The organism is Pantoea sp. CTOTU50773, from assembly GCF_032082325.1.
GTDB lineage: Bacteria > Pseudomonadota > Gammaproteobacteria > Enterobacterales > Enterobacteriaceae > Pantoea > Pantoea communis.
This window is the reverse complement of the sequence record NZ_DAMDQC010000022.1, coordinates 1-41,311: the sequence shown is the minus strand read 5'-3', so window position 1 is coordinate 41,311 and position 41,311 is coordinate 1. Positions and strand designations below refer to the sequence as shown.

At 48.5% G+C, this 41,311-nt stretch carries 30 protein-coding genes; 27 read left to right on the top strand and 3 right to left on the bottom strand.

The features are described 5' to 3' along the window. On the bottom strand, positions 1 to 2,462 hold a 2,462-nt coding region (locus RT340_RS05750), incomplete at its 3' end, for a diguanylate cyclase (protein WP_313374711.1). 149 nt (positions 2,463 to 2,611) lie between these two features. Continuing rightward, positions 2,612 to 3,226: a phosphatase PAP2 family protein gene (locus RT340_RS05745; protein ID WP_034824832.1), complete on the bottom strand. Its 615-nt coding sequence runs from the start codon at positions 3,224 to 3,226 to the stop codon at positions 2,612 to 2,614. A 229-nt stretch (positions 3,227 to 3,455) separates the two neighbouring features. On the opposite strand from RT340_RS05745, the gene udk reads away from it, so the two are divergent. From udk to asmA, 3 genes are all read left to right on the top strand, one after another. After that, entirely contained in the window at positions 3,456 to 4,094 is a 639-nt protein-coding gene (gene udk / locus RT340_RS05740) for a uridine kinase (RefSeq protein WP_034824830.1), read from the top strand. 87 nt (positions 4,095 to 4,181) lie between these two features. Then, positions 4,182 to 4,763 carry a dCTP deaminase gene (dcd, locus tag RT340_RS05735; RefSeq protein ID WP_034824828.1) on the top strand — a complete coding sequence of 194 codons (582 nt, stop codon included), beginning with the start codon at positions 4,182 to 4,184 and terminating at the stop codon, positions 4,761 to 4,763. Between the two features lie 135 nt (positions 4,764 to 4,898). Then, positions 4,899 to 6,701 (top strand): outer membrane assembly protein AsmA, encoded by a 1,803-nt coding sequence (gene asmA, locus RT340_RS05730; protein ID WP_313374707.1) that lies wholly within the window; start codon positions 4,899 to 4,901, stop codon positions 6,699 to 6,701. A 50-nt stretch (positions 6,702 to 6,751) separates the two neighbouring features. On the opposite strand, the gene RT340_RS05725 is transcribed toward asmA, so the two are convergent. Beyond that, complete coding sequence (locus RT340_RS05725) at positions 6,752 to 8,317, bottom strand: TerC family protein (RefSeq protein WP_313374705.1); 1,566 nt, start codon at positions 8,315 to 8,317, stop codon at positions 6,752 to 6,754. A 791-nt stretch (positions 8,318 to 9,108) separates the two neighbouring features. On the opposite strand from RT340_RS05725, the gene wbaP reads away from it, so the two are divergent. From wbaP to RT340_RS05605, 24 genes are all read left to right on the top strand, one after another. Further along, positions 9,109 to 10,542 carry an undecaprenyl-phosphate galactose phosphotransferase WbaP gene (wbaP, locus tag RT340_RS05720; RefSeq protein ID WP_160868032.1) on the top strand — a complete coding sequence of 478 codons (1,434 nt, stop codon included), beginning with the start codon at positions 9,109 to 9,111 and terminating at the stop codon, positions 10,540 to 10,542. A 298-nt stretch (positions 10,543 to 10,840) separates the two neighbouring features. Further along, complete coding sequence (locus RT340_RS05715) at positions 10,841 to 11,971, top strand: polysaccharide export protein (protein ID WP_153012318.1); 1,131 nt, start codon at positions 10,841 to 10,843, stop codon at positions 11,969 to 11,971. Positions 11,972 to 11,980: 9 nt separating this feature from the next. After that, positions 11,981 to 12,415 carry a protein tyrosine phosphatase gene (locus RT340_RS05710; RefSeq protein WP_211728217.1) on the top strand — a complete coding sequence of 145 codons (435 nt, stop codon included), beginning with the start codon at positions 11,981 to 11,983 and terminating at the stop codon, positions 12,413 to 12,415. Positions 12,416 to 12,427: 12 nt separating this feature from the next. Beyond that, positions 12,428 to 14,605 carry a tyrosine-protein kinase Wzc gene (gene wzc / locus RT340_RS05705; RefSeq protein WP_160832700.1) on the top strand — a complete coding sequence of 726 codons (2,178 nt, stop codon included), beginning with the start codon at positions 12,428 to 12,430 and terminating at the stop codon, positions 14,603 to 14,605. Positions 14,606 to 14,824: 219 nt separating this feature from the next. Then, a complete protein-coding gene (locus tag RT340_RS05700) occupies positions 14,825 to 15,742 on the top strand; it encodes a glycosyltransferase family 2 protein (RefSeq protein WP_166932054.1) in 918 nt (305 codons plus the stop codon). A 73-nt stretch (positions 15,743 to 15,815) separates the two neighbouring features. Beyond that, the gene (locus RT340_RS05695; protein WP_160832702.1) at positions 15,816 to 16,568 is read left to right on the top strand and encodes a glycosyltransferase family 2 protein; all 753 of its coding nucleotides are present in this window, start codon (positions 15,816 to 15,818) and stop codon (positions 16,566 to 16,568) included. Positions 16,569 to 16,653: 85 nt separating this feature from the next. After that, positions 16,654 to 17,688 (top strand): glycosyltransferase, encoded by a 1,035-nt coding sequence (locus tag RT340_RS05690; RefSeq protein WP_313374696.1) that lies wholly within the window; start codon positions 16,654 to 16,656, stop codon positions 17,686 to 17,688. Positions 17,689 to 17,867: 179 nt separating this feature from the next. Then, positions 17,868 to 20,078, top strand: coding sequence for a phage tailspike protein (locus RT340_RS05685; RefSeq protein ID WP_313374694.1), 2,211 nt, complete (start codon positions 17,868 to 17,870; stop codon positions 20,076 to 20,078). 197 nt (positions 20,079 to 20,275) lie between these two features. Beyond that, on the top strand, positions 20,276 to 21,538 hold the full coding sequence (gene wcaK, locus RT340_RS05680) for a colanic acid biosynthesis pyruvyl transferase WcaK (protein ID WP_034824781.1): 1,263 nt from the start codon (positions 20,276 to 20,278) through the stop codon (positions 21,536 to 21,538). Between the two features lie 3 nt (positions 21,539 to 21,541). Beyond that, positions 21,542 to 22,765 carry a glycosyltransferase gene (locus RT340_RS05675; RefSeq protein ID WP_034824779.1) on the top strand — a complete coding sequence of 408 codons (1,224 nt, stop codon included), beginning with the start codon at positions 21,542 to 21,544 and terminating at the stop codon, positions 22,763 to 22,765. Further along, positions 22,762 to 24,102, top strand: a complete 1,341-nt coding sequence (locus RT340_RS05670; RefSeq protein WP_045832317.1) for an MOP flippase family protein — start codon at positions 22,762 to 22,764, stop codon at positions 24,100 to 24,102. Before RT340_RS05675 ends, RT340_RS05670 begins: the two co-directional genes overlap by 4 nt. Before the next feature lie 310 nt (positions 24,103 to 24,412). Beyond that, the gene (galF, locus tag RT340_RS05665) at positions 24,413 to 25,306 is read left to right on the top strand and encodes a UTP--glucose-1-phosphate uridylyltransferase GalF (protein WP_313374687.1); all 894 of its coding nucleotides are present in this window, start codon (positions 24,413 to 24,415) and stop codon (positions 25,304 to 25,306) included. 44 nt (positions 25,307 to 25,350) lie between these two features. Further along, the gene (gene galE / locus RT340_RS05660; RefSeq protein WP_313374685.1) at positions 25,351 to 26,364 is read left to right on the top strand and encodes a UDP-glucose 4-epimerase GalE; all 1,014 of its coding nucleotides are present in this window, start codon (positions 25,351 to 25,353) and stop codon (positions 26,362 to 26,364) included. Between the two features lie 531 nt (positions 26,365 to 26,895). After that, complete coding sequence (locus tag RT340_RS05655; RefSeq protein ID WP_313374683.1) at positions 26,896 to 28,311, top strand: mannose-1-phosphate guanylyltransferase/mannose-6-phosphate isomerase; 1,416 nt, start codon at positions 26,896 to 26,898, stop codon at positions 28,309 to 28,311. Positions 28,312 to 28,325: 14 nt separating this feature from the next. Next, on the top strand, positions 28,326 to 29,702 hold the full coding sequence (gene cpsG / locus RT340_RS05650) for a phosphomannomutase CpsG (RefSeq protein ID WP_211728213.1): 1,377 nt from the start codon (positions 28,326 to 28,328) through the stop codon (positions 29,700 to 29,702). 3 nt (positions 29,703 to 29,705) lie between these two features. Beyond that, on the top strand, positions 29,706 to 30,503 hold the full coding sequence (locus tag RT340_RS05645) for an ABC transporter permease (RefSeq protein WP_211728212.1): 798 nt from the start codon (positions 29,706 to 29,708) through the stop codon (positions 30,501 to 30,503). Next, entirely contained in the window at positions 30,500 to 31,798 is a 1,299-nt protein-coding gene (locus RT340_RS05640) for an ABC transporter ATP-binding protein (protein ID WP_211728211.1), read from the top strand. The genes RT340_RS05645 and RT340_RS05640 overlap by 4 nt, the downstream gene beginning before the upstream one ends. A gap of 9 nt (positions 31,799 to 31,807) precedes the next feature. Further along, positions 31,808 to 33,997: a methyltransferase domain-containing protein gene (locus RT340_RS05635; RefSeq protein ID WP_313374679.1), complete on the top strand. Its 2,190-nt coding sequence runs from the start codon at positions 31,808 to 31,810 to the stop codon at positions 33,995 to 33,997. Positions 33,998 to 34,027: 30 nt separating this feature from the next. Further along, positions 34,028 to 36,538: a glycosyltransferase family 1 protein gene (locus RT340_RS05630; protein ID WP_313374677.1), complete on the top strand. Its 2,511-nt coding sequence runs from the start codon at positions 34,028 to 34,030 to the stop codon at positions 36,536 to 36,538. 27 nt (positions 36,539 to 36,565) lie between these two features. Continuing rightward, entirely contained in the window at positions 36,566 to 37,600 is a 1,035-nt protein-coding gene (gmd, locus tag RT340_RS05625; protein ID WP_211729779.1) for a GDP-mannose 4,6-dehydratase, read from the top strand. Between the two features lies 1 nt (position 37,601). Next, on the top strand, positions 37,602 to 38,504 hold the full coding sequence (locus tag RT340_RS05620) for a GDP-mannose 4,6-dehydratase (RefSeq protein ID WP_313374673.1): 903 nt from the start codon (positions 37,602 to 37,604) through the stop codon (positions 38,502 to 38,504). After that, entirely contained in the window at positions 38,480 to 39,643 is a 1,164-nt protein-coding gene (locus RT340_RS05615) for a glycosyltransferase family 4 protein (protein ID WP_211729777.1), read from the top strand. The genes RT340_RS05620 and RT340_RS05615 overlap by 25 nt, the downstream gene beginning before the upstream one ends. Continuing rightward, positions 39,640 to 40,761 carry a glycosyltransferase family 4 protein gene (locus RT340_RS05610; protein ID WP_249221818.1) on the top strand — a complete coding sequence of 374 codons (1,122 nt, stop codon included), beginning with the start codon at positions 39,640 to 39,642 and terminating at the stop codon, positions 40,759 to 40,761. Before RT340_RS05615 ends, RT340_RS05610 begins: the two co-directional genes overlap by 4 nt. 128 nt (positions 40,762 to 40,889) lie before the next feature. Further along, a partial coding sequence (locus tag RT340_RS05605) for an NAD(P)-binding domain-containing protein (protein ID WP_313374669.1) occupies positions 40,890 to 41,311 on the top strand: 422 nt, incomplete at its 3' end.

The following is a 41,311-nucleotide window of genomic DNA, read 5'->3' as shown; positions in this document are numbered from 1 at the left end:
TTGTACTGATTATTCTGCGTGATCCCGGCGCTGGCGCCCACGTGATAAGGATGATCGTGCCACAGGAAAGTGTATTCGTTGACCGAAGTGACATTGCGCTGAACCACCTCGCGCGCCTGGTCAACGTGACTGTTCGGTAGCAACACGCCAAAATCATCGCCGCCCAAACGCGCCAGCAGATCGTTGCTGCGCAGGTGTTTTTGCATCAACTCCGCCAGTTCACGCAGCAGGGCGTCGCCTGCCGCATGACCTGCGTTGTCATTCACCGCTTTGAATTTATCCAGATCGATAAACACCAGCACATGCTGAGTGTTGTTGGCCGCAGCATCGTTCACCACGCGTTTGAGTTGCTGTTCAAAGCTATGGCGATTCGGTAGCCGCGTCAGCATATCGTGTGAAGCACTGTAGCTGAGGCGTTTCATCATTTTGCGTGATTCACTGACATCCTGAATAACCATCACCGCACCGATGCTGGCGCCGGTGAGGGTTTTCAAAGGGGTAATGCTGTAGTGAATTTCCACCTGCACACCCTCCGGCGTGTGCAGCACCAGCTCTTCTTCCAGGTCGGGTGAGGTTTTTATGCCCGGCAAGTTACACAGCAGTAAATTCTCTACGCGCGGACCGTTAGCACCACGCGTGATATTTAACAGCTCGCTTAACGCCACTCCCGCCGCTTTTTCCTGAGGCCAGCCGCTCAGCGTTTCGGCCACCGGGTTCATAAAGGTCACGCGCATCTCATCGTCGGTACTGATCACCGCTTCGCCAATCGAATCGAGGGTGATCGCCATACGCTCTTTTTCCTGGAACAGCGCTTCGTTGAGCGCGCGCAGTGGTGTAATGTCCTGACAGATGCCGAGCATGCGTTCGATTTGACCATCCTGGCTGAGAATGCGGTTAGCCTCGGTGCGCACATAGCGCGAGCCGCTGGGCAGATTGACACGGTATTCCATATGGAAAGCGCTGCGCCTTTCAATCGCCTGCTGCACGATCAGCGCGGCCGTTTCGCGTTCTGTTGGTTCCATCAGATGCAACCACACGTCATAGGTGGGCACCTGATGCGGACCGAGCGCAAATAGCTCGTACATGCGCTTGTCCCACAGCATCTCACCGCTCAGCAGGTTCCACTCCCATACGCCGATACCGCCCGCCTCGTTAGCCAGCGTGATGCGTTCCATCAGGCGGCGATTCACTTGTTCACTCTGTTTGAGTTCAGAAATATCGACTATCTGCGCAATAAAATAGAGCGGCTGGTCTTCAGCATCGCGCACCATAGAAACCGTGAGGCGCGCCCAGACAATTTCGCCATCTTTGCGGAAATAGCGCTTCTCCATGGTGTAGCTCATGATGTCACCCGCCACCAAACGCTCCAGCTGTTGCAGGTCGCTGTTGAGATCATCAGGATGGGTAATCTGCTGGAAAGTGAGTTTTTTCAGCTCGTCAGCCGGAAAGCCCAGCGTGTGACATAGCGATTGATTGACCTGCTGCCAGCCGCCATTGGGCGACACCAACGCCATGCCAATCGCCGAATACTCCATCGCATGGCGGAAGCGGGTCTCCTTCTCGCTGATATGATGCTTTTCGCGCTGGAACGCATCCATCACCAGCGCCATCACATGACTGGGTAGCAGCACTAACAGGAATGGTAACCAGTTGCTGACCTGGCCGAGTAACAGACCGGTCTGTGCCAGGTTAACGAAACTGAATGCCAGCAGAATGGAGATAAAACTGGCATTGAGAAAGAACAGTAAAAAGGCTTCGAACTTCGGTAGCCGCACCGCGCACCAAAACAGGATCACCACAATAAAGGTGAACTGCCACGGCAGAAAACGCAGCGACAAATAGCTGGCGAGCAGGGTGACGAACAGTGTCAGCAGCGTTTCCAGCTGACGACCGGGGGTGATTAAGTGACGCAGCGGTTTGTTGGGCCATAACAACAGCACGGGGCCGAATGCCAGCACGCCAATCACTTCGGAGATCACCCAGGTAGAAAAGAAGGGCAACGACGCGCGATGGCCCACCTGCAGCATCCAGACCGCCACCACACCGCCAATAAGTGGCGCTATTAAACCGGCGCAGACGGCAAATCGCACCCAATCGAGTAGCGAATTCAGGGGATTTCTGCGATCCAGCAGCGCGCGCAGCATCAAACCGCCGAGAATCGCCTGCAGCATATTCAGGATGGAAAATTTAAGGTTGCTCAGCGCCGGACCAATGACGATTAAATTGGCCAGCGAGGTGCCAATCACACAGCTGAGCAGCAGCAACGGAACATGTTTTGAGGGGGCGCGAAAAACCACCACCGTCATCAGGGCGGTGGAGTACCAAAGCGGGGAAATACGTCCGCTTACAACGATAAGTTCGAGACAAAACAGCGTCAGTAAAAAGGCTAATGCTCCCAAAAATAGAGCATTGAGCCATTTTCTTTGCGGTCGATCCTGTGAGGTCAATATTTCGAGGGTCATGCACGAATCCAGCAGCGCGCATTCGTTACAGGTCGAAAAATGCGCCAATCATTCTCTGTTTTGCATGCTAGCACATCTGCATCAGATGTCTGCGCAGAATCTAGTTTAGCCCTGATTCAATGAAAGTTTTGGCCCTGACAGAAAAATGATTAATCGCGGAACAGATCGGCGCGCGTATAGGGTTTTTCCAATCCGGCAAGATGGGCGGAAAAACGTTCAAGAAATTGCTGCGTGGTGGCAACGCGGCCATGACTCATCAACACCAGCGGCACCAGCAGGGCGACACACACTTGCGCCAGGCTGAAGCCCTTCAGAGCGGTGCGGCGCTGTGTCAACAGGAATGCACTGCTCAGCGTAAAGCCCAGCATCAGGCCGGTGAGCACTTCACTGAAGGAGTGCGCGTGGATCACGAGGCGAGACAGGCCGACCATCATCGGGATCAGATAGCCAATACCAATGGTGAATGCGCGCCAAAAGGTGGGGAAGCGGCCCGAAACCAGCCACATCATCACCGGCCAGAGCGTTGCTGACATGGCACTGTGGCCGCTGAATCCGGTGAAGTTAAATCTGGCGCTGCCAATGCCAAACCCGAGAAACAGAATTTTAGACAGGCTAACCAGCAGGCCCGCCAGGCCAAAAGCGAGCAGCCAATACCAGACAGTTTGGCGGTTGTCGCTTTTCCACGGCAACACCAGCGCGATAATCACGGCGGTCGGGATCAGCAACATGCTGTCACCAAAATAGGTCAGGGTTTTCCAACTCATATTTTTCCTTGGGCTTTATTGAGTCAACCTGGGGGGTACACCACTCAGGCAGGAGAACAGTGTATCGATTAAGCATCTGGCTGCAAAAGGGGATATTCTGAAAAGCGGCGGGCCCATTTCTCTGGCATCAAACAGGTGAAATACCTATAATTGCCGCCAACTAACCCTCTCAATCGGCCTATTGCGGTTTCGGCTTCAATTGGCTCCAGTTATCAGGTCTTAAAAAAGTATGACTGACAAGTCTCATCAGTGCGTGATCGTTGGCATCGCAGGTGCATCCGCATCCGGAAAAAGTCTTATTGCCAGCACGCTCTATCGTGAAATCCGTGACCAGGTCGGTGACGAGCATATCGGTGTGATCCCCGAAGATGCCTACTACAAAGATCAGAGCCACCTCACCATGGAAGAGAGGGTGAAAACCAACTATGACCATCCCAGCGCCATGGACCACGATCTGCTGTTGCAGCATCTGCGCGCGTTAAAGGCGGGTCAGGATATTGAGTTGCCGGTTTATAGCTACGTTGAACACACGCGCACCAGTGACTGTATTCATCTTAAGCCGAAAAAAGTGATCATCCTTGAGGGCATTCTGCTGCTGACCGATGCGCGTCTGCGTCAGGAGATGAACTTCTCCATCTTCGTGGATACCCCGCTGGATATCTGCCTGATGCGTCGCATGAAGCGCGATGTGAATGAGCGTGGTCGTTCCATGGATTCGGTGATGAGCCAGTATCAGAAGACCGTGCGTCCAATGTTCCTGCAGTTTATCGAGCCTTCCAAACAATACGCTGACATTATCGTGCCGCGTGGCGGGAAGAACCGCATCGCCATCGATATTCTCAAAGCCAAGATTAACCAATATCTTTGAAAATACTGCGTCCGGATGGACGTGACGCGTGAAGGTTGTCACAACAGTGGCGACCTTTCGCTACACTTAAAGCATGGAGACTCTGCGATGAGATTATGCGATCGCGACATTGAAGCCTGGCTCGACAACGGTAAACTGGCGATTGATCCGCGCCCACCGGTTGAGCGCATTAATGGCGCAACCGTGGACGTGCGCCTCGGCAATCAGTTCCGCACCTTCAGTGGTCACACTGCGCCATTTATTGATTTGAGTGGTCCAAAACACGAAGTCAGCGCCGCACTGGATCGCGTAATGAGCGATGAGATTGTGCTGCCGGAAGGGGAAGCGTTCTTCCTGCATCCGGGTGAGTTAGCGCTGGCAGTGACGCTGGAATCGGTCACGATTCCGGATGATCTGGTGGGTTGGCTGGATGGCCGCTCCTCGCTGGCGCGTCTGGGCTTGATGGTGCACGTGACGGCACACCGTATCGATCCAGGCTGGCAGGGCCGCATTGTGCTGGAATTCTACAACTCCGGAAAGCTGCCGCTGGCGCTGCGTCCGGGTATGCTGATTGGCGCATTGAGCTTTGAACCGTTGTCTGGCCCTGCGGCACGCCCTTATAACCGCCGCGAAGATGCAAAATATCGTGGTCAGCAGGGTGCCGATGCCAGTCGTATCGACAAAGACTGATGTTCGCCTAAATGATTCAACGTGCGGCAAAGCGGTAAGAGGGTGAATCCCCGGTAGCTGGCATCAGTGTGTGACTGGGGTAAATGAACGCAGCCAACGCCGCTGCAGCATGAAGAATGACGGTGATGAGGGATTATGAGAAGAGTGATAACGACGCTGGCCATCCTGTTAGTGGTGGTCGTGGCGGGCATGACGGCACTGGTGTTGCTGGTCAATCCCAACGACTTTCGTACCTATATGGTACAGCAGGTAGAACAGCGCAGTGGTTATCAACTTGAAGTCAGTGGTGGCCTGCGCTGGCACGTCTGGCCGCAACTCAGTATTCTCGCCGGGCGCATGAGCCTGACCGCACCTGGCGCCAGCCAGCCGATGGTCACTGCAGAAAATATGCGTCTGGATGTCAACCTCTGGCCGCTACTGTCGCATCAGCTAAGCGTCAGCCAGGTGATGCTTAAAAATGCCGTCATTCGTGTTACGCCAGACAGCGCCGCCCAGAAACCGAGTGGTGCACCGGTGGCGCCCACGGACGCGGAACCGGTGGTGACGCGCACCAATGGTTGGTCATTCGACATTGCTAAACTGCGCCTCGCCGACAGTCTGCTGATCTGGCAGCAGCCCGGTGGCGATGAATATAACTTCCGTAATCTCAATCTCAACCTTGATCAGGATGCCAGCAAAAATGCCAGCATCGAACTCGCCACGCGCATTTCACGCAATCAGCGTAATGTTAGCGTTAACCTTAAAGGGCAGATGAATGTGGCGCAGTATCCGCATCGGCTGGTGGGGCAGATAGAAGAGATGGATTACACGCTGGACGGCGCTAACCTCCCGCCGCAGGGCATCAAAGGGGCGCTAAGCGGGCAGGGTGAGTGGAATGCCGATAAACAGCAATTCTCGTTGCAAAAGATGCAGCTGACGGCCAACGACAGCACGCTGGATGGCAGTGCCGAAGGGCGTTTAATGTTGCCGCAGCAGCTCAATCTGGCTTTACACGCCACGACATTGAATCTTGATAATCTGATGGCCAGCGCGCCCGCCAGCGACAACAGCACCCCACAGCACGCCAGCGTGACGCGCACGCCGGTGATTGCTGAACCACGCACGCGTACCAACGCTGACTCGCCGTTAAATCTGATGGATTTAACGCTGAGCCTGAATGCGGATTCCAGCGTGTGGCGCGGATTGACGCTGAGCAATCTGCAGATCGATGCCAGCAATCAGGAAGGGTTGATGACCCTGAACAAACTGCAGGGGAAAATTGGCGATGGGCACTTCTCGATCCCGGGCAGCATTGATATCCGCCAGCCGGTGGCCAAAGTCGCCTTGGAGCCGGAGATCGAAAACATCGCCATTGCACCCTTAATGAAAGCGCTGGAGCTGCCGGAGAGTTTGCAGGGCACGGTCTCCCTGAAAGGCGATCTCAGCGGCACGGGCCTGAGCGTGGATGAAGCGAAGCGTAACTGGCAGGGTAATGCCGAGCTGGAGGCCACCAACCTGCAACTCGCCCAGCTTAATCTGCAACAGATGGTGCGCCGTGCCGTGGCGCGCGTGAGCAATAGCGTGACCAATGATGAGCCGGACGATCAGGGGATTCAGCAGCTGAGCGGTCGTATTAGCCTGAATCAGGGCAAGGTTGTCATGCCAGATCTGCAGGGTGGCAGTAACCGGCTGGCAGTGCAGACCAAAGGCACGGTTGATGTGGTGAACCAACAGCTCGACGTCACCTTCAATATGATGCTGCGCGGCTGGAAAGGCGACGATAAGCTAGCGACTCTGCTCAATGGCCAGGCAATTCCACTGCGGATGTACGGTGGCTGGAACAACTTGCAGTACTCACTGCCGGTTGACGATGTGGTGCGCCAGCAGTTGCAGAGTGAAGCGAAGTCGCGCCTTAACGAGTGGCTGGATCGCCAAAAGCCTGCGGTGCAACAACCTTAATCCACGAGAAATGCCGTTATGCCGGGTTTGATTGGGCGTAACGGCGTCTGTTACCTTGCCAGCTCGGGCGCGGGCACAATCTCCACTTTCTGTACCCGATGATTTTCCACCTGCAGCGTGCGCAATAGATAATCCCCTACCTGTAACTCTTCTCCCTCTTCAGGCACATGTTGCAGGCTGTCCATTAATAATCCGGCCAGCGTGTGATAATTACGTTTCTCATCCAGTGGCAAATGCACATAGGCTGCCAAATCTTCCAGAGGAATATGCCCGTTCGCCACCCAACCGCCATGCGGCAACGGCTGGATATCATAACGCGCATCAATCTCCTCACCTTCATTCGGCAGATTCCCGGCGATGGTTTCCATTAGGTCACTCAGGGTGACCACGCCTTCCACCGATCCAAACTCATCGACCACAAACGCAAAATGGGTGCGGGCGTGGCGGAACTGCTCCAGTGCCTGCAATAACGTCAGGCGTTCGGGAAAGATCAGCGGCTGTTTCACCAAAGCACGTAAATCGAGAGAATGGCTGTGCAGCGACTGATGGAGCAAATCAATCACATGCACCACGCCGAGCGGATCGTGCCCGCGTTCGGTAATCAGGATGCGGGTGTGCTGATTGTTATCCAGCTTAGCCATGATCGCGGCCGGATCTTCACTCAGGTCGATGTGCTCAATATCGTGGCGTGACGTCATGATGCTGCTGATGTGCCGCTGCCCTAAACCGAGTACACGGGCAATCATGCGCCGCTCCTGGCGATTGAATAATGCACCTTCATCACTGTCGCTGATCAATGAGGCGGTATCGGCGTCCAGTTCGGCGCGCTGGGCTTCACCGCGCAATATGCGCAGCACGGCTTCAGAGGTACGCTGGCGCAGCGGGCGTCCGGCGGTGAGGAAGCGGCGGCGATTAAACAGCGCCAGTTGATTAAACATCTCGATCACGATTGAGAAACCAATCGCCGCGTAGAGATAGCCCTTCGGAATAATAAAGCCGAGGCCTTCCGCCACCAGACTGAAGCCAATCATCAGCAGGAAACTCAGGCAGAGGATCACAATGGTTGGATGACCATTCACAAAGCGCGTGAGCGGCTTACTCGCCAGCAGCATGAGTAAAATGGCAATGGTGACCGCCGCCATCATCACCGGCAGTTCGTTCACCATGCCTACAGCGGTAATCACCGCATCAAGCGAGAAGATGGCATCCAGCACCACAATTTGCGCGACCACTGGCCAGAATTTAGCACCGTTCTTACTTTGACCGCTCTCTTCGTCGCTGCCTTCCAGACGACTATTGAGTTCCGTCGTGGCTTTATAAAGAAGAAACAGCCCGCCGGAGAGCAGCAATAGATCGCGGGCGCTGAAATTGTGCTGGAACAGGGTAAATAGCGGTTGCGTGAGAGTCACCAGCCAGGAAAGCGATGCCAGCAACACCAGTCGCAACAGCAACGCCAACAGCAAACCGATTACGCGCGCCCGGTCACGCGCCGCAGGCGGTAACTTTTCGACCAGGATGGCAATAAAAACCAGATTATCAATACCCAGCACCAGCTCGAGAACGATTAGCGTGACTAACCCTGCCCAGAGCGACGGATCGAGGATCCACTCCATCATGCTTTCATCACCTGAATGTCTGAAAATGCGTTTTGTCTGATGATAGTGAATCAGCAGGCAAGGTACAAATGAGGCAAATCGCGCGATGTCACCCTGTTGCCCTGAGTTTTAGGCATATTCTGAGAAGGTACATTTCGTCGATAAGATGAATGTATGGATAAACTTCACCGCATCGTGATAGTGACGATTAATTCTAATATTCACGCGCAAGCGTACGTTTTTAATGCGAAGCAGTCCGAAGGTGAGTATCGAATTATTCTGAATTTTACGCAGGAATGGGCTGAAAGGGATGGCATCAATACTTATGGCTGGTAGTCTTTTTCCTAAAATAGTGCAGGGGACACGGGGCCTACTTGTAAACAAGCCAGTAATAACTAGTATAGCAACGTGTTAGTAAATGTCTGCGCCGAAGTTGTTAATAGCGCGCTGTTTAGCTTCTTAATGTTATGAATTGTGATCGTGCACGGGATTAGCCTGCCGCTGGCTAAGAATAATCTCAGTGAATGCGATGAAAATAGATGCGATTGCAGCGGTATTGGCAGCGACAGCCAAGGGCGGTAGCGTGCCTGAAGTGCTTTTCTCCGTTCAGATTAGGGCTAAATCGTGGCAAGGGAAGTCAGACTAATCTGTTGGTATTTATTGCAATTCTTTGGCTTTACTAAAAAGAGAATTGGCATAAACACCGGAGCGTTTGCCGCAGATTGCCTCCCCGTTAGCAGTGGATATATCGCTCATTTATTACACAGGGCAGAGGCGTTAGGGATTAGGGAAATAAAATAAAAGAGTTAAATATGCGCGATAACCAAATTACATATAAAAGTCTCCTCACTAAAATTTTACTGGCGTGCTCGGATTTAATTTGTTTCAACGCGGCATTGTTTATTGCTCTGGCGGTGATTAATTCGTTCACAGATTCTCCACTGGCAGATATATCTGAAAAATACCTGCACTTAAAAATCGCCACCCACGTTTGTTTATCGATTATTTGCGTAGGCTGGTTCTGGGTTCGCCTGCGTCATTACACCTATCGCAAGCCATTCTGGTTTGAGCTGAAAGAGATATTTCGTACCATTCTTATTTTTTCTGTCATCGATTTGTCAATTTCAGCATTATCGCAATGGCAGATGTCGCGCTTTGTCTGGGTGACCACCTGGATTCTGGCGTTGATATTAATTCCGCTGGCGCGCGCCATCTCTAAACGCGTACTAAATCACTTCGGTATGTGGAAAAAACAAACCATCATCATCGGCAGTAGCCGTAATGCTGAAGAAGCCTGGCAGGCGCTGCAGAGCGAAGAGGTGATGGGGTTTGATGTCATTGCGTTCTTCGATGTTGATGGCAGTTGCCCGCAGGCCAGCATCTCTGGCGTACCGGTACTGCACAATGAACAAGAGCTGTGGCAGCTGACGCACAGCGAAACCCAGTTCATCGTGGCTGTGGAGTTTGAACAGAGCCAGCATCGTGACAACTGGCTGAAAATGCTGGCAATGCATAACTGCCGTTCAGTCTCAGTGATTCCAACTCTGCGCGGCGTGCCTCTTTACGGTACCGACATGGCCTACATCTTCAGCCATGAAGTGATGATTCTGCGCGTGAACAATAATCTGGCGAAACGCACTTCGCGCTTCCTGAAACGTGCTTTCGACATCGTCGGCGCACTCGGCATCATTATTGCGCTGTCACCGGCGCTGCTGGTCCTCGGCTTTATGGTTGGACGCGATGGCGGCCCACCGATTTACGGTCATGAACGTGTCGGCCTGAACGGACGTAAATTCAAATGCCTTAAATTCCGTTCGATGGTGATCAACTCGAAAGAGGTGCTGGAGGAAGTCCTGCGCACCGATCCGGTCGCTCGCGCCGAGTGGGATAAAGATTTCAAACTGAAGAATGACCCGCGTATTACCAAAGTTGGCCACTTCATCCGTAAAACCAGTCTGGATGAACTGCCGCAGCTGTGGAATGTGGTACGCGGCGACATGAGCCTGGTGGGCCCACGTCCAGTGATTGAAGACGAACTCTGTCGTTATGCCGGTGATGTTGATTATTACCTGATGGCGAAACCCGGCATGACGGGATTGTGGCAGGTTAGCGGTCGTAACGACGTTGACTATGAAACGCGCGTCTATTTCGATTCGTGGTATGTCAAAAACTGGTCGCTGTGGAATGACATCGCGATCCTGTTTAAGACAGTGGGTGTCGTACTGAAACGCGATGGCGCTTATTGAGAGTAGAAGGGCAGGGGACGAAATCATTATCCCCGTCTGAAATGCCGGTGCTGGGAGTGCCTTAACTGACAACTGCCATTATCGAGCCTGAATAGAGTCGGTGCTTTGCCGGCAGGGTAATCACCGACTTTAATTGATGTCGTCTCAGGGCACGGTGACAACATAAAACCAAGGGAGCGCATGATAATGACCCACAGTTTCAGTGTTTAACCCGTCAGTTTTATTTTTTTATAAGACGCTACACAGCGGCGTTTTCGCCTCTATCAATCATTAACTGATAGCGAAGAATCAGATGATAATGAAAATTAAATTGATACCTTTACTGGTATCCGCAACTTTTCTCTCCGGGTGCACCATTGAACCAGGTTCGCACCTTTCCACTAGCGGAAAAGATGTCATTGAGCAACAGGATAGCAACTATGACATCGATAAATACGTGAACGTCTTCCCGCTGACGCCGCGTCTGGTTGAACAGATGCGTCCGAAGCCTCTGGTTGCGCAGGCCAACCCGGCACTGCAGACCGAAATTCAAAGCTACGAATATCGCGTGGGCATTGGCGACGTGCTGAACGTCACCGTATGGGACCACCCGGAGCTGACCACACCAGCGGGTCAGTATCGTAGCGCCAGTGACACCGGTAACTGGGTACAGGCCGATGGCACGATTTTCTACCCGTACATCGGTAAAGTGCGTGTAGCCGGCCGCACCGTGACGGAAATCCGCGCTGAAATTGCGCGCCGCCTGGCGCAGTTCATTGAAAGCCCGCAGGTGGATGTCAACGTCGCAGCCTTCCGCTCACAGAAAACCTACGTGACCGGTTCGGTGACCACCTCTGGCCAGCAGGCGATCACTAACGTGCCGTTGACCGTACTTGATGCCGTCAACGCCGCAGGTGGCTTAGCAGCCGATGCAGACTGGCGTAACGTGGTGCTGACGCACCAGGGCAAAGAGCAGCGCATTTCGCTGCAGGCGCTGATGCAAAACGGCGACCTGAGCCAGAACCATCTGCTGTATCCGGGCGATATTCTCTACGTCCCGCGTAACGATGACCTGAAAGTCTTCGTGATGGGCGAAGTGAAACAGCAATCCACGCTGAAAATGGACCGTAGCGGCATGACGCTGGCCGAAGCGCTGGGTAATGCGGCCGGGATGGATCAAACCACGTCCGATGCTACCGGTGTCTTCGTTATTCGTCCTATTCGTGGTGCGAACCGCACCAAGATCGCCAACATCTATCAGTTGAATACCAAAGATGCGGCATCGATGGTGATGGGGACTGAATTCCAACTGGAGCCGTACGACATCGTCTACGTCACCGCCACACCAATTACCCGTTGGAACCGTGTGATTTCTGGGCTGCTGCCAACCATCGTGGGTATCGACGATGCAAGCTCCGCAGCACTGCGTTTCCGCAACTGGTCTAACTAAGGTTTCAGTATGATCAAGTCCGTGTTAGTCGTCTGCGTCGGTAATATCTGCCGCTCCCCAACAGGGGAGCGTCTGTTCCAACGCGCGCTACCTTCAACTCGGGTGGCTTCTGCAGGGCTAGGCGCTCTGAAGGGGTTCCCGGCAGACCAGACCGCCAGCGACGTTGCCGCCGAACATGGCGTGTCGCTGGAAGGCCATCATGCTCAGCAGTTAACGGCCAGTATGTGCCGTGACTATGACCTGATTCTGGTAATGGAGAAGCGCCACGTTGAGCAGGTCAATCGCATCGACCCAGCCGCACGCGGAAAAACCATGCTCATTGGGCACTGGCTCAATCAGCAGGAAATTGCGGATCCGTACAAAAAAAGTCGCGAGGCCTTTGAAGAGGTCTACGGGTTACTGGAAAACGCTACCCAGAAATGGGTCAACGTACTAAGCCGATAGTTGGGAATACCCATGAATATTAAAAACAAGGTTATGACTGCGCCAAAGGAAGATTCGAGTGGATGGGATCTGGCGCATCTTGTGGGACAGCTAATTGATCATCGCTGGATCATCGTGGCCGTTACCGCCTTCTTCATGTTGGCCGGAACGCTCTACACACTGTTTGCAACGCCTATTTACAGCGCTGATGCCATGGTTCAGGTAGAACAGAAGAACACCGCTTCTGTTCTGAATGAATTGCAGGATGTGCTGCCAACCACGCCAGCATCTGATACGGAAATTCAGATTGTTGAATCGCGTATGGTGCTGGGTAAAACGGTTAATGACCTCGGTCTGGACACCGTGGTGCAGCAGAATTACTTCCCGGTTATTGGTAAAGGTTTATCTCGCCTGATGGGCAATAAGCCGGCGCAAATTGCTATCTCGCGTCTGGAAATTCCACGCTCCATCGACAAGCGTACCGTCGAGCTGGAAGTGACCGGTCCACAGACTTACACCGTTACCAAAGATGGCGATGAGCTGTTCAAAGGTCGTGTGGGTCAGATGGAGCAGCACGGTGATGTCACTATGCTGGTCAGCGGCATTCAGGCTGACGAAGGCACCAGCTTCAACGTCACTAAGCTGAGCGATCTGCAGGCGATTAAAAACGTGCTGGGCGCGCTGACCGTTGCCGACAAAGGTAAAACCACCGGTGTGCTGGGCCTTGAGTTCCAGGATGAAGATCCAGAGCAGGCGAGTCGCGTCCTGAACCAGATCGTGAATAACTATCTGTTGCAGAACGTTGACCGCAAATCTGAGCAGGCTGAGAAGAGCCTGGAGTTCCTGCGCAACCAGCTGCCACAAGTGCGTAGCAGTCTGGATGATGCGGAGAACAAGCTCAACGCCTATCGCCGCCAGAATGAATCGGTGGATATGTCGCTGGAAGCGAAATCGGCTCTCGACTCATCCGTTAGCGTGCAGAGCCAGTTGAACGAACTGACCTTCAAAGAAGCTGAAGTGTCACAGCTCTACACCAAAGATCACCCGACTTACCGCGCGCTGCTGGAAAAACGCAAAACCCTGGAAGACGAGCAGGCAAAACTGAACAAGAAAATTGCCGGTATGCCGCAAACCCAACAGGAAATTCTGCGTCTGACACGTGATGTGCAGTCAGGTCAGGAAATCTACATGCAGTTGCTGAATCGCCAGCAAGAGCTGGGAATCAGTAAAGCCAGTACCGTGGGTGATGTGCGCATCATCGACCGTGCGGAAACCGCCGGTAGCCCGGTGGCACCGAAGAAACTGTTGATTATTGCCGCCAGCTTTATTCTGGGTCTGATTCTCTCTGTGGGTCTGGTGCTGCTGAAAGCGCTGTTCCATCACGGTATTGAGAATCCTGAGCAGCTGGAAGAGCTGGGCATGAACGTCTATGCCAGCGTACCGCTGTCAGAGTGGCAACGTAAGAAAGATACCGAAGCCCTGGCGCGTCGTGGTCACAAAGAGAAGAGTGACCCACATAATACGCTGCTGGCGTTGGGTAATCCGACAGACCTCTCCATCGAAGCGATTCGCAGCCTGCGTACCAGCCTGCACTTCGCGATGATGGAAGCCAAAAACAACATTCTGATGATTACCGGTGCCAGCCCGGGTATTGGTAAAACCTTTATCTGTGCCAACCTGGCGACCCTGGTATCGAAAGCAGGCCAGCGTGTGCTGTTCATCGATGGCGATATGCGCCGTGGTTATACCCATGAGCTGCTTGGTTCGGAAAACAAAATGGGTCTCTCCAATGTGTTGTCCGGCAAGAGTGAGTTCTCACCGGCCATGATTCAGAAAGGCGTGTACGGTTTTGATTTCCTGCCACGCGGTCAGGTACCACCGAACCCGTCTGAACTGCTGATGCATCGTCGCATGAGTGAGTTACTGGATTGGGCGAGCAAGAACTACGACCTGGTGTTGATTGATACCCCACCGATTCTGGCGGTGACCGATGCTTCCATCATCGGTAAGTTGGCCGGTACGTCGCTGATGGTGGCGCGTTTCGAAACCAACACCACTAAAGAGTTGGATGTCAGCTACAAGCGCTTCGCGCAGAACGGTATCGAGATTAAGGGCGTCATCCTTAACGCAGTGGTACGTAAAGCGTCGAATGCCTACGGTTATGGCTACGACTACTACAACTACGAATACGGCAAAGAAACCAAAAGCTAAGTAAAACTCAGGGGCGGATTATCCGCCCCTTTTTATGGTGCGTTTTGCACCGCGAAAATACACACAGCACAAACTTTCATAGGAACCTCCGTGATGGAACGCAGCAGCTCAATTAGAAAGAGAAATAACGGTATGATTTTTCAGAACACAGCCGATTCCTTTCTGAGGTCTGTCCGCGCTACCGTTAAATCTGGAACAGCTGTTTAAGAGGTGCTGGCAATGCAGGACATCCGCTTCTCAATTGTAATTCCCGCGTATAACGCGTCGAAATCAATTGTCACGACGCTAGATTGTGTCAAAGCGCAAACCTATCGCAATTTTGAAGTCATTATCGTCGATGACAAATCGGCTGATGCAGACGAACTGGCGCAGGTCGTACGCAGTGAGCGTTATCAGGATCTGGACATCAAGCTGGAACTGTCCCAGATCAAACTGAACGGTGCGGGCGCCCGCAATAAGGGTATTGAACTGGCTGAAGGCGATTTCATTAGCTTCCTTGATGCCGATGATGAGTGGGCTGCCGATAAGCTGCTGACCGTGCACGACACCATTAGCAAACTGGAGGCACAGGGCAAATCGCGCTATGTGATTTTCAGCCAGGTAAACATTCATCAGGACGGTAGCTTCCTGAAAGTAATGCCGATGCAGCCGCCGGGCAAAAACGAAACCGTGGCGGAGTATCTGTTCGGCTGTTACGGATTTATTCAGACCAGCACCATTGTGCTGAAGCGCGAAGATGCCGACAAAATCCGTTTTGATGCACGCTACATTCGCCATCAGGATTATGACTTTTGCATCCGCGCCGATCGTATGGGCTACGAGTTTGTGATGATTGATAAGCCGCTCGCCACCTACCATCTGGTGACCAAATTTGGTTCCAAACACAAAGGCGAGTCGGTGAAGTACTCCTTCTTTTGGCTGGACACCATGAAGCCGCACCTCACGGCACGTGACGTCCATACCTATAAGGCGTTCAAGCTGCCGCTGCGCTACAAGATGGATGGTAAATCACTGCAGGCGAGCCTCAGTTTCGCGCGCTACTTCTTCCTGACCAATCGTGATAACCGGGCTTATTTCCTGAATCGACTGTTCGATAAGGTGAAGTCTCGCTTCTCTGGCGGGCGAGCCGTCTCCTGATTCACTTTATAAAAATTTCACTTGCTCCCGCACAGGGAGCAATTTTTTGGTTCCTGACACTCCGGGTATGCAAATGACAAATCATGTTGGCACCGTCGGTATCGTGATGCCGATGTATAACGCGCGTAAAACGGTATTGCGTGCGGTAGAGTCGATCGTCAATCAGACCTATAGCGACTGGCATCTTTATTTAATAAATGATCAGTCCACCGATGATTCGCTGGCCTATGTACGCGAACACTGCACTGATGCGCGCATCACCATTCTTAACAATGAAGTCAACCTCGGTGCGGCGGAAACACGTAACGTGGGTCTGCGTGCCGCGCAAGAAGAGATTATTGCGTTTCTCGACAGTGACGACGAATGGCACGTCGATAAACTTGCCGAACAGACTGCGGCGATCGCGGCGGGTGATGATTTTGTCATCACGCATTATCACTACAAAACCAAAACCGCCGACCACGATATTCTCTACAGCAAACCCTATCTGCAGCAGGAAAACTTCGTGAAGAAGCAGTATCGCGTCTGCTTCTCTTCCGTGTGTTTCCGCCGTCCCCCTCAGGGCATCTTCTTCCAGCGTAAAGGGCATGAAGATTTCCTGTTCCTCTACGAACTGTTCCTCCGCTACAAGCAAGCTCGGGTGATCCAGAAAACGCTGGTCAACTATTACGAGCTGGGCGATTCATTGTCTCGCAACAAGAATAAAGCGGCGAAATGGCACCTCGAATTATTAAGAATTATCTATAAAAACAATCCGTTAAAAATCTATTACTATTACGGCTGGTATATGGTGAACGGCGTTCTCTTCACCCTGAAGCATCGTTAAGACCCGGCATCCTTCGTGTTGTTACGACGTGAGCAGCACGAAGGCGTTGGGCCTTAAGTTCACATTTTGAGGTGGAAAGCGTTTTATGAAAAAGATTGTTTTAGTGATTAAGGATGCCTACTCCTACGCGGGCACAGAAAACATCTGTAATTTCATGTCGGAGTGCCTCGGAGAGCAGCACGCCGTCACCATTTATTCGCTGGAAGGACACGGCAAAACCTTTTATCCGTTCAATCGCGTGAAAGAGATCGTCAGTTTTGAAGGGCACAGCAACCCGATTAAAAGTGCCGTGGCAAGCATTCATCAGCAAGGCTTTGACAGCGTATTTCTGATCAGCATGGGTCGCCTGAGCGTGATGTTCGCCTTCTGGAACCTGATGGCGATGAAGAAAAAACGCTTTAAAGCCTACGCCTGTGAACACATCGCGATTAACTCCTTCAGCAAGCCGATCAAAGCGCTGAAATGGATGCTGCTGCGCTATTACGACCAGGTCATCGTGCTGACGGACAAAGATCATCAGGTGTTCAGCCGCTGGAATATCGCCAGCAAGCAGATCCCCAATCCGGTGGTGTACAAGGCGTTTCAACGTCAGACCCGCAGCCGTCAGGCGCTGGCGGTCGGTCGTCTCGATAATCAAAAAGGCTTCGACCTGCTGCTGGATATCTGGGCCGACTTCAGTAAAACCCATCCTGAATGGAAGCTGGTGATCGCGGGTGACGGCGAACTGCGTCAACAACTGCACGATCAGGCTGCGGCGTTGGGCATTACCCATAGCGTTAACTTCGTCGGCAAAGTCAGCAACATCAACGATTACTACCGTGACAGCGACATGGCGCTGATGACCTCGCGTTATGAGGGCTTGCCACTGGTGCTGCTCGAAGCGAAATCCTGGTCATTGCCGGTGGTGGCTTATGACTGCCCAACCGGCCCGCAGGAGATTATCAATCACGGTGAAGATGGGTTCCTGGTGCCGATGAATGACAAATCAACGTTCCTGGCGCGCATGGAACAGCTGGCCAGTGACGATAGCCTGTTTTACGCCATGAGCGAAAAAACCAAAGAAACTGCGCTGAAGTTTGACGGTAACCAGATCAAACAAAGCTGGCTAGCCCTGGTTTAGCCAAATAATTCATGCCGCAGGAAGGCGGCAAATGCTTGAGTCCCCGTGAGCTTACTTGAGTAAGTGACAGGGGCGAAGGCAGGCAGCCAACGCCCCTGTGGCGTGAAGTATGACGGCTAAATGCCTCCGGGATCACATTTATGGCTGTTACGCAGCCCCATGACCACGGGATTGAAAGCATGAAAAGAAGAGAAGTCTTGCAAACTGCAGCCTCCTCCATTGTTGCCGCGCTCTCAGTGAGCGCATTTTCCAGCTATGCGGCAAAAAGTGGTCAACCGGCTTTGAAAGCTGTCGATCCGTCCAGCGTACCGCAGGGCGATGTACCAATTTTAACGCCAGAAAATGTCTACACCATGCCACCACAGTTTTGGCAGAACTTTGAGGGCAAATTGTGGATCGGGCAGGCCGGTCAGGATGCCAGCAAAGCGGGCAATCAGATTCCAGTCTTCCTGCGCGATGCCAGCGGTAAAGTGTCACAAATCAGCCAGCCTATTGCGCTAAATAAGGGCAACTTCGCGCAATTCATTCACGATAATGCAGCGTTGATCGCCAATCCTGCTCACTCCATGGTGGTGGAAGACGATCAAGGGAATACGCTGTTTTCGATTGCAGATGTTTCACGACCGAATCCGAGTAACTTTAGTCAACGTCTGGCGCAGCCGAATGGCTATCAGCTGATTGGCGAAATCCCGTCGGTTGAGGAGTTAAGGAAAACGCGTCCGCTGTTCGCGGGTGCCAAAATCAAGCTGAAAAGCTGGCATGAAGGCTTAGAAGTGGGCGGCGGGGAATTCGTTGGCGCTTTTGGTGACGGCAAAGATGATGGCGGCGTTATCTTCAGTGGTAAAGGCTTCTATTGGCGTCGCGTGGTTGAAGATTTTAACCGCCTGACGCTGTTCGATTTTGGCGCTATTGCCGATGCCAAAACCGATGCCGCACCGGCGATAAAAGCCATGTATCAATGGTCAATTGATGCCAATCAGCAGATCTGTGTGCAGTTCCCGGCAGGCAATTTCTTCGTCACCGAGTGCGATTTCGGTAATGAAGAACGACGCTACTTCCGTATCTCCGGCGCGATGGTCAATTTTGGCTATTTCCCGGCGACCACGCTGACTTCAGACGGTCGCTCTGAATTCCTGTTCCAGGTGAACGCGCGTTGGACTGAAATCTCCAATCTGATTTTCAACGGTCAAAACGACAAGCGACCGAATAAGCAGGGGCTGTTCCGCAACACGTGTCCCGGCGGGCAATTTTTCCGTGGTGCCTGCCTGCGACTCAATCAGGTTGGCGGAGTGTCTTTGAGCTTACTGGATACGCTGGATTGTAAAATCGACCAGTGGTACGCCAATGCCTGTACCGGTGATGTGATCAAAGCCAGTTGGTCGGGCCAAAAGGCGGGCGCCTGGGATCACAGCACGGCGATTGAACTCTCCAACTTCAACGCCCAGCACTGTAAAGGCGGTAAGGTGTTGAATCTGCCACGTTGCAGCCAGTCGATCATTCATAACGGCTGGATCGAGCACAGTGAGTTTCCCGGTGACATTTCCAATGGGCAGTGGATTATCGATGCGCTCAGCATTGAAGACTGTAAAAATCCGCTGATTGCGCACAACTCGCGACTGAACATGCGCCAGACCAACCTGCAGGCGGGGAGTTGGATCGACAACTCGATGGAAGGCGAGCGTTGGCTCAACATCTGGGAGATGGGAACCACGCGCGTGGAATCTTACGGTGTCGCCATCGATGGCAGCCTGAAATACAACTACATCACCTCACGCTTCCGCCTGGCGAATAACACCAACCAGGAAACCTGGTTTGAACTTGGCAACTTCTACTCACCTACGGTGGGAGACAGCTGGGAGATAGAGGTGTTTGGTCAATCGCAATTCAATAATGGCACGGCTAATCAGCCCTTAATGAACGTCATTGATGGTAAAGGCACCGGCGGCCGTGCGGTTATTCATCTGCAACGCAAAACCAAAAATGCGGAAGCCAGCTGGTCTGCCGAAGGCAGTTCACCCGTGGTGGATGTCCGCTTTGAACCGCGCTCAGAGACGGACACGAAAGTGTTCGTCAAGCTGGCTGGTTGGACACCCACCACCGCTATTTTGATTAAAAGCACTGCCAAGGACCGCTTCCTCACCGGACGCTGTGCGCGTGTGGATGCCACCATGGCACAGGGCAGTCCTGCCAGCGGCAGCCAGCAAGCACCGCAGCGCTTCAGTCTGCACAACGGTAAAGCGGGTATAGGCGGCAACGAGCAGGGCGATCTGCTGCTGGCCTCGCGCGCGCTGAAACCGGAGCAGGTAGATACGCGTGAGCCGAAAGGATTTGTCTCGGTGGTGATTAACGGCGAACAGGTGGCGTTACCCTATTTTGCGGTGAAGTCGTAATGCACTAACCGGAGAGGACGCAGCCGTTTGCGCCCTCTCCGGGAAAGGTTGGGAGCGGCCTGCAGGTCGCCCGTTTGAGGACAGATTTTCTATTTTGGGCATTGTTCCCATTGCAGTTTTAAAACACAGAGTTCACTTTGCCCGTGCAGGAAATGACGTGGCTTGTAAAAAATTAAAAAAATTTTTCTGGAGTGTTTATGAAGATTTTATTGGTGGGAAATCATACCTGTGGAAATCGTGGGGATGGCGCGATTTTACGTGGACTGATCGACTCTTTGCAGTCTGCGCGTGGCGACCTCGATATTGATGTGATCAGTCGTTATCCAACAAGCTCCGGGTACTTATTGCAACAGGATATCCAGCAGGATTCCTTGTTTCTGCATAACAGCAAATCAGCGAAAGGGCTGGTGGGCAGCGTTAAACGTAAAGTGGCCAACCGCCTGATGCCCGAAATCATGATGGCGCATCTGGGCAAGGGTGGCCTGTACAAATCGTTCTCTGTGCCGCCACATCTGGCGCAGTTCACCAAAAGTCTGGAACAGTATGACGCCATCATTCAGGTGGGCGGTTCCTTCTTCGTCGATCTTTATGGTGTGACGCAGTTTGACCACGCGCTCTGTGCATTGATGGCGAAAAAGCCGCTGCACATGGTCGGTCACTCCGTGGGACCCTTTGAGAACCCACGCGTGAATGCGCTGGCCAATTTCGTGTTTGATCGCGTCGACAGCCTGGTGCTGCGTGAAGAGGTCAGCTTCGATCGCCTGAAACAAGACGGCGTCACCACCAGCCGCGTGAAGAAGGGCGTCGATACCGCCTTCCTGGTGAAAGCACGCGATGTGGAGAATCCGAGCCACAACCTGCTGCACTGGAAAAACATCATCAGCGCGCGTAAAACCATCGCCATCACCGTGCGTGAACTGGCACCGTTCGATAAACGTCTCGGCGTGACGCAGAAAGAGTACGAAGCGGCCTTTGGGAAAGTCATCAATGCGATGATTGCTGAAGGCTATCAGGTGGTGGCTTTCTCTACCTGTACCGGCATCGACAGCTACGCCAAAGATGACCGGATGGTGGCGCTGACGCTACGCGACCACGTCGAAAATCCCGAGCATTACCATGTCATCATGGACGAGTTCAACGACCTCGAGCTCGGCATCCTGCTAAGCCATTGTCACCTGACTATTGGCACCCGCCTGCACTCCGCCATCATTTCCATGAACTTCGGTACCCCAGCCGTGGCCATCAACTATGAGCACAAATCGCTTGGTGTGATGAAGCAGCTTGGACTGCCGCAGATGGCCACCGACGTGCAAAGCCTGATGGATGGCTCGCTGATCGACAAAGTACAAACCGTGCTGGCCGATTACGACAATGTGAAGCGCAAAGTGGATACCGCGGTGGCGCAGGAGCGTGAAATTGGTAACCGCATTACGGCAGAAATTCTCAACGTGCTGGGGTAAGTGATGAAGCTGACCTTTTTCACCATGCGTTTTCCGGTTGCCTCTGAGACGTTTGTCCTCAATCAGGTAACGCATTTCATCGATGCAGGCTATGACGTGGAGATCATCTCCGTGTTTCCGGGCGATATGATCAATCGCCACGCCGCGTTCGATGATTACAATCTGGCGGCGAAAACTCACTATTTACTGCCGGAAGAGAAAGTTTCGAATCTCGATAAGCTGACGCAGCGCATTGGTTTGATGCTGCCGAAAATCGCGAAGCCGGCGTTAATTAAATCACTCAACGTCGGCCGCTACGGCCAGCAGGCGAAAAAGCTGCTGCTGCCCGCGATTGTTGCTAACGCGAAGCAAACCTTCACCGCGGATGTGTTTCTGGTGCACTTTGGTTATGCCGGTGCGCTGGCCAACAAACTGCGTGAGCTCGGCGTGCTGAAAGGCAAGCAGGCGACGGTGTTCCACGGCGCGGATATTTCGCGCCGTCACATTCTCGAAGAGCACAAGCTCGATTACGTCAACCTGTTCAAACAGAGCGAGTTGATGTTACCCATCAGCCATTTGTGGGAGAACAAGCTGATTGAGATGGGTTGTCCACGCGAGAAGGTGCACGTGACGCGCATGGGCATCGAGCCTGAGAAGTTTAACTTCAGGCCGCGTGAGGCGTTTCATCAGCCGCTGCGAATTGTTTCGGTCGCGCGTTTGACCGAGAAAAAGGGCTTAGACGTGGCGGTAAAAGCCAGCGAAATTCTGCGCAACAACGGTGGGCAGTTCGAGTTCACCATCATCGGCAACGGTGAGCAGGACGGCATGATGCGTGAACACATCGCGCGTGCCGGACTGGAAGCCTTTGTCACTATGCCTGGTTTCAAGCCGCAGGAGGAGATTCGTCAGGCGTTGAATGATGCTGATATCTTCCTGCTACCGTCGAAAACCGCAGCCGATGGCGACATGGAAGGCATTCCGGTGGCGTTGATGGAAGCGATGGCGGTGGGGCTGCCAGTGGTTTCGACCTATCACAGCGGCATCCCGGAGCTGATTCAGAACAACGTCAGCGGCTGGCTGGTCTCCGAAAACGATGCCGAAGAGTTGGCTGACACGCTGCTGCGTCTGTCACGCGGTGATGTCGATGTCGCGCCGGTCGTGGCTGCTGCGCGACACAAAGTGGAAACCGAGTTCAATCAGCACATCGCTTATGGCGAGCTGGCTAAAATTCTGGAGCGCATGGTGTGAGCGGATTAAAAAAACAGGCCGTCTGGCTGTTTGGCAGTACCTGCTTCGCGGCATTGCTGCAGGTGTTACAGCTCAGCGTTCTGGCGCGAAAACTGGAAGCGCATGAGTTGGGTTTATTAGCCATTATCAACGCCATTCTGGCGGTGGCAACGGTGTTGCAGGATATGGGGATGAGCAGCTACATCGTGCATCGCCAGGACATCAACCGCCGCCAGCAGAGTACGATTTATTGGGTCAACGTCTCACTCAGCTTGTGTACCGGCTTGATTATGCTGGCAATTGCCTTCCCGGTGGCGTGGTTCTATCACCTGCCTGAATTGACCGGGCTGATCATGCTCACCAGCCTCAACTTCCTCGTGCTGGGACATCTGTCGCAGTATCAGGCGCATTATGTGAAATCCAAACGTATGGTGACGCTGGCGAAGATTGAGATGGCCACCAAGTTGTTCGCGTTCATCTGTACCGTGGCGATGCTCTACTTCACTTCGCTCACGGTGGCGGCGGCCATCCTTGGGCTGTTCATCAATGCCTTTACGCGCATCCTGTGCATGATCTACTTCGGGGAGAAGTCGTGGCGTCCGACGTGGGAGTTTGAAGGGGCGACCTTCATCAGCGCGGTGCGTTACGGCATTTATCAGCTGGGTTCTCAGACCATCAACCAACTGCGTACCCAGGCGGATGCACTGATTGTGGGTAAAGTGATGGGCGCGGAGATGCTGGGGATCTACTCGCTGGCAAAAGAGTTGATTCTGCAGCCACTGAAACTGGTATCGCCGGTGATTAACCGTCTGGCCTTGCCGCGTTTCGCCGAGAAGCAGCACGATCCGGAGCAGCTGAAAAATCTGTTCCTGAAAGGCACCTTCGTCATCATGTTGTTCAGCAGCGCGATGTATCTGGCGATTGGCATTCTGTCTCCGGTCATCGTACGCGTGCTGTATGGCGCATCGCATGAGCAGGTTTACCATCTGATTCCGCTGATGCTGCTGTTCGGCATGCTGCGTCCGATGGGGGGCTTAACCGGCGCGATTTCCCAGGCGAACGGCAAGACTAACGTCGAGTTTTACTGGAATATTGTGGCGAGTCTGGTGGTGGTCGTGGTACTGGCGACAACCTACATCTGGCCGAACGTACTGTATGTGGCGTTGACGCTCTCCATTTCGCAGGTGCTGATTTCTGCTTTCGCCCATCCGTTCTTTATCAAGCCTGTGATTGGTATCCGCTTTATGCCGTATGCCCGCCAGTGGGTTTCGGTGTCGGTGGTGTTTGTCGGCCTGATGATGCTGGTGAATCACTTCAATCTGTTCGTGATGCCGGAATGGTTTGAGGGCTGGCTGTAAGTTTTAGGATAACGACGCTATCAGCGCGGGTATGAGCTTTGAGCGAGTGCCCGCGCCAAAATCCCCCTCATCCATTCTGCAAATCAATGGTCTTATCCCCAGTGCTTTTTCCATCAATCTCCCACTGTTTTTCAGCAGTTTAGCCGGTTCATTTTCCGTGTCTCAGGCGAAGCGGCAGCCAGGCGTTTTGGCGATTTTTGATGTCGTGACAGAGAGTTAGTGTCGGATTTTCAGATAAAGATTATACTTGCTGCACCGGCCGATCCTGCATAATCGACCCCACGTATTCACTTCATGAAATGGAATAAATATGACCAAGCTTAAAGCAGTAATCCCGGTTGCGGGTCTCGGTATGCATATGCTCCCTGCAACAAAAGCTATCCCGAAAGAGATGCTGCCAATCGTCGATAAACCGATGATTCAATACATCGTTGACGAGTGCGTAGCGGCGGGCATCAAGGAGATTGTGCTGGTCACCCATGCTTCCAAAAATGCAGTGGAAAACCACTTCGACACCACCTATGAGCTGGAAGCGCTGCTTGAAGCACGCGTAAAACGTCAGCTGCTGAGCGAAGTGCAATCAATCTGTCCTCCTGGCGTAACCATCATGAACGTGCGTCAGGCGAACCCACTGGGTCTCGGCCACTCTGTGCTGTGTGCACGCCCGATGATCGGGGATAACCCGTTCGTGGTGGTACTGCCAGATGTGCTGCTGGATGACTCAACCGCTGACCACCTGCGTTATAACCTCGCGGCGATGGTGGCTCGTTTCGAAGAAACCGGTCACTCACAGGTGCTGGCGAAACACATGCCGGGCGAAGACCTGACCGAATACGGTGTTCTGACCACTGAACAGCCGATCGATAACCCAGGCGACATCAGCACCATCACCAACATTGTTGAAAAACCAGAAGCGGGCCAGCTGGACTCAGACCTGACTGCGGTCGGTCGTTATGTGCTGTCTGCGGACATCTGGCAAGAGCTGGAAAAAACTGAGCCGGGTGCATGGGGCCGTATCCAGCTGACCGATGCCATCGCGTCACTCAGCAAGAAGAAACCGGTTGATGCACAATTGCTGACCGGTACCAGCTTCGACTGTGGTAAAAAAATGGGCTACATGCAGGCATTCGTTTCTTACGGTCTGCGTAACAACTCTCAGGGTCGTGATTTCCGCGAAGCTATCCAGAAAATTCTGGCGAAATAATCCATTCTCATGCCGCGCCGCTTGCGCGGTTTAAAGGAGTACACATGGCTATTTTGGTAACGGGCGGAGCAGGGTACATCGGCTCCCATACGGTGCTGGCGCTGTTAGAGCGCGGCGACGACGTTGTGGTCCTGGATAACCTTTGCAATGCTTCGCGCGAGGCCGTCAATCGCGTGGAGAAGTTGTCGGGCAAGAAAGCGGTGTTCGTTGAAGGCGATATCCGCGATCGCGCGTGCCTGCGTGACTTGTTTGCGGCCAACGACATCTCTGCTGTGATTCACTTCGCGGCGTTGAAAGCCGTGGGTGAATCCACGCGCATGCCGCTGGAATACTACGAGAACAACGTGGCAGGCACTGTGGTGCTGCTGGAAGAGATGCGCGCTGCAGGTGTGTGGAATTTCATTTTCAGCTCATCAGCGACGGTATACGGCGCCGATGCACCGGTTCCTTACGTGGAAACCACGCCAATCGGTGGCACCACCAGCCCGTACGGCACCTCTAAGTTGATGATCGAATTCGTGATGCGCGACTTCGCTAAAGCTGACCCGAATTTCAAAGCCATCGCGCTGCGCTACTTTAACCCGGTTGGCGCGCATGAGTCTGGCGAGATTGGTGAAGACCCAACCGGCATCCCTAATAACCTGCTGCCGTATATCGCGCAGGTGGCGATTGGTCGCCTGGAGAAGCTGGGCGTGTTTGGTGATGACTACGACACGCCAGACGGCACCGCACAGCGCGACTATATCCACGTGGTGGATTTGGCCGAAGGGCACCTGAAGGCGCTGGATCATCTGCCGAAAGTCTCCGGTTACAAGGCGTATAATCTTGGCGGCGGGGTAGGGTTCTCGGTGCTGGAAATGATTAAAGCGTTCGAGAAGGCTTCTGGTAAGGCGATTCCGTTTGAGTTTAAGCCGCGTCGTGATGGCGATCTGCCGGCGTTCTGGGCGGATGCAAGTCTGGCGAACACCGAGCTGGACTGGCGGGTAACGCGTGGGATCGATGCGATGATGCGCGACACGTGGAACTGGCAGAGTAAGAATCCGGATGGGTTTAAGTAACTCTCGATGAATTGATCAAAACCCGGCATCTGCCGGGTTTTTTTATGGCTAAATTATCTAACATTATGGGTGCCTATTTTTTAATCAATCGAGTGATTTTAGACACAGATTATTCCTAAACCCCCATAGCGATGATTAATGTTCGAACTCCATATACCCTTGTTTGTCCATTAAGGAAATTCGAGCATTAACTGCCAGTAAAAGAAACTATATTGAATCAGGTCAATGGGTTGGATTTAAGCGAAACGCTTGCGTGACATAAAGGTTAGTAACAATCGCATAAGACGATAACCATGTTATTTCATCAGCACAAAATGTATTATTTGTGCTGGCTTTGGTGTTGGCTGAGGCTTGACGAATAATTACCCGTCTCATGTAAGAGAGGCGGAGCACACAAAATTGACTTGTTACACAGCATATTGGTTGCTACAAGCCAAGGGCGGTAGCGTGGCTGTTTTTTATAATGCGTTGAAAAAATAACCCGCTCTAAATTGATAAAGCAGTTTTAAATGACACATTAGAGGTTGAGGAATGTTACTTCCCGTAATTATGGCCGGAGGAACCGGCAGTCGTTTGTGGCCCCTTTCACGCGAACTATATCCAAAGCAATTCATCAGTTTGCATGGGCAGCACTCAATGCTGCAGGAAACCGTCAACCGCTTAACCGGAGTTGAAGCACGCGCTCCTTTGGTTATCTGTAACGAAGAGCACCGCTTCCTGGTCGCCGAACAGCTTCGCCAAATCAACAAGCTTTCTCACAACATCATCCTTGAACCGGTTGGCCGTAATACTGCCCCAGCCATTGCTCTCGCTGCGCTGAATGCGATTGAGCAGGGGGATGACCCTGTACTGCTGGTGTTGGCTGCAGATCATGTCATTGAAAATCGTGCGGCATTCCATCAGGCGATTACTACAGCTACTAAATATGCCAAGCAAGGCCATTTAGTCACCTTTGGTATTGTGCCGACAGGTCCTGAGACAGGCTACGGTTATATCCATCGTGGAAGCCAGATTTCGGATGATTTGAACGCCCCATTCGGCGTACAACGCTTTGTCGAAAAACCCAATCTAAAAACAGCGGAAGACTACCTCGCATCTGGTGAATATTACTGGAACAGCGGCATGTTTATGTTCCGCGCAAAACGTTACCTGCAAGAGCTGGAAAAATTCCGCCCTGATATTCTTGAAGCCTGTCAGCGTGCAATGGCAAACGTGAAAGAAGGCAGCGACTTCATCAGTATTGATAAAGAAGATTTTATTGCTTGTCCTGATGAATCCGTAGATTACGCAGTAATGGAACAAACCGACGCGGCTGTGGTTGTACCATTGGATGCGGGTTGGAGTGATGTAGGTTCATGGTCAGCGCTGTGGGAAGTGAATGAGAAGGATGCTGCGGGTAACTCACTGAAGGGCGACACTTTCCTGCACAACACTAAAAATTGCTATATCAACAGTGAAGACCAGTTGGTTGCAGCCATTGGTGTAGAAGATCTTGTGATCGTAAACACCAAAGATGCCGTACTAGTCGCGCGTAAAGATCAGGTGCAGGACGTTAAACGTGTCGTCGAATTCCTGAAGGCAGAATGTCGTAGTGAGTATCGCCGTCATCGTGAAACCTATTGGCCATGGGGACGTTGCGATCTTATCGTTAACACCGGACGTTTTAACGTAAATCGTATTACGGTGAAACCGGGTGAATCCTTCGAATTACAGATGCATTACCATCGCACTGAACACTGGGTGATTCTGTCTGGTACCGCGAAGGTGACGATTCAGGATAAGACCCTGTTGTTAACCGAAAACCAATCTACCTTCATTCCTATTGGTCACCAGCACACGTTGGAAAACCCTGGCAAAATTCCTTTGGAGCTATTGGAAATCCAGTCTGGTTCATACCTCGGTGATGACGACCTCATTTTGATTAAACAACAGTTTGCAAGTAAGTAAGGACAGACACGATCATGGCAGCACTGACCTGTTTTAAAGCTTATGACATCCGTGGCGAATTAGGCACTGAACTGAACGAAGATATTGCCTACCGCATTGGCCGCGCCTATGGCGAATTTATCCGCCCGAAAACGATCGTGGTGGGCGGTGATGTCCGACTGACCAGCGAATCGTTAAAGCTGGCACTAGCAAATGGGCTGCGGGATGCGGGTACTCATGTTCTGGACATTGGTATGAGCGGAACAGAAGAAATCTACTTTGCCACATTTCATTTAGGTATCGATGGCGGTATTGAAGTAACGGCCAGCCATAATCCGATGAACTACAACGGGATGAAACTGGTAAGAGAAGGTGCGCGCCCGGTAAGCGGTGACACTGGTCTGCGCGACGTTCAGCGACTAGCAGAAGCCAATGATTTTGCTCCAATAGATGAGGATAAACGCGGCAGTTATAAACAGATCTCTGTGCTAGACGCCTATGTCGATCATCTGATGGGCTACATCAACCTGAATAATTTCACTAAGCCGATGAAGCTTGTGATCAACTCAGGTAACGGTGCTGCAGGTCATATCATCGATGAAATTGAAAAACGCTTTAAGCAGGCGAATGCGCCTGTGTCGTTTATTAAAGTGCATCATGAAGCAAACGGGAACTTCCCGAACGGTATTCCTAATCCGCTCTTACCGGAATGTCGCAAAGATACTTCAGATGCAGTGCGTGAACACCAGGCAGATATGGGTATCGCGTTCGACGGGGATTTTGACCGCTGTTTCCTGTTTAATGAGAATGCTGAGTTCATTGAAGGTTACTACATCGTTGGTCTGTTAGCCGAAGCGTTCCTTAAGAAAGAGTCAGGTGCGAAAATCATTCATGATCCGCGTCTGACATGGAACACGATTGATGTGGTAACTAAAGCGGGTGGAAATCCGGTAATGTCTAAAACCGGTCATGCCTTTATCAAAGAGCGCATGCGCGAAGAAGATGCGGTTTATGGTGGCGAGATGAGCGCGCATCACTATTTCCGAGATTTCGCCTATTGCGACAGCGGTATGATTCCGTGGTTACTTGTAGCGGAACTACTAGCGGTGAAAGGTGAGACGCTATCCGGGCTGGTTTCGGAAAGAATGAAGGCGTTTCCATGCAGTGGTGAGATCAACTCTAAAGTCGCTAATGCTAAAGAAAAGATTGAGAAAATAAAGCAACGCTACACTCAACAGGGAGCTGCTGTTGATACGACTGATGGGATCAGTATGGAGTTTTCAACATGGCGCTTCAATTTGAGAACATCGAATACAGAGCCACTCGTAAGGCTTAACGTTGAAACTGTAGAAAGTACAAAATTGATGAAAGAAAAAACTGCAGAGCTAATGGATGCTTTAAATGGTGAATAACGCATGATTAATGGTTTATTAACTGGAATAAATCGCTACCGCGGATTTATTTTTGATAGTATTAAGCGCGATTTCCAATCGCGCTATCAAAGCAGTTTTCTGGGAGCGATATGGCTTGTATTACAACCTGTCGCCATGATTTCGGTTTATACATTAGTTTTTTCTGAACTTATGCGTGCCAGGCTCTCGGATATGTCATCACCTTATGCATATAGTATTTATCTATGCTCAGGTGTTTTAACATGGGGGCTGTTTGCAGAAACACTTAACGGGTTGATTAATGTTTTTTTAAGCAATTCTAATATACTTAAGAAGTTAAGTTTTCCACGTATATGTCTTCCTATTATTGTAACGTGCTCATCAATACTAAATTTTCTAATTATATTCACACTCTTTTTGGTATTTCTTGTTTTAACAGACAACTTTCCAGGGATAGTAATTCTGAGCATGTTGCCTGTACTAATCCTTCAAATGATTTTTACAGTTGGCGTGGGTATCATTTTAGGTGTAATGAATGTATTCGTGAGAGATGTGGGGCAGCTAACGTCAATTTTATTACAGTTCTGGTTTTGGTTTACGCCAATTGTTTATGTAAGTAACACATTACCTGAGTGGGTTCAGGGTGCGTTAGTATATAATCCAATGGCAACAATAATCAAAGCTTACCACAATATCTTTGTTTATAAACAACCACCGGAGTGGGTAACTCTATGGCCAATGGCAATAATTTCAATTGCTTTATTTATATTGGGATGGGCCATGTTTAGAAAACATGCTGCTGATATTGTGGATGAATTATGACTAAAAGTATTTCTGTTAAAAACCTATCAAAAGCATATAAGTTTTACTCTTCTAAATGGAGCCGGGTGATTGAAAAATTTCTTCCTGAAAATAAACCTCTCCATGAAAAAAAGTGGGTTCTGAAAAATATTTCATTTGATGTAGCGCCAGGTGAATCTGTTGGGATTGTGGGTGTTAACGGTGCTGGGAAAAGCACGCTATTAAAGTTGTTAACCGGCACCACCAAATCAACACTTGGTACTGTTTCTATATCCGGACGGGTTGCAGCATTGCTTGAATTAGGAATGGGTTTTCACCCCGATTTTACAGGCAGGCAGAACGTATTCATGTCTGGTTTGATGATGGGACTAAGTCGGGATGAAATTTCAGATTTGTTGCCAGATATTGAAAAATTTGCTGATATAGGTGCTTATATCGATCAACCGGTTCGCATTTATTCAAGTGGTATGCAAATGAGACTAGCTTTTGCAGTCGCTACGTCTTCGAGACCGGATATATTAATTGTTGATGAAGCTCTATCAGTAGGCGATTCAAGGTTTCAGGCAAAATGTTATTCACGTATTGCAGATTTCAAGTCACAAGGTACAACACTTTTATTAGTATCACATAGCGCGGGTGATATTGTTAGACATTGTGATCGTGCCATCTTCTTAAAAAACGGCGAAATTGCTCTGGATGCATCTGCACGTGAAGTGACAAATCGCTATCTTGATGAGCTTTTTGGAAAGTCACTAATTGAAAAAAATGAAGCTCTTAACGACGATATCTCCATAAATCTCAGTCTCATTAGTGAATCCGACAATGATATTTTTCATACACGACCTGGATACCGGCAAGAAGAATATCGCTGGGGACAGGGTGGGGCGAAAATAATAGATTATGACATTCAGGTTAAAGGTAAAAGCTACCCTTCAAACATTATAAGCAATGAAGAAACTGATTTATATTTCAAGACCATTTTCGAAGATGATCATGATAATGTTGTTCCAGGAATCTTAATCAAAACGTTAGATGGCCTCTTTTTGTATGGTACTAATTCCTTTTTAGCTTCTGAGGGAAAAGAAAATATTTCTGTTAGAAAAGGTGATGTCAGAATATTCAGGTTTACATTTCCGATGAATTTGAATGAGGGTCAATATTTAATTTCATTTGGTGTTTCGTCAGGTAACCCTGAATTTGAAATGATTCCGTTAGATCGAAGATATGATTCAATAATCATTCATGTGAGTAAACCCATGAAACTTTGGGGCATTATCGATCTTAAATCATCTTTCGAAAGCTATGACAAAAGGTAAGTTTTAAGCATGAATAATAATCTACACGACCTGATAACAGCATTACCTGAAGTCTATCAAACAATCTTCGGCCATCCTGAGTGGGATGATAATGTTTCTCGTAATTGTAACGAGAGACTTGATGTTATTTATGAAGTTTATACAACTCTCTCAAATAAATTAGGGCGTCCCTTAAAAGTTTTAGATCTCGGTTGTGCTCAGGGCTTCTTTAGTCTGAGTCTTGCAAATAAGGGAGCGACAGTTAAAGGTATTGATTTTCTAGATAAAAACATTGATGTTTGCCGTAAACTAGCTGAAGAAAACGAAAACTTAAATGTTGAATTCGATACGGGGCGCATAGAAGATGTTATTGATAACATTGAGCCCAGAAATTATGATTTGGTAATAGGTTTAAGCGTATTCCACCACTTAGTCCATGAACATGGCGTTGAAAAAGTCAGGAATTTACTATCAAAATTGGCAGACTCTGTTCATGCATTAATACTTGAACTTGCGTTGAAAGAGGAACCACTTTATTGGGGGCCCTCTCTCCCCGAGCAACCTGAAGAATTAATTGAAAGTTGCAAATTTTATAGAATTATTGCTGAATATCAAACTCACTTATCATTAGTAATTAGACCAATGTACGTGGTAAGCAATAATTATCTGATACTGAATAATTATTGCCAGGAATTTACATATTCTTCAAATGTGCCTTACAACACCGATATCGAAGTTCATGAAAATAGTCGAAGATACTATTTCAATGCTGATATAGTTTGCAAATTCTACAATTTCAATAAAACAAACTTATCTTCATTTGAGAAAGATCGCAGTAGGAAAGAACTTGTTCAGGAAATAGAGTTTCTCAGTTGCCCCCCGATCGGTTTTTCAGCGCCAAAATTAATAAATAGTGGTACAGGTAAATATGACGGCTGGGTTGTTATGGAGCGTATCAAAGGTGATCTTCTTTCTGACGCTCTGGTTAAATATAAAGAAATAAATTTAGACAAGATAATCAAAAAGTTACTTGAGCAGCTAGTCATACTCGAAGAGAATGGATATTTCCATGATGATATAAGATTGTGGAACATTCTGATTGATGAAAAAAACACAGTTAATTTGATTGATTATGGATCAATTTCTAAAGAAAAAAAGGATTGTGTTTGGCCTGATAATATATTTCTCGCATTCAATATTTTTCTTAAAGAGATTTTAATTCCTGATGAGATTTCTAAAGGATTGTTACGTGCCGCATCAATAAGCCCTTTTAATCTTCCTGACAGATATGAAAATTGGCTATATCAATTCTGGAGAAAACCAGTACAGGAGTGGTCTTTCCGTTTATTACTTGATCTTTTTTATAAAATAAATGAACTTCCTGAGCTTAAATATAAATTGGGTGGTACTGATGAATGGATTAGAGCCCAGGAAAAATTATTGATGAATAATCAATCTTACATCCATAAGCTCTTAGTTGAATATAATGCTTACGACTCAAAAATAGCTCAGATTGAAAATCACCTTGAAGGTTCAATCGATAAAAAATTACAGGATTTAGAAGTCGAGTTAAAATCAAACAATCAGAAGATTGAAAATCTCATCATTAATTATGAAAATTTAATCAATACTCTTGAGTTAAAGTTCGAAACAAGATTCAATGAAAATATAGGAAGTGTTAACAGCTTCAGAAAAAGCTTTGAACAAACTTTGATAGAGTTAAAAGAAACTCAGGTTAAGAATAGTGGTAACCTTACTGAGCATCTTACAGAAGAGGATTTAATAGCAATAATTCAAGATTTACAGAATAAGCATGATGTACAGGTAAATGAAAACGCTCGTCTGCATGCTCACATAGAAGCAATGACACATAGTAGTTCATGGCGAATTACAGAAGGTTGGCGGAAAACTGGAAGGTACGTTAGGGCTTTCCGTAATAATTCGATAAGTTCATTGTCTAAAAAAATAATTGACCGAACTTTATTGAAATCTCTTTCATATGTCAATGAAAGACCTCGTTTAAAAAGTAAAGTTGTGTCTTTGGCAACCAAGCTAAAACTATATAATTTTTTATTCAAATTGCATCAGCAAGTTAAGTATAGAAAAATAGGTAATAAAAATGACACATTAGTCGTTAATGAAGATGTCATTGTTTCTCAAGCCGATAACAATCAGTTGCCTGCTCTTGTTAAAGAAATTTACTCTAAGTTAAAACGTTAAAATACCAATTAATATTAAAGGAGTATAACTTTGCACATTTTATTTGATATGCAAAGCTGCCAATCTGAAAGTCGGCTTCGTGGCATAGGGCGTTATTCATTATCTCTGGTTAAAGCTGTAATAGGTAATCCTTCGGGCCACAAGGTCAGCATTTTATTAAATGGTCTTTACCCCATAGATATTATAAACTCTGTTCGAAATGAATTTAGAGGTCTTATTGCGGAAGAGAATATCTATATCTTCTCAGCAGTTGGACCAGTGGCGTACCACGATAAAAATAATCATGCCAGAAATAATGTCGCTAAAATATGTCGCGATTTGGCAATTGCGAACATTAGACCAGATGTAGTCTGCAACACCAGCTTTAGTGAAGGGTTCGTAGATGATTTTTTAGTGTCAATTTCAGATGTTAGTAATGGACCTAAACAATTTTCAATCGTTTATGATTTAATACCTTTATTAAACAAAGACATATATCTTGCAGATGAGAATTTTAAAAATTTTTACATGAATAAACTCGTTGAGTTTGAAAGTGCTGATGGGCTGCTTGCAATTTCTAGTTCTGCTGCAAATGAAGTTAAAAATAACACAGGTATTTGTCCGGAAAAAGTTACTAATATTTCATCTGCTGTTGATTCTCATTTTAAAAAAATCAACATTACTGATGATGAAAAGAAAGATCTGTGCCTGAAGTATAATATTCATAAAGATTTTGTAATGACTATTGGCGTATTGGAGCCACGAAAAAATATTGAAGCACTAATTCATGCTTTCAGCCTTCTTGAGGCAGACGTAAGAAATAGTCATACGCTTGTGTTGGCCTGTCAAATAAAACCACACGACAAAGAGCGATTACTCACTATTGCGCGTAAGCATGGCCTACATGATGAAGATATAGCGTTTACTGGATTCATACCTGATGATGAACTTGTTGCGCTATATAATATTTGTAAGCTTTTTGTTTTTCCCTCAATTCACGAGGGGTTTGGATTGCCGCCGCTTGAAGCTATGTCATGTGGAGCCGCAACAATAGCTTCAAATACTACAAGTCTGCCAGAAGTTATGGGGTGGCAGGAATCTATGTTTGATCCACGGGATGTTAATGACATTTCGAATTTAATGCAGAAGGCACTGATTGACGATAAATTTCGTTTCGCTTTGACTGATAATGCTCAAAAACAAGCCATGAAGTTTTCATGGGATATTTCGGCACAAACTGCGATAGATGCTTTTGAAAAAAGTTTAAATATATTAAAAGCTGATGATGTTATTACTGATGATTCATTAAATCAATCCATAAAAAGAATAAATAATGGTGCTTCTCAACTAATTGATGACGTTGATGTTTTAGGAACAGCATGGGCTCTGGCCAAAAATAGCTTTCTGGCACATGAGCGTAAATTATTAATAGATATCTCTGTTTTGGTTCAGCATGATGCACGAACTGGAATACAACGAGTTGTCAGAAGTGTTTTATCAAATCTTATCAACTCTGGATGCAATGGTTACGTTATTAGACCTATATATTGTAAGATGGGAGAACTATTTCATTATGCAAATGATTATTTGAAACATAACTACGATATAGATTACGGTAGTGATGAACCTGTTTTATTCAGTAAAGATGATATACTGCTTGGTTTAGATTTGACGGCACATTTATTCCCATATTTAAATAATCAAATTAGTACAATTCGAAAGAGTGGCGCTTTTGTTTACTATGTGGTTTACGACATAATTCCGTTATTGCATCCTGAATGGACAGATATGAATGTTCGTGCGGCGTTTCCTGTATGGTTGAAATCGATTGCTGAAAATTCTGATGGTCTCGTTTGTATATCAAATAGTGTCGCACAAGAAGTAGGCTCTTATTTAAATGAACATAAAGATTCAATCGCTCGAAATCCTTATCTTGAATTGAAATATTTTCATTTAGGTGCTGATATTTCTGCAAGTAAACCATCTATTTGCCGGCCAGATAATGCTATTGAACTGTTGGAAAAATTAAAAGTACAGCCTACTTTTCTTATGGTAAGTACTGTTGAACCCCGTAAAGGACATGAGCAGGTTCTTCTTGCTTTTGAAAAATTATGGAATGATGGTATATTTTGTAATCTTGTTATTGTGGGAAAAAAGGGATGGGGAGTAGATCATCTTATTGAAAGAATTGAAAATCACATTCAAAAAGATCGGAATTTGTATTGGTTGAATAATATTGGTGACGACTTTCTTTCAGAATTATATGCCGAGACTAATGCGCTTATTGTAGCGTCCTATGCGGAGGGTTTTGGATTACCCATAATAGAGGCAGCTCAGCAAGAATTGCCAATCATCGCTCGTGATATACCTGTGCTACGTGAGATTGCTGGTGACAACGCATTTTATTTTAGCGGAAATGATCCTGACTGTGTTTATTCAACACTTAAAGATTGGATGGAAATGGAAAGGAATGGCACTATTCCTGATTCAAGGAATATTAACTGGTGTACATGGGAGGAAAGTACAGTACAATTACTGCAACAACTTCCATTAGTAAAATAAAACTGGATATAGTTATTAGGAGTAAGTATGAATACGGCAGTTATTACAGGCATTACTGGTCAGGATGGCGCTTATTTAGCCGAGTTATTGCTAGAAAAAGGTTACAAAGTATTTGGCACTTACCGTCGTACCAGCTCAGTTAATTTCTGGCGAATTGAAGAGTTAGGATTAAAAAACAACCCTAACCTCCATCTGGTCGAATATGATTTGACAGATTTGTCATCGAGCATACGTTTACTTCAGGAAAGCAAAGCGACCGAAGTTTACAACCTTGCGGCTCAGAGCTTTGTAGGTGTTTCTTTTGACCAGCCATTGACCACTGCTGAAATTACAGGTATCGGTCCGGTAAACCTGCTAGAAGCTATTCGCATCGTTAACCCTAAAATCCGCTTCTATCAGGCGTCTACTTCAGAGATGTTTGGTAAAGTGCAGGCTATTCCGCAGAAAGAAGATACACCTTTCTATCCGCGTAGCCCGTATGGCGTTGCAAAGTTGTATGCTCATTGGATGACCATTAACTACCGTGAGAGCTACAACATTTTCGCATCAAGTGGGATTCTGTTTAACCACGAATCACCACTGCGTGGACAGGAGTTTGTGACCCGTAAGATCACAGATTCAGTAGCCAAAATTAAGCTCGGTAAGCTGGATGTGCTCGAGTTAGGTAACATGGACGCCAAGCGTGACTGGGGCTTTGCTAAGGAATATGTTGAAGGCATGTGGCGTATGCTGCAAGCTGATGAACCAGATACATTTGTCCTCGCAACCAATCGCACTGAAACAGTCCGTGACTTCGTTTCAATGGCGTTCAAAGCGGCTGACATTGAATTGCGCTTCGAAGGCAAAGATGACCAGGAAGTTGCAATCGATGTCGCAACTAATAAAGTGGTGGTTAAGGTCAATCCTAAGTTCTATCGTCCTGCTGAAGTAGAATTACTGATTGGTAATCCACAGCGTGCGAAAAATATTCTGGGCTGGGAACCAAAAACCACACTCGAAGAGTTGTGCGCGATGATGGTAGAAGAGGATTTACGCCGCAATAAACAAGGGTTCTCCTTCTGATATGACTAATGGCAAAAAAGCATTGATCACTGGGATCAAGGGCTTTACCGGCCAATATATGGCAGCGGATTTATCCGCTGCTGGATATGAAGTTTATGGTTTCGGTTCAACTCCCGCCCAAAATTCCTTACGTTATTTTCAGATTGATCTTACCGATCCAGCACAGGTTAAAAATGCTATAGACAGTATTCAGCCAGACGTTATTGTTCATCTTGCTGCGATAGCTTTTATTAGTCATGCTGATCCCAACGCATTCTATAATGTGAACCTTTGTGGTACGCGTAACTTATTACAGGCTCTTAGCGAATCAGTAAAAAGGCCGGATGCAGTTTTGATCGCCAGCAGTGCTAATGTCTACGGTAATAACACGCCGGGGAAATTAGCAGAGTCGGTTCCTGCCAGGCCTGCAAATGACTATGCGGTAAGCAAGCTTGCTATGGAGTATATGACCAGTCTGTTTTATGATAAATTGCCAGTTATCATTACCCGGCCATTCAATTACACTGGTGCCGGTCAGGCAGGAGATTTTCTGATTCCGAAAATCGTCAAACATTTTCGTGAGAGAAAAGATGTCATTGAACTGGGCAACATAGATGTATGGCGTGATTTTTCCGATGTGCGAGACGTTGTTAAAATTTATACAGCGTTACTCCATTCCCGCTCATTTGGTAAGACTGTCAATGTTGCTTCAAGTAAAATGCACTCTTTAAGAGAAGTTATTGATCTTTGTGAATCATTAACAGGCCATGATATTAAGATTGAAGTTAATCCTGATTTTGTTCGGCCTAATGAAATAAAAGAACTTTGTGGCGATATCACTTTGCTTCGTAGCATAGTTGGTGAGACTACGTCTAAAATCCCTCTTAGAGATACCCTGAAATGGATGCTGGAAGCAAAGCAATAAACGTCGTTTACTCTACGGACTGTATTAAATACCCTTTGACCGGTATTGGCCGTTATGCGTTTGAGCTTGCTAAACAGATTCAGGAAAGAGAAAATGTTGCACTGACATTTCTCCATGGTACAGTGACTCGTGACTCACTTGCAGTCGCGAGTGAGTCTGCTGAATCGGTACAAACTCTCAAACGCAACTTAAAAAAAAGTAAAATCGTAAGCGATATATATCGCCTGACTTTTCCGCTGATGAAAATGATGGCGTTAAGAAATTATAAAAATCACATATTTCATAGCCCGAACTATTATTTGCCTCCTCGTGTGAACCACTGCGTCGCCACTTTTCATGATCTTTCGGTATTCCACTGGCCACAGTTTCATCCTGCTGGTCGTGTTCATCTTATGCAAAAAGAGTTAAGAAATACTGTTTCGCGCGCATCAATGTTGATCACTGATTCTTATTACACAAAGAATGAGTTAAAAGATTTCTTTGGTATCGAAGATAATAAAATTGCCGTAGCCCCTCTTGCTTGCAATGTTCAGTTCCGTCCCCGAGATGAAGCCGATACCAAATACGTACTTGAGAAATATAATCTGAAATGGCGACGTTTCTTTCTTTATACGGGCACTATTGAACCAAGAAAAAATATTTTGACGTTATTAAAGGCTTATGACCGGTTGCCCGCTACTGAAAAGTCTGCTTTCCCGCTGGTAATTAGTGGTTATAAAGGTTGGGGAAATGAGCAACTCTTTAGACTTTTCGATAAGGGTGAGAGAGAAGGGTGGTTAAAATATTTAGGTTTTGTTCCGGGTAAGGATCTACCAAGTTTATTCAGTGCTGCGACGACTTTTGTATTCCCTTCAATTTATGAAGGATTCGGCTTACCGGTACTTGAAGCAATGGCATCAGGAACGCCTGTAATTTGCTCAAATGCAACCTCGCTTCCCGAAGTGGCTGGAGATGCAGCATTAATGCATGAACCTGGCGACATTGATGCTTTGACGACCTACATCCATATGATGATTGAAAGCGCTGATGAAAAGCATCGTATGATTGATTCGGGATTGGCGCGTGCCCGGCAATTTTCATGGTCACTGTGTGCGGATAAAACCATTGAAGCTTATGAGCAGGTCGCAAAATACATATGATTAAAGTTCTACACTGTTATAAAACCTACTACCCTGATACTTTTGGCGGTATAGAACAGGTTATTTATCAGCTCGCAGAAGGTGGTTTTAAATCTGGTATTGAATCTGTTGTTTTTACTCATAGCCCCGAATTTGAAAAGAAAAATGATAGATTGGATAACCATCAAATTCATCGGGTGAAAACGCAATGTGAGTTTGCCTCAACGCCATTCTCTTATTCAGCCATACAGGAATTCAGGGAACTTGCTCATGATGCAGACATTATCCATTACCATTTCCCCTATCCATTTATGGACTTTATGCATTTCGCTGCAGGCATAAAAAAGCCATCAGTAGTGAGTTACCATTCTGATATCGTTAAGCAGAAGGTGTTGCTGAAACTCTATACTCCATTAATGAATCGTTTTCTTTCTAGTGTTGATCGGATTGTTGCCGCATCCCCAAACTATGTTGAAAGCAGCCCGATATTACAGCAGTTTAAAGAGAAAGTTGAGGTTATTCCTTACGGTCTTGATAAGCAGTTTTATCAAAATAACGATCCTACCGTTTTGCAAAAATGGCATGCAAAATTTCCGGATGGCTTCTTCCTATTCATTGGAACATTTCGTTATTACAAAGGCCTGCATATCTTAATCGAGGCGGCAAAAAATAGCCTTTATCCCATCGTCGTCGTGGGTGCAGGTCCTATTGAGGCTGAGCTGAAAGCCCAAGCGCAGCAACTTGGCGTGGACAATATCTACTTCTTGGGTGCGCTGGAGGACAGTGAAAAGTCTGCCTTGCTGCAGTTATGTACCTGTCTGGTTTTTCCGTCACATTTACGTTCCGAAGCGTTCGGCATATCTTTGCTAGAGGGCGCACTCTATTCAAAACCGCTAATCTCAAGCGAGATTGGAACCGGAACAACCTTTATCAATATTGATCGTGTCACCGGATTAGTCGTCCCTCCGTCCAACCCTGTGGCATTAAGAAAGGCAATGGATCAAATATGGCAAAATCCTGACATGGCCATGACTTACGGTGCCGCTGCGCTGGCGCGCTTTGAGGCGCTTTTCACGGCCGACAAGATGATTGAAAGTTATACGGAACTCTATAAATCGTTGTTACAATCTGATTTTTAAAGAAATAACTTTAATTCAAGTATCGCACCAATCATTACCCTTTATCGGTAATCCTGAGTTAACATATCGGTCACTTATAGAATGGTGTTACCAGTAACACTATGTGAGACCTCAGACAGGAGTATGTAATGTCCAAGCAACAGATCGGCGTTGTAGGTATGGCAGTGATGGGCCGTAATCTGGCTCTTAACATTGAGAGCCGCGGTTACACTGTTTCTATCTTCAACCGTTCTCGCGAGAAGACTGATGAAGTCATCGCGGAGAACCAGGGCAAGAAACTTGCTCCTTTTTACACCGTTGAAGAGTTCGTTGAATCGCTGGAAAAACCACGCCGTATTCTGCTGATGGTGCAGGCTGGTGAGGCGACTGATAAAACTATCGCTTCTCTGACTCCGCATCTTGATAAAGGCGACATTCTGATCGATGGCGGTAACACCTTCTATAAAGATACCATTCGTCGCAACAAAGAACTGTCAGACCAAGGCTTCAACTTCATCGGTACCGGCGTTTCCGGCGGTGAAGAGGGTGCATTGAAAGGTCCTTCCATCAT

What these genes read in the sequence shown, in the direction of transcription:
- RT340_RS05745 (WP_034824832.1), bottom strand. Translation starts at nt 3,226, where the DNA reads ATGAGTTGGAAAACCCTGACCTATTTTGGTGACAGCATGTTGCTGATC.
- udk (WP_034824830.1), top strand. Translation starts at nt 3,456, where the DNA reads ATGACTGACAAGTCTCATCAGTGCGTGATCGTTGGCATCGCAGGTGCA.
- dcd (WP_034824828.1), top strand. Translation starts at nt 4,182, where the DNA reads ATGAGATTATGCGATCGCGACATTGAAGCCTGGCTCGACAACGGTAAA.
- asmA (WP_313374707.1), top strand. Translation starts at nt 4,899, where the DNA reads ATGAGAAGAGTGATAACGACGCTGGCCATCCTGTTAGTGGTGGTCGTG.
- RT340_RS05725 (WP_313374705.1), bottom strand. Translation starts at nt 8,317, where the DNA reads ATGATGGAGTGGATCCTCGATCCGTCGCTCTGGGCAGGGTTAGTCACG.
- wbaP (WP_160868032.1), top strand. Translation starts at nt 9,109, where the DNA reads ATGCGCGATAACCAAATTACATATAAAAGTCTCCTCACTAAAATTTTA.
- RT340_RS05715 (WP_153012318.1), top strand. Translation starts at nt 10,841, where the DNA reads ATGAAAATTAAATTGATACCTTTACTGGTATCCGCAACTTTTCTCTCC.
- RT340_RS05710 (WP_211728217.1), top strand. Translation starts at nt 11,981, where the DNA reads ATGATCAAGTCCGTGTTAGTCGTCTGCGTCGGTAATATCTGCCGCTCC.
- wzc (WP_160832700.1), top strand. Translation starts at nt 12,428, where the DNA reads ATGAATATTAAAAACAAGGTTATGACTGCGCCAAAGGAAGATTCGAGT.
- RT340_RS05700 (WP_166932054.1), top strand. Translation starts at nt 14,825, where the DNA reads ATGCAGGACATCCGCTTCTCAATTGTAATTCCCGCGTATAACGCGTCG.
- RT340_RS05695 (WP_160832702.1), top strand. Translation starts at nt 15,816, where the DNA reads ATGACAAATCATGTTGGCACCGTCGGTATCGTGATGCCGATGTATAAC.
- RT340_RS05690 (WP_313374696.1), top strand. Translation starts at nt 16,654, where the DNA reads ATGAAAAAGATTGTTTTAGTGATTAAGGATGCCTACTCCTACGCGGGC.
- RT340_RS05685 (WP_313374694.1), top strand. Translation starts at nt 17,868, where the DNA reads ATGAAAAGAAGAGAAGTCTTGCAAACTGCAGCCTCCTCCATTGTTGCC.
- wcaK (WP_034824781.1), top strand. Translation starts at nt 20,276, where the DNA reads ATGAAGATTTTATTGGTGGGAAATCATACCTGTGGAAATCGTGGGGAT.
- RT340_RS05675 (WP_034824779.1), top strand. Translation starts at nt 21,542, where the DNA reads ATGAAGCTGACCTTTTTCACCATGCGTTTTCCGGTTGCCTCTGAGACG.
- galF (WP_313374687.1), top strand. Translation starts at nt 24,413, where the DNA reads ATGACCAAGCTTAAAGCAGTAATCCCGGTTGCGGGTCTCGGTATGCAT.
- galE (WP_313374685.1), top strand. Translation starts at nt 25,351, where the DNA reads ATGGCTATTTTGGTAACGGGCGGAGCAGGGTACATCGGCTCCCATACG.
- RT340_RS05655 (WP_313374683.1), top strand. Translation starts at nt 26,896, where the DNA reads ATGTTACTTCCCGTAATTATGGCCGGAGGAACCGGCAGTCGTTTGTGG.
- cpsG (WP_211728213.1), top strand. Translation starts at nt 28,326, where the DNA reads ATGGCAGCACTGACCTGTTTTAAAGCTTATGACATCCGTGGCGAATTA.
- RT340_RS05645 (WP_211728212.1), top strand. Translation starts at nt 29,706, where the DNA reads ATGATTAATGGTTTATTAACTGGAATAAATCGCTACCGCGGATTTATT.
- RT340_RS05640 (WP_211728211.1), top strand. Translation starts at nt 30,500, where the DNA reads ATGACTAAAAGTATTTCTGTTAAAAACCTATCAAAAGCATATAAGTTT.
- RT340_RS05635 (WP_313374679.1), top strand. Translation starts at nt 31,808, where the DNA reads ATGAATAATAATCTACACGACCTGATAACAGCATTACCTGAAGTCTAT.
- gmd (WP_211729779.1), top strand. Translation starts at nt 36,566, where the DNA reads ATGAATACGGCAGTTATTACAGGCATTACTGGTCAGGATGGCGCTTAT.
- RT340_RS05620 (WP_313374673.1), top strand. Translation starts at nt 37,602, where the DNA reads ATGACTAATGGCAAAAAAGCATTGATCACTGGGATCAAGGGCTTTACC.
- RT340_RS05615 (WP_211729777.1), top strand. Translation starts at nt 38,480, where the DNA reads ATGGATGCTGGAAGCAAAGCAATAAACGTCGTTTACTCTACGGACTGT.
- RT340_RS05610 (WP_249221818.1), top strand. Translation starts at nt 39,640, where the DNA reads ATGATTAAAGTTCTACACTGTTATAAAACCTACTACCCTGATACTTTT.